This window comes from uncultured Brevundimonas sp., from assembly GCF_937863155.1.
In the GTDB taxonomy this organism is placed as follows: domain Bacteria; phylum Pseudomonadota; class Alphaproteobacteria; order Caulobacterales; family Caulobacteraceae; genus Brevundimonas.
The window spans coordinates 1-43,713 of sequence record NZ_CALMFB010000051.1 but is presented as its reverse complement, the minus strand read 5'-3'; the positions used below and the strand labels follow the sequence as shown (position 1 = coordinate 43,713).

At 70.0% G+C, this 43,713-nt stretch carries 42 protein-coding genes; 19 read left to right on the top strand and 23 right to left on the bottom strand.

The features are described from left to right. The 13 genes from ftsH to Q0581_RS07760 all read right to left on the bottom strand — a co-directional run. The coding region (gene ftsH, locus Q0581_RS07820; protein WP_298699160.1) for an ATP-dependent zinc metalloprotease FtsH at positions 1-1,332 on the bottom strand (1,332 nt) is incomplete at its 3' end. After that, positions 1,319-2,647 carry a tRNA lysidine(34) synthetase TilS gene (tilS, locus tag Q0581_RS07815; protein ID WP_298699159.1) on the bottom strand — a complete coding sequence of 443 codons (1,329 nt, stop codon included), beginning with the start codon at positions 2,645-2,647 and terminating at the stop codon, positions 1,319-1,321. The genes ftsH and tilS, both read right to left, overlap by 14 nt. Continuing rightward, positions 2,632-3,474, bottom strand: coding sequence for a tol-pal system protein (locus Q0581_RS07810; RefSeq protein WP_298699157.1), 843 nt, complete (start codon positions 3,472-3,474; stop codon positions 2,632-2,634). Before Q0581_RS07810 ends, tilS begins: the two co-directional genes overlap by 16 nt. A 48-nt stretch (positions 3,475-3,522) precedes the next feature. Further along, positions 3,523-4,638, bottom strand: a complete 1,116-nt coding sequence (locus Q0581_RS07805; protein ID WP_298699155.1) for a DUF3667 domain-containing protein — start codon at positions 4,636-4,638, stop codon at positions 3,523-3,525. Between the two features lie 188 nt (positions 4,639-4,826). Further along, positions 4,827-5,384 carry a peptidoglycan-associated lipoprotein Pal gene (gene pal, locus Q0581_RS07800; protein WP_298699153.1) on the bottom strand — a complete coding sequence of 186 codons (558 nt, stop codon included), beginning with the start codon at positions 5,382-5,384 and terminating at the stop codon, positions 4,827-4,829. A gap of 121 nt (positions 5,385-5,505) precedes the next feature. Then, entirely contained in the window at positions 5,506-6,879 is a 1,374-nt protein-coding gene (tolB, locus tag Q0581_RS07795) for a Tol-Pal system beta propeller repeat protein TolB (protein ID WP_298699151.1), read from the bottom strand. Between the two features lie 141 nt (positions 6,880-7,020). Continuing rightward, positions 7,021-7,857 (bottom strand): hypothetical protein, encoded by an 837-nt coding sequence (locus Q0581_RS07790; RefSeq protein WP_298699149.1) that lies wholly within the window; start codon positions 7,855-7,857, stop codon positions 7,021-7,023. Between the two features lie 4 nt (positions 7,858-7,861). Then, entirely contained in the window at positions 7,862-8,365 is a 504-nt protein-coding gene (locus Q0581_RS07785) for an ExbD/TolR family protein (RefSeq protein WP_298699147.1), read from the bottom strand. Positions 8,366-8,368: 3 nt separating this feature from the next. Continuing rightward, positions 8,369-9,106 (bottom strand): protein TolQ, encoded by a 738-nt coding sequence (gene tolQ, locus Q0581_RS07780; protein WP_298699145.1) that lies wholly within the window; start codon positions 9,104-9,106, stop codon positions 8,369-8,371. 123 nt (positions 9,107-9,229) lie between these two features. Further along, positions 9,230-9,679 (bottom strand): tol-pal system-associated acyl-CoA thioesterase, encoded by a 450-nt coding sequence (gene ybgC, locus Q0581_RS07775; RefSeq protein WP_298699143.1) that lies wholly within the window; start codon positions 9,677-9,679, stop codon positions 9,230-9,232. Between the two features lie 14 nt (positions 9,680-9,693). Further along, positions 9,694-10,194: a hypothetical protein gene (locus Q0581_RS07770; RefSeq protein ID WP_298699141.1), complete on the bottom strand. Its 501-nt coding sequence runs from the start codon at positions 10,192-10,194 to the stop codon at positions 9,694-9,696. Between the two features lie 24 nt (positions 10,195-10,218). Next, the gene (locus Q0581_RS07765; protein ID WP_298699139.1) at positions 10,219-10,611 is read right to left on the bottom strand and encodes a hypothetical protein; all 393 of its coding nucleotides are present in this window, start codon (positions 10,609-10,611) and stop codon (positions 10,219-10,221) included. 54 nt (positions 10,612-10,665) lie between these two features. Next, positions 10,666-10,875: a hypothetical protein gene (locus Q0581_RS07760; protein ID WP_298699137.1), complete on the bottom strand. Its 210-nt coding sequence runs from the start codon at positions 10,873-10,875 to the stop codon at positions 10,666-10,668. A gap of 162 nt (positions 10,876-11,037) precedes the next feature. Between Q0581_RS07760 and Q0581_RS07755 the strand changes: the two genes are divergently transcribed. Together Q0581_RS07755 and Q0581_RS07750 are read left to right on the top strand one after the other, a co-directional pair. Continuing rightward, positions 11,038-11,811, top strand: coding sequence for a YebC/PmpR family DNA-binding transcriptional regulator (locus Q0581_RS07755; RefSeq protein ID WP_298699135.1), 774 nt, complete (start codon positions 11,038-11,040; stop codon positions 11,809-11,811). 3 nt (positions 11,812-11,814) lie between these two features. Next, the gene (locus Q0581_RS07750) at positions 11,815-12,351 is read left to right on the top strand and encodes an energy transducer TonB (protein WP_298699133.1); all 537 of its coding nucleotides are present in this window, start codon (positions 11,815-11,817) and stop codon (positions 12,349-12,351) included. Here Q0581_RS07750 and Q0581_RS07745 read toward each other — a convergent pair whose 3' ends face one another. Further along, positions 12,352-14,022: a thiamine pyrophosphate-dependent enzyme gene (locus tag Q0581_RS07745; RefSeq protein WP_298699162.1), complete on the bottom strand. Its 1,671-nt coding sequence runs from the start codon at positions 14,020-14,022 to the stop codon at positions 12,352-12,354. It abuts the gene before it with no gap. A 101-nt stretch (positions 14,023-14,123) separates the two neighbouring features. Between Q0581_RS07745 and Q0581_RS07740 the strand changes: the two genes are divergently transcribed. The 3 genes from Q0581_RS07740 (at position 14,124) to Q0581_RS07730 (ending at position 16,439) form a co-directional block, all read left to right on the top strand. Then, a complete protein-coding gene (locus tag Q0581_RS07740; protein ID WP_298699131.1) occupies positions 14,124-14,261 on the top strand; it encodes an entericidin A/B family lipoprotein in 138 nt (45 codons plus the stop codon). 118 nt (positions 14,262-14,379) lie between these two features. After that, entirely contained in the window at positions 14,380-14,799 is a 420-nt protein-coding gene (locus Q0581_RS07735) for a TadE/TadG family type IV pilus assembly protein (protein WP_298699129.1), read from the top strand. Beyond that, positions 14,799-16,439, top strand: a complete 1,641-nt coding sequence (locus Q0581_RS07730) for a pilus assembly protein TadG-related protein (RefSeq protein WP_298699127.1) — start codon at positions 14,799-14,801, stop codon at positions 16,437-16,439. The genes Q0581_RS07735 and Q0581_RS07730 overlap by 1 nt, the downstream gene beginning before the upstream one ends. A 10-nt stretch (positions 16,440-16,449) precedes the next feature. On the opposite strand, the gene Q0581_RS07725 is transcribed toward Q0581_RS07730, so the two are convergent. Further along, complete coding sequence (locus tag Q0581_RS07725; RefSeq protein WP_298699126.1) at positions 16,450-17,811, bottom strand: M23 family metallopeptidase; 1,362 nt, start codon at positions 17,809-17,811, stop codon at positions 16,450-16,452. Positions 17,812-18,202: 391 nt separating this feature from the next. Between Q0581_RS07725 and Q0581_RS07720 the strand changes: the two genes are divergently transcribed. From Q0581_RS07720 to Q0581_RS07705, 4 genes are all read left to right on the top strand, one after another. Further along, positions 18,203-21,346, top strand: coding sequence for a YdbH domain-containing protein (locus tag Q0581_RS07720; protein WP_298699125.1), 3,144 nt, complete (start codon positions 18,203-18,205; stop codon positions 21,344-21,346). 65 nt (positions 21,347-21,411) lie between these two features. Next, positions 21,412-21,624 carry a YnbE family lipoprotein gene (locus Q0581_RS07715; RefSeq protein WP_298699123.1) on the top strand — a complete coding sequence of 71 codons (213 nt, stop codon included), beginning with the start codon at positions 21,412-21,414 and terminating at the stop codon, positions 21,622-21,624. Between the two features lie 13 nt (positions 21,625-21,637). Then, positions 21,638-22,003: a DUF1318 domain-containing protein gene (locus tag Q0581_RS07710; RefSeq protein ID WP_298699121.1), complete on the top strand. Its 366-nt coding sequence runs from the start codon at positions 21,638-21,640 to the stop codon at positions 22,001-22,003. A gap of 41 nt (positions 22,004-22,044) precedes the next feature. Further along, positions 22,045-23,319 carry a folylpolyglutamate synthase/dihydrofolate synthase family protein gene (locus Q0581_RS07705; protein ID WP_298699120.1) on the top strand — a complete coding sequence of 425 codons (1,275 nt, stop codon included), beginning with the start codon at positions 22,045-22,047 and terminating at the stop codon, positions 23,317-23,319. A 6-nt stretch (positions 23,320-23,325) separates the two neighbouring features. Here Q0581_RS07705 and Q0581_RS07700 read toward each other — a convergent pair whose 3' ends face one another. The 3 genes from Q0581_RS07700 to Q0581_RS07690 are packed head-to-tail and all read right to left on the bottom strand — an operon-like array spanning position 23,326 to position 26,362. Further along, positions 23,326-24,771: an AMP nucleosidase gene (locus tag Q0581_RS07700; protein WP_298699118.1), complete on the bottom strand. Its 1,446-nt coding sequence runs from the start codon at positions 24,769-24,771 to the stop codon at positions 23,326-23,328. Positions 24,772-24,816: 45 nt separating this feature from the next. After that, positions 24,817-25,656 (bottom strand): hypothetical protein, encoded by an 840-nt coding sequence (locus Q0581_RS07695; RefSeq protein WP_298699117.1) that lies wholly within the window; start codon positions 25,654-25,656, stop codon positions 24,817-24,819. A 19-nt stretch (positions 25,657-25,675) separates the two neighbouring features. Further along, positions 25,676-26,362, bottom strand: a complete 687-nt coding sequence (locus Q0581_RS07690; protein ID WP_298699115.1) for a hypothetical protein — start codon at positions 26,360-26,362, stop codon at positions 25,676-25,678. Positions 26,363-26,549: 187 nt separating this feature from the next. Between Q0581_RS07690 and Q0581_RS07685 the strand changes: the two genes are divergently transcribed. After that, positions 26,550-26,861 carry a hypothetical protein gene (locus Q0581_RS07685; protein WP_298699113.1) on the top strand — a complete coding sequence of 104 codons (312 nt, stop codon included), beginning with the start codon at positions 26,550-26,552 and terminating at the stop codon, positions 26,859-26,861. Positions 26,862-26,956: 95 nt separating this feature from the next. On the opposite strand, the gene Q0581_RS07680 is transcribed toward Q0581_RS07685, so the two are convergent. Continuing rightward, positions 26,957-29,080, bottom strand: a complete 2,124-nt coding sequence (locus Q0581_RS07680; protein WP_298699112.1) for a S9 family peptidase — start codon at positions 29,078-29,080, stop codon at positions 26,957-26,959. A gap of 114 nt (positions 29,081-29,194) precedes the next feature. On the opposite strand from Q0581_RS07680, the gene Q0581_RS07675 reads away from it, so the two are divergent. From Q0581_RS07675 to trxA, 7 genes are read left to right on the top strand one after another with little or no spacing between them, the layout of a single operon-like run. Beyond that, the gene (locus tag Q0581_RS07675) at positions 29,195-30,034 is read left to right on the top strand and encodes a 1-acyl-sn-glycerol-3-phosphate acyltransferase (protein WP_298699110.1); all 840 of its coding nucleotides are present in this window, start codon (positions 29,195-29,197) and stop codon (positions 30,032-30,034) included. After that, on the top strand, positions 30,031-30,489 hold the full coding sequence (gene tsaE / locus Q0581_RS07670) for a tRNA (adenosine(37)-N6)-threonylcarbamoyltransferase complex ATPase subunit type 1 TsaE (RefSeq protein WP_298699108.1): 459 nt from the start codon (positions 30,031-30,033) through the stop codon (positions 30,487-30,489). Before Q0581_RS07675 ends, tsaE begins: the two co-directional genes overlap by 4 nt. Next, positions 30,482-31,570 (top strand): N-acetylmuramate/N-acetylglucosamine kinase AmgK, encoded by a 1,089-nt coding sequence (gene amgK, locus Q0581_RS07665; RefSeq protein WP_298699106.1) that lies wholly within the window; start codon positions 30,482-30,484, stop codon positions 31,568-31,570. Before tsaE ends, amgK begins: the two co-directional genes overlap by 8 nt. Further along, on the top strand, positions 31,567-32,283 hold the full coding sequence (gene murU / locus Q0581_RS07660) for an N-acetylmuramate alpha-1-phosphate uridylyltransferase MurU (protein WP_298699104.1): 717 nt from the start codon (positions 31,567-31,569) through the stop codon (positions 32,281-32,283). The genes amgK and murU overlap by 4 nt, the downstream gene beginning before the upstream one ends. Continuing rightward, positions 32,280-35,354, top strand: a complete 3,075-nt coding sequence (gene addB, locus Q0581_RS07655; protein WP_298699102.1) for a double-strand break repair protein AddB — start codon at positions 32,280-32,282, stop codon at positions 35,352-35,354. Before murU ends, addB begins: the two co-directional genes overlap by 4 nt. After that, positions 35,351-38,836, top strand: a complete 3,486-nt coding sequence (addA, locus tag Q0581_RS07650) for a double-strand break repair helicase AddA (RefSeq protein WP_298699100.1) — start codon at positions 35,351-35,353, stop codon at positions 38,834-38,836. Before addB ends, addA begins: the two co-directional genes overlap by 4 nt. A 2-nt stretch (positions 38,837-38,838) precedes the next feature. Beyond that, complete coding sequence (trxA, locus tag Q0581_RS07645; protein ID WP_298699098.1) at positions 38,839-39,165, top strand: thioredoxin; 327 nt, start codon at positions 38,839-38,841, stop codon at positions 39,163-39,165. A 7-nt stretch (positions 39,166-39,172) separates the two neighbouring features. Here trxA and Q0581_RS07640 read toward each other — a convergent pair whose 3' ends face one another. Then, complete coding sequence (locus tag Q0581_RS07640) at positions 39,173-40,006, bottom strand: class I SAM-dependent methyltransferase (RefSeq protein ID WP_298699096.1); 834 nt, start codon at positions 40,004-40,006, stop codon at positions 39,173-39,175. On the opposite strand from Q0581_RS07640, the gene Q0581_RS07635 reads away from it, so the two are divergent. After that, positions 40,005-40,664: a DsbA family oxidoreductase gene (locus Q0581_RS07635; RefSeq protein WP_298699094.1), complete on the top strand. Its 660-nt coding sequence runs from the start codon at positions 40,005-40,007 to the stop codon at positions 40,662-40,664. The genes Q0581_RS07640 and Q0581_RS07635 overlap by 2 nt on opposite strands. A 28-nt stretch (positions 40,665-40,692) precedes the next feature. Here Q0581_RS07635 and Q0581_RS07630 read toward each other — a convergent pair whose 3' ends face one another. Both Q0581_RS07630 and Q0581_RS07625 read right to left on the bottom strand, forming a co-directional pair. Next, complete coding sequence (locus tag Q0581_RS07630; RefSeq protein ID WP_298699092.1) at positions 40,693-40,872, bottom strand: hypothetical protein; 180 nt, start codon at positions 40,870-40,872, stop codon at positions 40,693-40,695. After that, positions 40,869-41,375 carry an AAA family ATPase gene (locus tag Q0581_RS07625; RefSeq protein ID WP_298699091.1) on the bottom strand — a complete coding sequence of 169 codons (507 nt, stop codon included), beginning with the start codon at positions 41,373-41,375 and terminating at the stop codon, positions 40,869-40,871. Before Q0581_RS07625 ends, Q0581_RS07630 begins: the two co-directional genes overlap by 4 nt. A gap of 86 nt (positions 41,376-41,461) precedes the next feature. Between Q0581_RS07625 and Q0581_RS07620 the strand changes: the two genes are divergently transcribed. After that, a complete protein-coding gene (locus Q0581_RS07620; RefSeq protein WP_298699090.1) occupies positions 41,462-43,246 on the top strand; it encodes a DUF262 domain-containing protein in 1,785 nt (594 codons plus the stop codon). A gap of 3 nt (positions 43,247-43,249) precedes the next feature. On the opposite strand, the gene Q0581_RS07615 is transcribed toward Q0581_RS07620, so the two are convergent. Further along, a partial coding sequence (locus tag Q0581_RS07615; protein ID WP_298699089.1) for a phosphomethylpyrimidine synthase ThiC occupies positions 43,250-43,713 on the bottom strand: 464 nt, incomplete at its 5' end.

The following is a 43,713-nucleotide window of genomic DNA, read 5'->3' as shown; positions in this document are numbered from 1 at the left end:
GGCCTTGTGCACCGGGTCGGCCATCTTGACGTTCATGGCGACGATGGCGTGGCCGGCCTCGTGATAGGCGGTCAGGCGCTTTTCTTCTTCGTTCATGGCCATGGAGCGACGCTCCGAGCCCATCAGCACCTTGTCCTTGGCGTCCTCGAAATCGCGGTGCGTGACCATCTTGCGGTCGCGACGGGCGGCCATCAGGGCGGCTTCGTTGACCAGATTGGCCAGGTCGGCGCCCGAGAAGCCGGGCGTGCCGCGCGCGATGGTCTTGACGTTCACATCGGCGGCCAGGGGCACGTCCTTCATGTGCACCCGCAGGATGCGCTCGCGGCCCGAGACGTCGGGATTGGGCACCACCACCTGACGGTCGAACCGGCCGGGGCGCAGCAGGGCGGGGTCCAGAACGTCGGGCCGGTTGGTGGCCGCGATCAGGATGATGTTCTCGGACGCCTCGAAGCCGTCCATTTCCACCAGCAGCTGGTTCAGGGTCTGCTCGCGCTCGTCATTGCCGCCGCCCAGGCCGGCGCCGCGATGGCGCCCCACGGCGTCGATCTCGTCGATGAAGATGATGCAGGGCGCATTCTTCTTGGCCTGTTCGAACATGTCGCGCACACGGCTGGCGCCGACGCCCACGAACATCTCCACGAAGTCCGAGCCGGAGATGGAGAAGAAGGGCACGCCCGCCTCGCCCGCCACGGCGCGGGCCAGAAGCGTCTTGCCGGTGCCCGGAGGGCCGACCAGAAGGGCGCCCTTGGGAATCTTGCCGCCCAGCCGCTGGAATTTGCCCGGGTCCTTCAGGAAATCGACCACCTCCTGCAGCTCGTCCTTGGCTTCATCAACGCCGGCGACGTCCTCGAAGGTCTTGCGCCCCTTGTGCTCGGTCAGCAGCTTGGCCTTGGACTTGCCGAAGCCCATGGCCCCGCGCGCGCCGCCGTTCATCTGGCGCATGAAGAAGATCCAGATGGCCACGATGATCAGGATCGGCAGCATCAGGCCCAGCAGGCCCGCCCACCAGGGCTGCTTCTGGGACTTGGTCTCGACCTGAACCCCGGCCTCGTTCATCCGCAGCGCCAGGGTGGTGTCGCTGAGCGGGGCGACCGAGGTGAATTTCTTGTCGTCCTTCAGCGTGCCGCTGATCTGATCGCCCGAGAAGACGGCCGTCTTGACCTCCTTGGCCTCGGTGCGGCGCAGAAGCTCGGAATAGGTGATGGCCTCGGGGCGGGACGACGCCCCCTTGGCGCCGGGCATGGCCGGTCCGCCGTTCGGGTTCATCGCCGCATAGGCGGCCATAAGGATCAGAAGGACGGCGCCCCAGATCGCCAGATTACGCAGGTTCATTCGCAGCCTCGGCGCCCGGCCGCGGCATGCGGCTCGGGTCAGTGGATGTTTCGGCTCCACACATAGGGGGTTCCCCGGCGCGGCGCCATTCGGCGTGTGACAGATCGGCTTCGTGCGGCGTTTGGTCCAGAGCCTGGGCCAGACGAAGGGCCACCAGACAGCGGACCTCGGCCCGGCCCCTTGCAAGAACCGGGTCAGAGCCGTCGTCCCGGATCAGGACGGGCAGGGCGCCGCGCACGCCGGCCGGCAGGGTCTTCAGCCAGGCGCGATCCGCGCGGGGCAGGGCGGCCAGGCGCCCGGCGGCCGGAACCAGGCTCAGGTCCGGCGCATCGACCGCGATCTCGAACCGGCCGTCCCAGATCGCGACGCCGCCGGGCGTGAGGGGCAGGGCGTCGGACGGGCGGCGAACATACTCCCCGGCGTTGCGGAACAGTTCGATCCGCTGGCCATCGCCCCGGATCGCGGCGCCGCACAGGGTGGCGGCGAAGGCTTCGCCCGAACCGGCCTGTTCCACCAGCCGCGCCAGCCGATCCCCGCGCGGCGGCCGGTCGCCGCCGCCGACGCACACCACGGCCACCGCCAGGGCGCGGGCCGTGGGGGCGGTCAGGATCGCCATCCCTTCGTCGGTGACGGTGAAGGTCGGGGGCGTTTCGGTCCGGGGCGGCGAGAGGGGGGCGGGCGGCGTCGCATCGCGCAGGGCCGCGCGCGCCCGGCTGCGCGCGAAGCGGGGATCGGCGTTGGCGGGGTCTTCGATCCAGTCCAGCCGCCGGTCACGCAGATGGTCGCGCAGACCCTCGCGCCTTGTCGTCAACAGGGGCCGCAGCAGCATCAGCTCCCGCCCCTGGGGCCAGGCGGGCGACGGCGACCAGCCGCGCAAGACCCCCAGGGTCGAACCTTGCGCCCGCATCCAGTCGCCCTCCGCCGCGTCGTCGGCGGTGTGGCCGGTCAGGATCACCCGGGCGCCGGCGGCCCGCGCCGCTTCGGCCAGCAGACGATGGCGCGCCGCGCGCGCGGCGGCGGGCAGGCCGGTTGTTGGTTTCGGTCCGTCCCAGACCAGGCCGCGCCAGTCGGCCCCGGCGGCCAGGGCGGCGCCCTGGGCCTGCTGCATCCAGACGGGGCTGTCGGGGTTCAGGCCGTGATCGACGCTCAAGGCCAGGATGCGTCGGCCCCGCGCCCGGCCCCAGGCGCAGGCCAGGTCCAGCAGCGCCACGGAATCCCCGCCGCCCGACAGGGCCAGGGCCACGGGATGATCGACGTCAGGCGTCAGCCGGGCGTCCAGCGCCCGAAAGACGGCGTCCGTCAGCTGGTCGGGCAAGAGGCCCGGCCGCGCAGCTGGGTCGCGCGGGTCCGCTGGGCCGCCGTGCCGCCCGCCGAATAGCGGCGCTGGAACTCGCCCAGGGCGGCGCAGGCCTGGGTCTTGCGGTCGGTGGCGATCAGGGCGTCGGCCAGTTTCAGCGTGGTTTCCCCGGCCCAGTGGATGGTCGGCCAGCCTTGCAGGGCGGCGGCGTACACCCGCACCGCATCGGCCCGCTGGTCGCGCGAGACATAGAGGTCGCCCAGGCGCGAGTTCGCCTCGCGCGCCTGATTGGTGTCGGGCCAGGTAGCGATGACGGTCTGAAGCGCCCGCTCGCCCCGCGCCGGATCGGTGTCCAGCAGGCGGACGGCCGCCGCGATGTCGGTGCCGGCCGCGCCGGTGGGCGAGTTGGCGACGATGGGGCCGTTCAGCTCGGCCTCGGCCTTGGCGGCGTCCTCGATCGCCTTGACCCGGCGGTCGGCGTCGACCAGCCGGTTGCGCAGGGCGGCGTTGTCGCGCTGGGCTTCATCGATGCCGAAGGTCAGGCGCTCGACCTCGCCGTTCACGCGGCGCAGGGTGTCCTCCAGGTCGGACAGGCGACGGTCCATGGTCTCGACCCGGCCTTGCAGGACCACCACCTCGGGATCGGTCTCGACCAGCACCGGCTGACCGGCGGCGTTGCGCTGGGTCACCGCGCGTTCCAGCCGGCGGACGTTGCGGTCCAGCTGGTCCAGGCGGCGCTTGTCCCACTGGATCGGCTCCAGCGGCGTGGTCTGGGCCACGACGACCCCGCCGATCAGGGCCACGCCAACGGCGGTCAGAATGGTGTTTCGGGTCAGCTTCAGCATGGTCGGACGGTTCCACCGATTTGCGGCGCAGGCAAGGCGTATGCGGGTCTAGCCGGTCATCCCCATCATCACGATGGTGGTCACGAACAGGGCGATGACGATGGTGCAGAAGGTCAAAAGGGCGAAGGTCCGCCACAGGGCCGAAAACACCGACAGTCCATAGGCGCCCTTCAACTGGGCGAACATGTGCACCGGCGGCCCGATCAGAACGGCCAGGGCGGCCAGCCAGCCCAGAGGCGCCCACAGGGGGCCGATCACCAGCGCCGCCGCGAACAGCATCGACATGGCCGTCAGCGAATACAGCACGAAGACGCCGTGGTCGTAGAAGGTGAACCCCCGCTTCCACAGGAACAGCAGGCCGACGAACGGGATCGAGAAGGGGATCAGAAGGAAGCTGAATTTATAGGCCGTCTGCTGGATCTTGTAGATGGCCAGTTCCGGGTTCAGCGCCTTCTTGGTCAGGATCTTGTCCAGCTTCTTGTCGCCCGTTTCGATCTGGACCGAGCCGTTGCGGACGCCTTCGGACAGGCGGGCGGCCCAGCCGTCACCGGCCGTCACCGTGGTCTGGCCCGAGGCCTTGGCCTGCCGCAAGGCGTCCAGTTCGCGCTCCAGCGTGGTGATCGTCACCCGTTCGGCGGCGTCGGTGTAGGTCTTTCCGGGCGCGCGGGCGTCAAGCTCCAGCCCGGCCTGGGCGCGGGTCAGCGCCTCGCGCGCGCGGCCCAGTTCGGCCTCTTGCGAGGCGATGCGCTGGTCGATCGACATCGGCGTCGTCGCCTCGCCCCCCGAATGCCCGCCGAACAGGCTGTAGGCGAAGAACATCACGAAGACGGTGAACAGGAACATCGCCAGCGGCGAGACATAGCGGGTGCGCCGCCCCTGGACCCATTCGCGCGTCAACAGGCCGGGGTTCAGGATCAGCAGCGGCAGGGTGCGCCAGATGCGGCCGTCGAAATGCATGACCCCATGCAGCACCTCTTCGATCAGATGCAGCAGGCTGCGATGCACATGGGTCGGCTGGCCGCAGTTGGCGCAGAAATTCCCTTCGACCGGCGCGCCGCAGTCGGTGCAGTCGCCGTGCGCGTCGCCGGCATGGCCGGTGGGCCGTTCCAGGGCGCCACCGATCAGTCCGGCTGTGGCCGCGCCGCCTGCTGCGTCGATGTCCATGCCGATGCGATCCCCGATGCCTGCCCGTCTTTGGCGGGGTCATAGCCGCTCAGGACGTTCGCGCACAGGCGTTGTCGTCCGCCGCGCCCGCAAAAAAGCGAAAGGCGGGAAGTCGGCGCATGGGGGCCACGCCGTCTTCCCGCCCTCGTTGGTCCGCCCGCCCCGCCAGGACGGCCGGAATTCAGGTGTCAGCGCGGCGCGCCGGACACGATGGCCGTATGGGCGTTGCGGTTGCGCGCCCAGGAATCCTCGTTCGAGCCTTCGGCGATCGGCCGTTCCTTGCCGTAGCTGATGGTGTCGATGCGGCCGGCGGCGACGCCGCGTTCGACCAGGAAGTTGCGCACCGACTCGGCGCGGCGGGCGCCCAGGGCCAGGTTGTATTCGCGGGTGCCGCGTTCGTCGGCGTTGCCCTCGATGCGGATGCGCACCTGGGGATAGCGGTTCAGCCAGGCGGCCTGGGAATCCAGGCGCGGCCAGGCGTCCGAACGGACTTCATAGCTGTCCAGCTCGAAATAGACGCGGTCGCCGACGTTGACGACGAAATCCTGTTCCGAACCGGGCATGACGCCGCCGATATTGCCGCCGCCGACATTGCCGCCCGGCGCGGTCGGATAGCTGCTGTCGCCACCCGGCGCGGTCGTGCCGCCCGGATCGGCGCCCTGGGCGGCGGGGCGGGGGGTGCAGGCGGCCATTGCGGCCACGGCCAGACCCACGACGGACAGGCGGACCAGGGTGGTCGGTTTCATCGGGTGTCGTCTCCTATCGAAGGGCGGCGAAGCGTGACCTTATCCAAGCCTGCTACCCGTGGCCGGAATGCGGCGCCAGCCGGGATAACGCACAGTTGACCGGTCGGCTCCCGCGATGCGGTCAGGACGGGCAGCTGTCGGCGCCCTGGTTCAGGCCCAGATTGGCCGGCGGCGCGTCCAGCAGCGGCGACCAGGCGGGGTCGGACCCGCGCCCATCATACCCGGCCTGGCCCACCACGCGGCCAGACAGATCGACCGTCCACAGACGGGTGTCGCCGCCGCGGCTCTGGCGGGCGAACATGATGTAGCGGCCGTTGGGGGCCCAGGACGGGCCTTCCTCGAAATAGCTGGACGACAGGATGCGTTCGCCGCCGCCGGACGAGTTCATCACCCCGATGTGGAACTGGCCGCCAGACTGTTTGGTGAAGGCGATCAGGTCGCCGCGCGGGCTCCACGACGGGGCGGTGTACAGGCCGCCGCCGCGCGACACCGCCCGTTGGCCCGAGCCGTCAGCTCGCATGACATAGATGCGCGCGCTGCCCGACCGGTCGGAGGTGAAGGCGATCATCGAGCCGTCGGGGCTGAAGCTGGGCGAGGTGTCGATGCCCGGATCGCTGGTCAGGCGCGACAACTGCCGGGTGCGCAGGTTCATCACATAGATGTCGGTGTTGCCGCCGCGAATGATCGAAAAGGCCATCTTGGAGCCGTCGTTCGAGAAGCGCGGCGCCAGCACCTGGCCGTCGAACTCGCCCAGGCTTTCGCGGCGGCCGGTGGTCAGGTTGTACAGATAGATGCGGCTGTAATCGCGGCCCAGGGCCACATAGGTGATCTCTTCCGGGCTGGAGGCGGAAAAGCGCGGCGACATGATCACCTCGTCGCCTTGCGTCAGGAAGACGGGGCTGAAGCCGTCCTGGTCCATGATGGTCAGGCGTGACAGGCGGTTCAGCTGGGTGCCGCTTTCGGACACGAAGATCACCCGCGTGTCGAAAAAGCCGCTTTCGCCCGTCATGCGCTGATAGACGACGTCGGCGATCTTGTGGGCGATGCGGCGCCATTGCTCGGGCGTGGCGGTGAACTGATAGCTGACCAGCTGGCACTGGCGGTACGGGTCATACAGGCGGAAGCCCACGTCGTTGCGGCCGTCCGGGCGGGGGGTGACGCTGCCGTACAGCACCGCCTGGGCGCCGATGGCGGTCCATTTGGGAAAATCGGGGGCGTTGGCGACCGTCAGGCCCGTCTCGATGAAGGCCGACGGGTCCAGAGGCTGGAAGAAGCCCGACCGACGCAGGTCGCCAGAGACCACGCCGGCGATCTCCGGCCCGTACTGGCCGCTGAACGGGGCGATGGCGATGGGCAGGGGGCGCAGCACGCCTTCGTCCACGATCACGTCCTGCATGGGCGCGGCGGGCGCCTGTTGCGCGGCAACGGGCGATCCGGCCAGGGGCGCCGCCACGATCAGGGCGGCGGCGGAAGCCATCAGCAGTTTCAGACGCATCGAGGTCTCCATGAAGCGCAGGCGGCCAGCGGAACGGGGTCAGGCCCGACCATAACGCAAACAGCCGGGCGAATGGGGCGAGATTGGGGAAAATTCCCTAACGGCGCCTGTCTTGAAGGGCCTGTCTTGCGCGGCCGGTCGTCAGCGCCCGCCGCACTGGGTGGCGGTGCGGAACAGGAAGGGGACCTCCTGGGCCTCGAACCCCTGGGGCACGTCGAACGGGGCGGCGGCCCGAAGCGCCCGCAGCATGGCGTCGGACGCCGCGCGCCAGCTGGGGTCGCTGCGCGGTTGATCCAGCTGGGGCGAGCCGCTGATGCGGCCATCGGCGGTCAGGCTGACCCTTACCCGAATGGTCAGATCCTCCATCCCCGGCAGCTCGCAGTTGATGTTCCAGTGCGGCGTCACCTGACGGGCCAGGGCGGCCAGTTGCGGCCCGGTGGCCTGGGGCGCGGTGCCGCGGCCCTGCTGGCCGGCGGCGGGGCGGCCGCGGTTCTGGGTCGGGCGCGGCGGCCCGGCCAGGGCGTCCAGGTCCAGCGAAGGCTCCTCGCGCCGGGGCGGGGTTCGCGGCGGGGCGGGATTGGGGCGCGGCGGCGTCGGCTGGGCCTTGGTCGGGGGCGTGGGCGCCGGCGGGGTGCGCGTCGGCGGACGCGGCGCGGCCTTCTCGGCCGGGCGCGGGCTGGGCGCAGGCGGCGGCGGGGCGGGCGTGGGTTCGGGCGCGGGCGGGGTCGGCTCGACCACCTCGGGCGGCGGGGCGGTGGCGCCGTCGTCTTCGGACGGCGTCTCCTGCGGATTATCGGCGGCGGCGGCCTCGATCACCTGGTCCGAGATGATGGACACCGGCACGGCGCTGACCAGGGGCGTCACTTCGCGCGACGGCTGAAGCCCGCTGAGGAACAGCAGGCCCGCGATCGCGACGTGCAGAACCACGGCCGCTCCGACGGCGGGCCAGATCGAATCCCGGCGCGGTCCGGCGGCCATGGGGTCAGGCTCCGGTCGGCGCTTCGGCGGCCGCGACGGCGGCCATGCGCGCGGCGTCCGGCGCCGTGTCGGTGATCAGGTTCAGCTTGCTGAAGCCCCCGGCCGACAGGCGGGCCATCACCCGCGCCACCGCCTGATAGGGCGCCCGGCCATCGGCGCGGATGAACACCGGCCGTTCGTTCGCCGGCCCTTCGGCCGCATCGGCGCCGTCGACCAGCCGTTGCAGCAGTTGCTCGTACGGCGTCTCGTTGTCGGCGATGAAGATGCGCCCGTCGCGGTCGATGGAGACATTGAAGGGTTCGTTCTTGGTCTCGACCGCGCTGGCCTCGGTCTTGGGCAGTTCGACCGGAACCCCCACCGTCAGCAGCGGCGCCGAGATCATGAAGATGATCAGCAGCACCAGCATCACATCCACCAGGGGCGTGACGTTGATCTCGCTCAGCGGCCGCTTGCGCGCCCGCCTGCGGCCCCGCACATGGCCGCCGCCGCCTGCTCCGCCCAGGGCCATGGTTCAGAAGCCCCGGCGTTCGGGTTGCGGGGTGGGGGCGGGGGCCGACGGTGCGCCTAGACGACGCGCCACGGCCGCCTGCAGGTCGTCGGCGAAGCTTTCCAGCCGGCCGGTGAACTTGCCCGCGTCGATCGAGAATTTGTTGTAGGCGATATAGGCCGGGATGGCCGCCGCCAGACCGATGGCCGTGGCGAACAGGGCCTCGGCGATGGCCGGCGCCACCGTGGTCAGATTGGTGTTGCCCGCCGCCGCGATGCGCCCGAAGGCGTTCATGATGCCCCAGACCGTGCCGAACAGGCCGATGAAAGGGGAGGCGGTGGCCACCACCGACAGCACGCCCAGGCCGTTCTCGATCCGCTGGCCCTCGCGCGCGATCAGACTGTCCAGGCCCCGGTCGATCCGGGCCATCAACAGGTCCGACTGATGCTCGTTCAGGCCGCCGCGCGTGCGCGCCTCGCGCCATTCGCCCAGGGCGATCACCAGCATGCGCGGCAGGGCGTGGGTCGGCTCCGGCCCGGCTTGCGCGGCGATGTCCTCCAGCGACCGGCCCGATCCGACCGCCCGTTCGAAGGCGTCGGCCTGGCGGTTCAGGGTCGAAAAGCGCGCGGCCTTGTCGATGATGACGGCCCAGGACCAGATCGAGGCCCCCGCCAATCCGACCATCACGGCCTTGACCACCCAGTCGGCGGTCATGAACAGCTCGACGGGGTTCAGCATGGCGGCGTCGGCGGGCGTGGTCATCAATCAGTCCTGCTGCGAGATTCGGCCGAATACCGCCGGTGCGGCGTGGCGGTTGTATGGCGCCGGTCTAGCCGGGCGAAGGGCCGCCGTCACCCGCCCGCGCCTGACAGGCGCGTGAACGGTTCAGTCCGCGGCTTCCAGCCAGGGGCCGATCCGCTCAAGCAGGGCCGGGGTCGGTCGCCGGGGCCGTCCGTCCAGATGGATGCACACCGCCGTGACCGTGGCGGCGCACAGGGTCTCGTCGCCCCTCAGGATGGCCTGTTCGATCATCAGGCGCGGGCCTTTCACGCGCTGATACAGGGTGCGCACCACCAGGGCGTCGTCGATGCGGGCGGGCTTCAGGAATTTCACCGCCATCTCGGCCACCACGAAGGCCAGCGGCTGGTCGTCGGCCAGAAGTTCGGCATGGCCGACCCCGGCGACGCGCAGGAAGTCGGACCGCCCCCGCTCGAAATAGCGCAGATAGTTGGCGTGATAGACCAGGCCGGTGAAGTCGGTGTCTTCATAATAGACCCGCACGGGCAGGCGGTGCTCGCGGCCTTCGAAACGGCCGGCGGTGGGCAGGTCGGTCATGCGGTCTTCCGGCATCAGTCGTCGCGCGGCGTCTGGATCACCCGCGCGTCCAGCGTCTGTATCAGAAACCGCACCAGAAAGTCGTGCTCGCCCGCCGCCATGGCCCGCCCGACGGCGTAGATCAGGCCGACGCCGACCGCGCCCGCCCCGGCGATCAGCCAGGGGATAGCCGAGGCCGCGCCCAGTTCATGCCGCGCCATGATGGCGACCCCGACCAGCATGAGGGTCATCAGCCCCAGCAGCAGCCGCCCGAAGGCGCCGATGTCCGACACGCCATGCAGGATGACGCCGTCCCCCTGACGCTCGTCCTGCGGCTCCAGCACCAGGCTGAAGACGGTCTGGAAGGCGTTGTTGATAGGGCGGCGTTGGTAAAGCCAGGCGGTGTATGGCCCGACCCGGCCCAGCGCCGGACGGGCGCCCGTCAGGTTCAACGGGTGGTCGATGGCCGCGCTCAGACGCGTGCGCACCTGATCCAGAGCGTGAGGGGTCAGAAGCGTCACGGTGCGGCGGGTCATGGCGCAGAAACCTGCCTACGGCCGTCAGCCCGCGCCACTGACGGAAGCTGTCGTCGCGCCCGGCTGCCGGGCGAAGCCGGGGCAATAGCGGTCGCGCGTCTCGGCGAATTCGCGCGGCAAAGGATCGTCGCCGAACAGGATGCGCTGGGGCCGCGAGACAAAGGCCACGGCCGGCCCACCGCGTCCGCGCGCCGCATAGCCGCAGGCGACGGGGCCAAGGCCCGGTTCGATATAGCGCAGCTCTGCGGCGCGCCCCAGTTCGGTGCGGATCTGGCGCAGGGCGCGGTCATCCAGGCTTTCGGGCCGTTCGGCGCCGTCCTGGGCCAATCGCCAGACGACAACCGTCCCCAAGGCCAGGACCAGCAGGCTCAGGGCGGCGATCAGGCGATCAAAGCGGTTGCGGCGCGCGGCGGTCATGCGCCGATCATGCCGCGACGACCGGCCGCCGCAAACCCCATCGACGCCGCGACGTCAGTCGTCCAGACGGCCCATCAGCGCCAGGGCGCCCACCGCCGTCAGCACCCCCAGGGCGAAGGCCGTGATGATCGAGCCGGTAGCCACCGCCGTCGAGACGGTGACGGGCCGGGCTTCATACCATTCGACGATGTCGGCCTGGGCGTAGTCGCTGTGCAGGTCGTCGTCATACAGGTCGTCGTCGATCAGAGCTTCTTCGGCGCCCATGGCGTCATCTCCTGGTTCGACCGGCATAATACGTCGCCAACCCTTGCGGTTCCGTGACCGTGACAGATGGCCCGCCGTGCGTTAGACGGGCGCGCCCGTCAGGCGCGCTCATGTCGTGAGCGCGTGTGGCGCGAGCATCCACGGACCCAGACAGAGAGCTTCATGGCCGGCCATTCCAAATTCAAGAACATCATGCATCGCAAGGGGCGCGCCGATGCGGTCCGCTCCAAGCTGTTCTCCAAACTGTCGCGCGACATCACCGTGGCCGCCAAATCGGGCATGCCCGACCCGGCCATGAATCCGCGCCTGCGCCTGGCGGTGAACAACGCCAAGGCCGAGTCCATGCCCAAGGACAATATCGACCGGGCCATCAAGAAGGCCGTGGCCGGCGACGTCGATACGATGGAGGAGATCCGCTACGAAGGCCGCGGGCCGGGCGGGGTCGGGATCATCGTCGAAGTCCTGACCGACAACCGCAACCGGGCCGGCGCCAATGTGCGGGCCGCCTTCGCCAAGAACGGCGGCGCCCTGGGCGAAATGAACTCGGTCGCCTTCATGTGGGATCGGGTGGGCCAGATCATCTATCCGGCCGAAGCCGGGACCGAGGACGCCATCATGGAAGCCGCCATCGAGGCCGGCGCCCAGGACGTCGAGAGCGATCTGGTCAAGCCCGACATCTATGAGGACGCGCCGGGCCACACCATCTGGACCGCCTTCGAGGATCTGAACGATGTGGCCGAGGCCATGTCCAAGGTGCTGGGCGACCCCAAGTCGACCGCCATCGTCTGGAAGCCGCAATCCGAGGTTCCGGTGACCGGCGACGCGGTCGGCACTCTGATGAAGCTGCTGGACGCCCTGGACGCCGAGGACGACGTGTCGTCGGTCTATTCGAACGAGGACATCTCGGACGAAGACCTGGCCAAATACGCCGGGTGATGCATGGGCGCCCGGGGCCGCAGACAGGATGACCGTCGAACCGATCTGATCGCCTGGGGCGTGGTCATCGCCCTGGTCGGCGCGGTTTCGGTGGGTGTCGGCTTCGGCTTCGACGGGCTGCTGCGTCACCCTTGGCCGTCCAGGACGGGCGGCGGCGGCCCCCTGATCCAGGTGCGCGCCGAGGCGCCGCCACCGCCGGCCACGCAGGACGACCTGGGCCGGGCGGTGCGCAACCCCGCGTGGGCGGTGCGTCCTGCGCCGCAATATCCCGACTATGCCGCCTATCAGGGGATCGAGAGCGGCGAGGTGGAGCTGGTTTGCGAAGCTCTGGCCGAAGGCCGGCTGGGCGCCTGTCGCACGGTGCGCGAAGACCCCGCCGGTTATGGCTTCGCCGCCGCGGCCGATGCGGCGGCGCGCGATGCGCGCCTGCATCCGCGCCAGATCGATGGGGCGGCGGTGGATTCTTCGATCCGGTTCCGCATCCGGTTCCAGATGGAAGACGCCGCGCCGGCCAGCACGCCGGCCAGCACGCCGGACTGATCAGGCGCCGCGCAGGCCGCTGATGGTCCGGCCCGGGGCGATATCCTCGGCCGAGGTGATCAGATGCACCAGCGCCGGCTGACCCTGGCGGGCGGCCGCTCGCGCGCTGTCCAGGGCGGCCGGGAAATCCGCCGTGGTTTCGCAGCGCACGGCGAAGGCGCCGAAGGCTTCGGCGTATTTCACGAAATCGGGGTTCTTCAGATCGGTGGCGATCACACGCGGGGGCCCCGGATAGTGGGTCTCCTGGTGCATGCGGATGGTGCCGTATGTCCCGTTGTCAACCACCACCACGACCACGCCCAGGCCGTGCTGGGCGGCGGTGGCCATCTCCTGGGCCGTCATCATGAAGTCGCCGTCGCCGGCGATGCAGACGACCTCGCGCTCGGGATGGACGCTCTTGGCGGCGACGGCGGCCGGATAGCCATAGCCCATGGCGCCAGAGGTCGGCGCCAGCTGGGTGCGACAGGCGCGGTGGCGATAGAAGCGGTGCAGCCAGGCGGCGAAATTGCCCGCGCCATTGGTCACCACGGCGTCGGCCGGCAGGGCCTTCGTCAGGTGCGCCATGCATTCGCTCATGTTCACCGCCCCGGTCACGGCCACGGGGGTGGAGAAGGCCTGATAGTCGGCGTGGGCGGCTTTCGCCTCCTCATGCCAGTCGCGGCCCGGATCGATGGCCGACAGGGCGTGGGCGGCCAGGCTGTTGTCGGCCGTGGCGGCCATCAGGGGCGTCCAGACACGGCCCAGTTCTTCGGCCCCCGGATGGATGTGGATCAGGGTCTGGGCCGTGCGGGCGCGGTCCAGCAGGGTGTAGCCCTGGGTCGGATTCTCGCCCAGGCGGGCGCCGATGGCGATGATCAGGTCCGCCGCCTTGGCCCGCGCCGTCAGCTTGGGATTGCACCCCAGGCCCAGGTCGCCGGCGTAGTTGGGCCGGTCGTTCGACAATATGTCCTTGCGCCGGAACGACAGGGAGACCGGCAGGCCGATCCGCTCGGCCCAGTCGCCGATGGCGGCGGCGGCCTCGGTGGTCCAGCCCGATCCGCCCAGCACCAGCAGCGGGCGTTCGGCCCTGGCCAGTCGTTCGCGCACCTGATCGACGAAGGCCGGGTCCAGACCGGCGCGGGCCGGAACCACCGGCTTGATCGGCGCCGGCCCGCCCTGGGCGTGCAACAGGTCTTCGGGCAGGGCCACGACCACCGGGCCCATCCGGCCCTGAAGCGCGGTAGCGAAGGCCCGTTCGACGACCTCGACGGTGCGTTCGGGGCTTTCGATCTCGGTCGCCCATTTGGCCAGGCCGCCGAACACCTCGCGGTAATCGACCTCCTGAAAGGCGCCGCGGCCCCGGTCGGTCAGGGCGATCTGGCCGACGAACAGGATCATCGGCGTGGAATCCTGGTGCGCCGTATGCACGCCGATGCTGGCATGGGTCGCGCCGGGCCCGCGCGTGACCATGCAGACCCCAGGTTTTCCCGTCAGCTTGCCATAGGCCTCGGCCATATTGGCGGCGCCCGCCTCGTGCCGGCAGGTGACGACCTGGATGCGGTCCTTCACATCGGCCAGGGCGTCCAGCACGGCCAGATAGCTCTCGCCCGGCACGCAAAAGACGCGGTCCACCCCGTTCATCACCAGGGTTTCGACAAGGCGGCGGGCGGCGGTATCGGGCGCTTGGGTCATGGTCACGGGCGTTAGCAGACCGGCCCGAACTTGGCCATGCAACCCAATGGTCACGCTTGGCGTTACGGCCACGGTTGAAACCACTTCAAGCGGGGAATCCCATGCGCAAGATCGTCACCCTGACCCTGGTCGCGGCCGCCCTGGCCGTGTCGGCCTGCAACACCATCTCGGGCGTCGGCCGCGATGTCTCGGCCGCCGGTCAGGCGGTCACTTCGGGCGCGGAGCAGGCCAAGAACTGAACGCCGGTTCAGCGCGACCCTTTAGGCCCGTCGCTTGCGGCGGGCCTTTCGCGTGGTGGGAACAAAGGTTTAATCAATGCGCGCATAGGTTGCGATCCTTAGTCATGAGGATCGCGCCATGGTTGCTCGTTCCCCCTTGGATCGGATCAGGCGGGAAGGCTCCGCCGCCGTCGAATTCGCCCTGGTGGGGCCGCTGCTGGTCCTGCTGCTGGCGGGTCTGGTTGTCTATGGCGGCTGGTTCTGGATGGCCCAGTCGGTCCAGACTCTGGCGTCCGAAGGCGCCCGTGCGGCCGTCGGCGGGCTGGACGTGGCCGAACGCGAACAGCTGGCCCGCACCTTCATCGCCACCCAGGCCCAGGCCGGCGCCGGGCTGGACCCTACGCGGGCCGTAGTCACGGTCCAGTCCGACCTTCAGGCCATCCGCGTGCAGGTGGCCTATGACGTCAGCGCCCATCCGATCATGGCCCTGGCCGGCCTGTTGCCCGCCCCGCCGGGGGTGATCCAGCGGACGGCCGTGGTCCGCACAGGCGGCTACTGATGATCGCCCGGCGGCTGATCCATGACCGGTCCGGCGGCGTGGCCGTGATGGCGGCCGTGGCGGGCGCCCTTTTGTGCGCCATCGCGGCCCTGGTCATCGATGTGGGATCGGTCGCCCTTTACGCCCGCAAGCTGCAGGGGGCGGCGGACCTGTCGGCCCTGGCCGCCGCGCGAGACCTGGCGCGCCATGCCGACGCCGCCCGCGCCACCGCCGCCGCCAATGTCGGACAGGCCGTCACCGTACAGTCCACGACCGGCCTGTATGTCGCCGACGCCGCGCGGGCGCCGCATGACCGGTTCCAGTCGGGCCAAGGGCCCGCCAACGCCGCGCGCGTGACCCTGAGCGGACAGGCGCCGCTGCATTTCGGGCGCTGGATTCTGGGGCGCGACACCATCGCCGTGCACCGCACCGGCACGGCGGCGACCACATTGGGCGAGCCGTTGGCCATGTTCTCGATCGGATCGCGTCTGGCGCGGCTGGACGGGGGACTGGCCAACGCCCTGCTGTCGGGCCTGACGGGGTCGAACGTCTCGCTGACGGCGCTGGACTACAACGCCCTGGCGGCGGCGGACGTCAGCCTGCTTCAGTTCACCGACGCCCTGTCGACCGACCTGGGTCTGACGGTCGGCGACTATGACGCCCTGTTGCGATCCGAGATCGAGACCAGCCGCGCCCTGAACATCCTGGACCGGCTGGCGGGGGACAGCGACGGATCGGCCCTGAACAAACTGGCCCAGGCGGCGGACGGGCTGCGGCTGAAGATCGGCGAACTGATCGGGCTGGAGGCCGACGCCCCCATGGCCCTGCGCGGCGGGCTGGATGCGCGGGTGTCGGCCCTGGATATGGCCACCGCCATGCTCCAGACGGGTGGCGACCGGCAATTGGCGCTGAACCTGGGCGCCCAGGCGGGGCTGGCGGACCTGAAGGTCAGCCTGGCCATCGGTGAACGGCCCAATGGCTCGCCCTGGATGACGGTGACGGACACGGGCCAACCCATCATCCGCACGGCCCAGGCGCGCCTGTACATCCGCGCCCGCACGGCCCAGGCGCTGTCGGGTCTGGCCCAGGTGACCCTGCCGATCCTGGTGGAGCTGGCGCCGTCCGAGGCGCGGCTGGAATCCTTGCGTTGCACCCCGTCGCAGCGGGTGGATCTGGGGGTGCGGCCCGGCGTGGCGCGCGCCAGCATCGGGACCATCGACGAGAGCCGGCTGCATAATTTCAAACAGAGCCTGACGGTGTCGCCGGCGACCTTCCTGTCGGTCGGGGGCCTGGTCACGGTGACCGGGTCGTCCGAGATCGAGGCCGCCGATCAGGGCTATCGCACCGTCAGCTTCAACGCCGCCGAGATCGAGGAACAGGCGGTCAAGACCGTGGGATCGCGCGGCTTCGTCGGCGGGCTGGTGGCCAGCCTGCTGGGGCGACTGGACATCAAGGTGAAGGTGATCGGCCTGGGGCTGGGCCTGGGGGATCTGGCCGGGGCGTTGGGCGCGCTGCTGGCCCCGCTGTCACCGCTGCTGGACGGGGTGGTCAACGCCCTGCTGGACGCCCTGGGCCTGAAGTTCGGCGAGGCGGACGTGCGGATGCTGGGCCTGTCGTGCCCCGAGGGCGGCAAGCCCGCGACGCCCGTTCTGGTGGGCTAGTGGATCAGTCTTACTCGGCCGTCTGGGCCGGACGCAGACCTTCGACCGCGGGCTGCAGCTGGGCGGGCTTGCGTTCGCCGCCCGAGGCGATGATGCGGTCGATACGGGCCTTTTCGGCGCGGAAGGCGGCCAGGTCGGCGCCCTTCAGCTCGGTGCCCTCGGTGGTGCGGATGCCGGCCGGATTGATCCGCTGGCCGTTGCGCCAGATCTCATAGTGCAGGTGCGGCCCGGTCGAGGCGCCGGTCGAACCGACATAGGCCACGATCTGGCCCTGGCTGACGCGCTGGCCGGCGCGGATGCCCGAGCCGTAGCGCGACAGGTGGCCGTAACCGGATTCCAGCCCATTGGCGTGGCGGATGCGCAGCCAGTTGCCATAGCCGCCCCAACGACGGGCCTCGACCACTACGCCGTCGGCGGGGGCCACGACCGGCGTGCCGGTGCCAGCGGCGAAATCGATGCCCTGGTGCATCTTGCGATAGCCCGAGATCGGGTGACGACGCACGCCGAAGCCCGAGGACACGCGGCGGAAGCTCTGCAGCGGGGTGCGCATCATGGCCGAGCGCAGATTCTTGCCCGAGGCGTCGAAATACTGGGCCGTCTTCGAGCCGGCGGGGGTGAAGCGATAGAAGGTCTGGCCCCGCAGCTGGGCGTACAGCAGTTCGCCCACCGACACCGTGCGGCCCGCCTCGGTCACGTCACGGTCGAAGACCAGGGTGAACTCATCCGAAGAGCGCACGTCGCGCTGCATGTCGAATTTGGTGGCGAACAGGCGGCTGGCGGCGCGCACGATCGAGGCGGTGGCGCCCAGTTCACGGGCGCTGGCCGACAGCGACCGCTCGACGTCGCCCTTCAGCACCATGGTCTCGTGGGTGACTTTTTCTTCCAGCGCGCGCAAGCGCAGGGCGCCGTCGAAGCTGCGCGACACGGTCAACTGGCTGGCCGGGCCGGTGCGCATGGTCAGACCGACCAGCCGGGCCTCGCCCAGGCCGCCGCGCGGGCGCGAGATGGCGGTTTCAAAACGCAGGCCGGCGCGGATCTGATTCACGTCCAGCGCGTTAGCGACTGTGGCGGCGACGGCCGAGGCGTCCTGATCCGAGACGCCGGTGCGGCGCACGGCCTGCTCGAAGGTCTCGCCACGGCGAATCTGTACGGGGACGGCTTCGGGCGCGGTCAGTCCGGCGGGCGCGGCGGCGGCGGCGAAGGCCTGGGCTTCCAGTGTGTCGATCTGGGCCTGGGTCAGCGGCGGCGCTTCTTCAGCCCGCGCGGGCTGATAGACGCGGCCGGCCAACAGGGCCACCGAAACAGCCGCCAGAGCCGTGAACGCATGCGGCGCGAGACGCATCGGCTGGCGACGTGGGTCAAACTGAGCCATCGGTCCCCGACAATCGACGACGCCCACTCGGCGCCAGGACACTCACTTAAGCAAGGATCGGGCCCGAGCGCCCCCGGTCCGCGAAGGCACCGCCTATACCCTGCTGTGTCCCTTATGGGAAGCGCGAAGGATACAAACCGTTAACCGCGCAAGCGTCGCCGATGGCATTCGCGCGTTCGCGGTGGAGTCGTTTCGTCGCGACACACAGATTACGGTCAAGCATCCTGACGCTATGCTTGTGCATTACAGCGCATGTGACGCCGTGACAGCGCCACAATAAGCTGCAAGTGTCCTTGCGGCCACTGTGCAGTGTTTATTGTGCAACGCCGCGATGTTCGGGTTTCCTTCTGATGGTTCAAATCGACGCACCGTTGCGATTCCCGAGGCGCGCATGAGCCGGGGCCGGCGGATGCTGCGTGGGCTGGGCCTGGGGCTGGCGGCCCTGGCCGTTCTGGTGCTGCTGCTGGCCGCCCTGCTGTATCTGAACCGGCGGGCGGCGGCGCGTGAGGTGCTGGTCGGCTGGCTGGAGCGGCGCGGCATCGAAGCGCAGGTCGAGATTGAACGCCTGGAGTTGGACGGTCTGACGGCCAAGGTCCGCATCGGCGATCCCCGAGACCCCGATTTCGCCGCCGAACGGGTCGAGGTCGACTATGCCCTGGGCCTGCCGTGGTCGCGCGGCGGCCTGGGCGTGACGCCCAGCCGGGTGCGCCTGGTTCGCCCGATCCTGCGCGCGCGGTGGGACAAGGATGGTCTCAGCCTGGGGGCGCTGGACCCATTGATCGAGGAATTCACTGGCCAACCGCCGCGTCCCGACAGTCGGGGACCGCTGGTGGTGGTCGAGCGGGGGCGCGTCAATCTGGAGACGGCCCAGGGTCGGCTGGCCGCGACGGCCGACGCCCGGATCGATGACGGCCGATTGATCGCCCTGGACGCCCAACTGCCGTCCACCACCCTGGCGGGCGAGGCGGTCACGGCGCGGAACCTGACGGCTTCGGTCCAGGCGCGGACCGTGGGCGATCGCCTGCATCTGCGCGTGGACGCCGCCGCGGCCCAGGCGGCGGCGCCCGGCTGGTCGGTGGCCAATGGCCAGGCGGCCCTGTCGGGAGAGGTCGCCTATCCCGATATGAAACGCCGGCGCGGCGACGGTCGGGCCGTGCTGGACCTGAAACTGACGGCCGAGGGACTGACGACGGGCCAGACGCAGATGCGCGGTCTGGCGCTGGACGGTGGGTTCGACGGCGCCACGGCGGGCTGGATCGAGACCTTCCGCATCGACGGGCGGTCAAGGCTGACGGCCCGGGCGCAGGCCGTGTCCGGCCCGGACGTCCAGGGGGCGGGCCTGACGCTGGCCGCCCCGGATGCGGCCCTGGTCGTCGCACGCGACACGCGCGGCATGGGGTGGAGCCTGCGCGGCCCGGCGCGGCTGGGGGCCGGACGGCTGGCGACCGACGCCGCCTCGGCCCAGGGGCTGGCGGTCCAGTCCGACGACCTGACGATGGGCGGGCGCGGCGCGGCCATGGAGATGACCGGACCGGCGCGGATCACGGCGACGGCCCTGAGCGCCAGCGACCTACGGTTGGGCCAGGTGACGGGACGGGCCATGCTGGACGCGCGGATGGACGGCGCCCTGTTGATCCAGGCGGACGGCGCCCTGCACGCCGCGCGCGGGGCGTGGCCCCTGTTCGGCCCGGTCGGCGCCGACGATCCCGAAGACCTGAAGGCGATGAAACAGGCGCTGGGCGATTTCGGCCTGTCGGTTCCGGCCGTGCGCCTGACGACGGGCAGCCCCGGCACGACGGTGGCGCTGGATCGGCCGGTCGAACTTCGCCCGCGCAACGGCGGCGTGCTGCGGATCGCGGCGGCCGACGCCCGGCCGGTGTTCGCGGCCGAGCCGGGCCAGGCGGGCGGCGGCGCCCTGAGCCTGAGCGCCGAACGCGGGCGCGGCCTGCCGGAACTTCAGGTCGCGGTTCCCGACTGGCGGCTGACCCCCGGCGGGTTCCAGGCGCGTCTGGACGGGCGCGCGGCGCTGGATTTCGATCTGTTCCGGGGCGTCGAGGCGCAGACCCGCGGCGTCCTGACGTCCGATGGGGGGCGCCTGACCTATGCGCCGGACGACTGTGTCGCGGTTCAGGTCGAACGGCTGGAGCTGGACGAGAACGACGTCACAGACATTTCGGGCCGTTTCTGCCCCACAGAGGGCGCCCCTTTGGTCCTGGTTCAGGACGGCGGCTGGACCGCGCGCGGGCGGCTGGCGGGGGTGGACGCCGCCGCGCCCTTCCTGGCCATGCGGTTCACCGAGGCCGAGGGCGCCCTGACGGCCTCGGGCGGGGCCTCGGGCGTGTCGATGCGGGCCCAGGTGGATCGGGCGCGCGTTCTGGACGCCACCGATCCGCGCCGGTTCAACCCCCTGATCGCCTCGGGCCAGGCCCAGTTGGCGAACGAACGCTGGAGCGGCGGCTTTGATCTGAAGTCGGGCGAACACGCCGTGGGGCGTCTGACGCTGGATCACGACGGGACCACGGGCCAGGGCGGCGTGCTGATCGAGACGCCGATGCTGGTGTTCGTCGAAGACGCGCTTCAGCCCGGCGACCTCAGCCCCCTGGTCGAACCCTTCGTCCAGTCGCCGGCGGTCGGAACGGCGCAATTCACCGGCCGCCTGGGCTGGACCGCCGAGGGCGATGGCGAAAGCGGCGGCCGCCTGGTCGTGCCGGGCCTGGATTTCGTCAGTCCCGCCGGCGCGGTGAAGGGGCTGAGGGGCGAGGTGGCGTTCACCAGCCTGGTCCCCCTGGTCACAGCGCCGGGCCAGCGGCTGACCGCCGACAGCCTGGAGACCCTGACGCCCGTCACCGACGCCGAGGTCGAGTTCGCCCTGGACAAGGCCGGGATCACCGTGGCCGCCGCCGATGTGCATGTGGCCGGCGGCGTGGTGCGGGTCGAGCCGTTCACTGTGCCGCTGGACCCGACCCAGGGCTTCGACGGAGTGATCGTGCTGGATCGGGTGCAGTTGGGCGAAGTCCTGGCCGGGTCGGGTTTCGGCGACAAGGCGCAGCTGGACGCCGTGGTGTCGGGCCGCCTGCCGTTCCGGTCCGAGCCAGGCGGCGGCGGGGTGCGCATTTCGGGCGGCCAGCTTTACGCCGTCCAGCCGGGCCGCCTGTCGATCCAGCGCGAGGCCTTGAGCGGCGTCGAGGCCGGGGGCGGCGGCGCGGACGTTCCGCCCAATACGGTGCAGGACCTGGCCTATCAGGCGATGGAGAATCTGGCCTTCGACACCCTGACGGCCGAGGTGAACAGCCAGGACCAGGGCCGCCTGGGCGTGATGTTCCATATCAAGGGTCGCCACGATCCGCCCCAGCGGCAGGAGCTGCGCCTCAGTCTGGCGGAGCTGATCAGCCGTGAATTCCTGAAGCGCGACCTGCCGCTGCCGTCCGGCACGGGGGTCGATCTGACGCTGGACACCACCTTGAACGCGGATCAACTGTTCGCCGATCTGATCGAACTGAACCGCGCCCGCGCCGGAGAAGGACACACCCCCTGATGTTCGTTCAGAACCCATTCACACAGGACGGCGTTAGATCGTCGCGACCTTTCGGAGAGCCGACCATGACCGGACCGCGCAAGACCTTTCAGCCCCCGATCCGCCTGGCGGGCCTGGCCCTGATGGCCGTTGTGGCCGGTTCGGCCGCCGCCTGCGCGCCGACCGTGCGGGTCGAGGTCGCGCCGATCCAGATCTACGCCAAGCTGGACGCCGATGTGCGCATCAAGCTGGACCAGGAACTGCAGCAGATGCTGCGCGACAACCCCAATCTGTTCTGACGGGATGAAGACCATGACCTTCCGCAAGCTTTTCGTCGTCGCCGCCGCCGTGACGGCCCTGGGCGTCGCCGCGGGCGCGGCCTTCGCCCAGACCGCCCAGCAGAAGACCCTGATCGATTCGGCCAAGGCCGCCGGCGTGGTCGGGGAACAGGCCGACGGTTATCTGGGCGTGCGCCAGCCGGCGTCGGCCGATGCGGCGCTGCAAGCCGCCGTGCGCGCCACCAATGACGGCCGCCGCGCTGTTTATGCCCGCAGCGCCGCAGAGGCTGGCACCACCGCCGATGTGGCCGGCGCCCGGATGTTCGAATCCCAGCTTCTGCCCCGCATCAGCTCGGGCCAGTGGTATCGCAACACCCAGGGCCAGTGGGTCCAGCGCTAAGACACTTGCGCGCCTGACCGGCCTGGGCTGGAAGGGCGCGCATGGACCCGATCTCTGAACGCCTGCTGGCGCGCCACCCCCAGCGGATCGATCTGTCGCTGGACCGGATGCGCGCCCTGTGCGCGGCCCTTGGCGACCCCCAGCACCGCCTGCCGCCTGTCGTCCATGTGGCCGGGACCAACGGCAAGGGCTCGACCGTCGCCCTGCTGCGCGCCATGGCCGAGGCGGCGGGCCTGCGGGTCCATGCCTACACCTCGCCGCATCTGGTGCGGTTCAACGAGCGCATCCGCCTGGCCGGCCGGCTGATCGAGGATCAGGCCCTGAACGGCGTGCTGGACCGGGTCGAGGCGGTGGGCGGTGAAGCCACCGTATTCGAAAGCACGACCGCCGCCGCCTTTCTGGCCATGAGCGAGACGCCCGCCGATCTGGCCCTGATCGAGGTCGGCCTGGGCGGGGTGCTGGACGCGACCAATGTGATCGAACGGCCGCTGCTCAGCGTCATCACCCCCGTCGATCTGGACCATGCCGAGTTCCTGGGAACCGATCTGGCGGCCATCGCGGGCGAAAAGGCGGGCGTGCTGAAATCCGGCGCGCCCGGCGTGGTGGCGCGCCAGCGGCCCGAGGCCATGGCCGCCATCGAACGGGCCGCCGCCGCCGTGGCCGCGCCCCTGACGGTCATGGGAACCGATTTCGACGCCTGGCCCGAAAACGGCGCCCTGGCCTTCCAGTCGACCGAGCGGTTCCTGGACCTGCCGGCCCCGGCGCTGGCGGGCGGGCACCAGTTCGACAATGCCGGCCTGGCCGTAGCCGCCGCGCTGGAGCTGGGCCTGCCGGAGGCGGCGATCGCACAGGGACTGACCACCGCCGTCTGGCCTGCGCGTCTGCAACGGCTGACGGCCGGTTCCTATGGCCAGACGGCGCGGGCGGCGGACGCCGAACTGTGGCTGGACGGCGGGCACAACCCCCATGCGGCTCGGGCGCTGGCCGAGTTTCTGGCGGCGCGTCAGGCGCGGGCGCCGATGCCCCTGGCCCTGATCGTCGGCATGCTGGGCAACAAGGATGCAGGCGGCTTCTTCGAGGCGCTGAAGGACACCGGCGGCCACGTCTTCACCGTGCCGTTCGATGGAGCAGCGGCGGACCCTACGGCCCTGGCGGCGGTGGCCCGGGGGCATGGCCTGGGCGCCATGCCCGCCGCCTCGGTCACCCAGGCGCTGGACCGCGCCCTGGCGCTGGGCGCCGGGCGGGTCGTGATCTGCGGCTCGCTGTATCTGGCGGGCGAGGTGCTGGGCGCATCGCCCGACACCTGGCCAACCTGACGGGGTTTAGCGGAAGGGCGGCTCGTCGAAGGCCCGCAGCTTGCGCGAATGCAGCTTCATGCCCTCGGCCCGCAGCAGGTCGATGGCCTGGATGCCGATCTGCAGGTGTTCCGAGATCGAGCCTTCATAGAAGCGGTTGGCCATGCCCGGCAGCTTGATCTCGCCGTGCAGCGGCTTGTCCGACACGCACAGAAGGGTGCCGTAGGGCACGCGGAACCGATAGCCCTGGGCGGCGATGGTGGCGCTTTCCATGTCGATGGCCACCGCGCGGCTCAGGTTGAAGCGCAGCGCCGATTTCGAATAGCGCAGCTCCCAGTTGCGGTCGTCGGTGGTGACCACCGTGCCGGTGCGCAGGCGGCGCTTGACCTCTTCGCCGGGCGCCCCCGAAACGATCTTGGCCGCGTCGTAAAGGGCGCGCTGAACCTCGGCGATGCTGGGGATCGGAATGTCCGGAGGCAGCACGGCGTCCAGAACGTGGTCGTCGCGCAGATAGGCGTGGGCCAGCACATAGTCGCCGACCGTCTGGCTGGGCCGCAGGCCGCCGCAATGGCCGATCATCATCCAGGCATGCGGCCGGGTGACCGCCAGGTGGTCGCAGATGGTCTTGGCGTTCGACGGTCCCACGCCGATGTTGACCAGGGTCACCCCCTCCCAGCCCGGCGCCGTCAGGTGATAGGCCGGCATCTGATGCTTGCGCCACGCCTGGTCCAGGATGGCCAGTTCGGGGTCGGGATTTTCGCGCGTGATGATAACGCCGCCGGCGCAGCTCAGGGTCTCATAGGGGCTGTTCGGATCGGCCAGCTGGGCGCAGGCCCAACGCACGAACTCGTCGACATAGCGGTGATAGTTGGTGAACAGGATGTAGTTCTGGACGTCGTCGACGCGCGTACCCGTATAGTGTTTCAGCCGCGCCAGAGAGAAGTCGGTGCGCAGGCCGTCGAACTGGGCCAGGGGGAAGGTCTCGCCCACATCCCACAGACCATCCGACACCTCGTCGCCGATATGGGCCAGGTCGGTGGTTGGGAAATACCGCGCGATGGCCGCCGTCATGGTGCGGTCCAGCACCACGTCCGAGCCATCCAGCACATAGGGGAAGGGGATTTCCTGGTCCGACGGCTCGACTTCGAACCGAGCGCCATAGTCGGCCTCCAGCAACTCCAGCTGCTGGATCAGATAGGGGCCGTACAGGTCCGGGCGGGTGATGGTGGTTTCATAGACGCCGGGCCGCGACAGCCGGCCGAAGGCGCGGGTCTCAAGGTTGGCGGGCCGTTCGCCGAACCAGCTGACCCGCAGGCGCGGATAGGCGAACAGGCCCTTGGCGCGCGCTTCGGCGTCGGGGCGTTCACCGGTTTCAAGGAAGGTCTTCACCGCTTGGCGCAGGTCAGCGACGGAAGCGGTGTAGAGGGTTTCGAGGCGGGCCAGCGCCGCCTGTGCGTTCATCGTGTTTGTCATGGCCTCCTTTAGCGGAAGACCATGGCGTTTGCGAGACGGCGACGCTTAATCGTCGTTTCGGCCCTGGATGTTCACATCCGTCAGGGTCAGCCGGTCCTGAACGATGTCGAAGGTCAGGCCCGCCGAACCGCCTTCGCCGCAGCAGTTGGCGTCCGACGCGCGCCACAGCGGCGTGTGGGCGCTCAGTTCCGGGAAATGCCAGCGCGGCTGGTGCCGCACCTCGAACCCCTTCAGCAGATCGCCAGCCCGGCTCTGCCAGTCCACGTCAACCGCCCGCCAGGCGCCGTCGCGCCACAGCATCATCACCGTCATGTCGCCGCTGCCGGTGCCGCGCGAGATGCCGGGCACGATCAGCAGCCACTGACCCTCGCCATGGGGCGTCAGCATGGGGGCGTCATAGCGCGACCCCTCGAAGGTCCAGTAGATCGGCTTCAGCGCGCCGCCGGCCTCCTGCTCGAAGATCACCACCCCGCCGCCGACGCCGTCTTCGTCGGTGAAGCCGTCCTGGATCTGGAACCACAGCCGCTGGTCGCCGCCCTGGACGAAGCCGCCGGATGTGACCGAACAGCCCTTCAACACGATGTCCACGCACCCGGCCTGAAGGGCCTCGGTCGTGGTGCGGACGGCGCGGGCCTTGCGGTCCTGGACGATGCGGCGTTGCAGCCGCTCCAGCTCATAGGTTTCGTCGCCCCGCTCGTCGGCCGGCAGCGACAGCCAGTAGCGATGCTGGTTTTCGACTTCATAAGGCAGGGGCGTCAGGGCCAGGGCCTGACGATAGGCGCCGTCCAGTGTGGTCGCCACCGGCTCCTGGGCGGCGGCGGGGGCCTGGGTGCAGGCGGCGGCGGCCAGGGCCGAAGCCAGAATCGAAACGGTCAGCAGGCGCATGGGGTTCTCCAGTCGCCAATCATTGTGCGCCGGGTCCGGCGTCGGCGCTACTGACCGACCCTGACGGCGCCGCCAGCCGGTCATGCAGAAAAGCGGCCAGGGCCGAGGGCGTGGCGTCGGTGGTCTCCAGCAGGGGCGGCTGGTCTGCGGCCGAAAAGGCGGCGCGTGTGGCCGCGGCGTCGAACCCCCGGCGCGTCCGGCCGTGCGTGATGGCGGCGACCGCCCGGATCAGGCCCGTCCGGCCGACGGCGGCCATATAGCGGCGGTCCCGCGCCAGCATCCAGGCCGCATGGGCGCCGTCGCCCCAGCCCAGAACGGTCAGGCGCCCCGGATCGCCGCCGTAGCCTTCGCACGCTTCGGCGGCCGAACTTACCGCCCGGGCGGCGTCGGCGATGAAGTCGGCAAAGGCCGTGCCCGGCGCGGCGCGCACCCCCGCCGCCACGCCCAGAAAGCCCTGATCCGCCATGGCGCGGCCCAGGTGCCGCCCGGCCGCCCGATCACCGCCCGTCAGGATCACCACGACCGGCGCGGCCGCGATGGACCGGGATGGCGCGAACATCTCCAGCCTCTGTCGCGGGTCGGGGCCATAGGGCGCGGTCGCGACGCGTCCGCCCGCCTGGGCCGAGGCGGTGGCGGCGGTCGCCAGGCTGGGCCAGGCCAGGACGGAAGCGATCAGGCCGCGTCGGGTCATGGCCCAGCTAGGCATGGAATCGGTCGGCGGCTCAATCGCGGCCGCGCAGATCGCTCTGGACCGGCGTTTGAAATTGCACCGTAATCGGCGCGTATTTCACGAAATCCATATCAGATTGTCGCATATTCTTTACATCGACGCATTTTGGCGCATTATCGCTCCGAACCCTGATCGAATTCAGGTCCAGACCGGGAGGTTTCGCATGCGCCGTTTCATCATCTCCGCCGCCGCCAGCGCCCTGGCCTTGAGCGCCTTCACCCCCGCCATGGCCGCCCCGCCCGGCGGCGAGACGCGCGCGGCGGCAAGGCCGCAGGCGGTGATGTGGTGCGAAAGCGGCGCCATCGCCCGCCGCGACTATGAGCGCCAGTACGGCCAGGCGCCGGTGTTCATGACCGCCGATCAGGTGCTGAGCGCCAAGCGTCGGGGCGAGACCTGGTCGGCCCCGCGCTGCATGACCTCGCGCGAACACGCCCGCCTGTCGCGCACCCTGGAGACGCGCCGCACCGGCGCCTGATCCGCACCGAACGACAAAAAAAGGGGACGCGGGGCCTGGCCCTCGCGTCCCCTTCTTCATGAGCGATAAGGCTTCATGAGCGATAAGGCGTCGCCTCAGCGCGCAGCGCCGGTCCCGATGTGGCGGTCCAGCCAGCCGAACACCTCATTGTGCCATTGCAGGCTGTTCTGCGGACGCAACACCCAGTGGTTCTCGTCCGGGAAGACCAGGAAGCGGCTCTCGATGCCCTGACGCTGCAGGGCGGTGAAGGTCGACAGGGCCTGGGACGTGGGGATGCGGAAGTCGCGGTCGCCCTGGACCACCAGCATCGGCGTGCGCCAGTTGGCGACGTGATTGGCGGGGTTGAAGCGCTGATACCCCTCGGGGTTCTGCCAGGGCGTGCCGCCGTTCTCCCATTCGGTGAACCACAGCTCCTCGGTGGCGAAGCCCATGTTGAAGGTGTCGAAGACGCCGTCGTGATTGACCAGGCATTTCCACGGCTCGTTCCACTGGCCCGCGATCCAGTTGACCATATAGCCGCCGTAGGAGGCGCCCAGGGCGCAGGCGCGGTTCCCGTCCAGGAAGCCATAGGTCGACAGGGCGTGGGCCCAGCCCTTCTGCAGGTCTTCCAGCGGGCGGTCGCCCCAGTGCTGGCTGATTGAATCCGTGAACGCCTGGCCGTAGCCGGTCGAGCCGTGGAAATCGATCATCACCACCGCATAGCCCGCGCCCGCATAGGACGACGGGTTCCAGCGGAACGACCAGCTGTTGCCGAACGACCCCTGCGGCCCGCCGTGGATCAGGAAGGCGACCGGATATTGCTGTCCCTCGACATAGTTGGCGGGCTTGATGACATAGCCATGCACCGTCTCGCCGTTCCAGCCGGGGAAGCTGAACTGCTCGGCCTCGCCAAAGGCGCGCTGATCCAGAACAGGGTTCACCCGCGTCAGGCGGCGCGGCATTTCCCGGCCGCGATAGGTCTTGAACCACAGCTCCGACGGGGTCTGCAGCGTGTCCTGGGCGAAGACGATGCCCGACGGCGTCAGGCTGAAGGCCGAGACATGGCCCGGGCCGGTGATCGGAACGACGCTGTCACGCTGGACGTCCACGGCGAAGATGCGCGTCTGGCCCACGTCTCCGGCGGTGACATACAGGGTCCGTCCGTCGGCCGACCATTGCACGGCGTCGGCCGAACGGTCCCATTGCGGGGCCACGCGGCTGACCTGGCCGGTGACCATGTCGCGCAGCATGATGGCGAACTGATCGGCCTCGAACCCCGGCCGGGCCATGGCGCGATAGGCCATCATCTTGCCGTCGGGCGAAAAGACCGGGCCGGTGTCCCAGGCGTCGTTGTCGTCGGTCAGATTCTCGAACCGCCCGCCGCCCGACAGGTCGGTGCGGTACAGGTCGAAATTGGTGCTCCACGGCTCGGTCTTGCCGGCCTCGCGCGCCGAGAAGACCACGCCCCGGCCATCGGGGGTGAAGGTGAACTCGCCCTCGTCGCCGAACGGCTTGGACGGGGTGTCGCCGTCAAAGCCCTTGGTCACCCAGGCGGCGTCGCCCGTGGCGCGGCCGTCGGCGCCGATCGAGACGGCGAACAGATGGTTCTGGGTGTGGTCGTTCCAGGTGTCCCAGTGGCGCACGAACATGCGGTCATAGACCATGCCGGTCGACTTGCGCTCGGCCGCCGCCTTGCCGCGCTGGACCGAGGCGTTGAGGTCCGCCGCATCGGGATAGACCGCCAGCGACACCAGCAGCCGGTCGGCGCCGGGGCTCAGGCGATAGGCGTTGACGTCGGTGGGCAGGTCGGTGACCTGGACCGCGCCGGTCCCGTCCGCCTCGGCCCGCCAGACCTGGCTGGAGCCCGACCGGCCCGACAGGAAATAGATGCGCCCGTCCGAACCCCAGCGCGCGGTGTTGGCGCCGCCGTCCGACAGGGCCAGGCGGCGCGGCTCGGCCGATCCGTCCAGGCCGCGGATCCACACATGGTTGGTGCGGCGGTTGGCGTCCATGTCGGTGGTGGTGACCGAATAGACCACCCATTTGCCGTCCGGCGACACCTGGGGGTCGGACAGGCGGTTCAGGCCGATCATGTCCTGATAGGTGAAGGGCGCGGTCGCGGCCGTCGCCTGGATCGACGGGGCGGGGACGGGCGCGGGGCCTTCGGCCAGGGCGGGGGCGGCGGCGGCGATCAGGGCGACGGCGGACAGGCCGGTCAGCAGGCGGTTCAGGCGGGTCATGCAGGGCGATCCTTGCGCTTGACGAAAACAGCGGCGGCCCGAGGCGTAGCACCGCCCCGCCCCGGCCGCAAAGCCGCTTGCCCCCGGCCGCGCCAGCGGCGACAACCGGTGGGCATGACGCCCGCTTCGCCCCACATCGTCGACGTGCTGATCGCCGAGCGGGCGCCGCGCCTGACCGGCTCGATCCTGTGGCCCGTCGTGCGGCCGGGTCTGTACAGCCTGTTGGGCTATCGCCAGGCGCGGTCCATGGCCGAAGCCATCGCCGATCTGCCGGGCCGAGACGCGCTGGATCATGTGGCGGACCTGCTGGACCTGAAGGTGTCGGCGCTGAACCTGGACCGGGTTCCCGCCACCGGCCGCTGCATCGTCGTGGCCAACCATCCGACCGGCATCGCCGACGGGGTGGCGGTGTTCGACGCCATCCGCAGACGGCGCACCGACAGCATCTATTTCGCCAACGCCGATGCGCTGCGGGTCTCGCCGCGCCTGGGCGAAGCGGTCATTCCGGTCGAATGGGTGGTCGACAAGCGCACGCGCGAAAAGACCCGCGCCACCCTGGCCGCCGCCAAGGCCGCCTTTGAGGCCGAGCGCTGCGTGGTCATGTTCCCGGCCGGACGGCTGGCGCGGGTGGGGCGCGACGGCTCTCTGACCGATCCCGAATGGGCCACCACCGCCGCCTCCCTGGCGCGCAAATATGATGCGCCCATCGTGCCGATCCATGTCAGCGGTCCCTATTCGCGCCTGTTCCATCTGTTCGACCGATTCTCGCGCGAACTGCGGGACGTGACCCTGTTCCACGAGATGCTGAACAAGAAGAAACAGGCCTTTCGCCTGACCGTGGGCCTGCCGGTCCCGCCGTCGCGGCTGGACATTGATCCGGCCCGCGCGACCTATGCGCTGAAAGCCTTCACCGAGCGCGTCCTGCCGGCCCAGCCGGATGCGGAATTCGCATGATCGTGCATCTGGCCGACGCCGAGGCGACGACGCGGCTGGGCGCGGCCCTGGCGCCGCTGCTGGCGGCCGGGGACGCCGTGCTGCTGCATGGCCCCCTGGGCATGGGCAAGTCGACCCTGGCGCGCGGCCTGATCCGCGCCCTGACCACGCCCGATGAAGACGTGCCCAGCCCGACCTTCACCCTGGTGCAATTCTATGAGAGCGAACCGGCCATCGCCCATTTCGACCTGTACCGCCTGACCCGGCCGGAAGAGGCGGTCGAGATCGGCCTGGACGAGGCGCTGGATCGCGGGGCCGTTCTGATCGAATGGCCCGAGCGGCTGGGCGACGATCCGGTCGCCTGGCTGGGGGTCGAGCCGCTGAAGATCACCCTGGCCGAACACGACGGGGGGCGCCGTGCGACCGTTTCCGGCGCAGGCGACTGGGAACAGAGGCTGAAGGATCTGCATGTCTGACCGCGAACGCCAACGCCTGGACTTCCTGACCGTCGCCGGCCTGAGCGAGGCGGCGCGCGCAGCCTTGCCCGGCGACGCCTCGACCCGGCGGTATGAACGGCTGACCACGCCGGATGGTCGGTCCCTGATGCTGATGGACCAGCCCGCGGCCGCTGAAAGCCGCCCCTGCGACCCCGCCTGGTCGCCGGATCGGCGTCAGGCCGAGGGTTGGAACGCCGTGGCCCGCCTGTCGGCCGGGCGGATCGAGGCCTTTGCGGCGGTGGCGGCGCATCTGAAGGCTCTGGGCCTATCGGCGCCCGAGGTCGTGGCTCTGGATGCCGAGGCGGGCCTGGCCGTGCTGGAGGATTTCGGCGACGCCCTGTTCGCGCGGGTGATCGAAGACGGCGCGGACGAGACGCCCTTGTACATGGCCGCCATCGAGGCCCTGGCGGTCATCCATCAGTCGCCGACGCCGGAAGTTCTGCGCGGCCCCGGCGGCGACTGGCCGCTGCTGACCTATGACCAGACGGCGCTGCAGGGCGGGGCCGATCTGTTCGTGGAGTGGATGCCCCGGCTCAAGCCCGAACTGGCCTTCGACGACGTGGCCATGGCCGACTGGCGCGCGGCCTGGGCGCCGGTGGTCGAGCGCGGCGCGACCGGGGCGACCGTCATGGCCCACCGCGACTATCACGCCGAGAACCTGATCTGGCTGCCGGATCGCGACGGCGCGGCGCGGGTGGGCATGATCGACTTCCAGGACGCGGTGCGGGCGCATCCGTCGTGGGATCTGCATTCCCTGTTGCAGGACGCGCGGCGCGATGTGCCTCCGGCGCTGGAGGCGGCGGCGCTGGATCATTATTTCGTCCTGCGTCCCGACGTGGACCGGGCGGCCTTCATGCAGGATTACGCCGGTCTGGCGGCCCTGAACGAGGCGCGCATCCTGGGGATCTTCGCCCGGCTGATCGTGCGCGACGCCAAGCCCCGATACGCCGCCTTCATGCCGCGCATGTGGACGCATCTGGAGCGCAATCTGCGCCAGCCGGGACTGGAGACGGTCGCCGACTGGTTCGCCCGCCATGTGCCGCCGGAGGCCCGGCGATGAGCGCGCCGAGGACGGCGATGGTGCTGGCCGCCGGCCTGGGCACCCGCATGCGCCCCCTGACCGATGACCGGCCCAAGGCTCTGGTCGATGTCGGCGGCCGGGCCCTGATCGACCATGTGCTGGATCGGCTGGCCGAGGCCGGGGTTCAGCGGGCGGTGGTCAATGTCCACTGGTTCGCCGACCGGCTGGAGGCGCATCTGAAGGCGCGCGGGCGGGGGCCCGAGATCGTCATTTCCGACGAACGGGCGGAACTGCTGGAGACCGGCGGCGGGCTGAAGAAGGCGCGGCCGCTGCTGGGCGACGATCCGGTGTTCGTGGCCAATATCGACAGCGTCTGGATCGACCGCGGAAGCGCGCTGGCCGAACTGATCCGCCTGTGGGACGCCGACCGCATGGACGCGGCCCTGCTGCTGGCACGACGCGAAGGGTCGATCGGCTTCGAGGGGGACGGGGATTTCTTTCTGGCCGATGACGGGCGGCTGGGGTTCCGGGGCGACGCCGCCAGCGCGCCCTACGCCTATATGGGGGTGCACATCACCCGGCCGGACTATGCCGACACCGGGCCGGAGGGTCCGTTTTCGCTCAGCCCCCTGTGGCGCGCCTCGGCGGCGGCGGGACGGCTGTATGGCTGTGTTCTGGACGGCGACTGGATGCATGTCGGCGATCCGCAGGCCCGCGATGAGGCCGAGGCGCGACTGAAGGGCGCCGCGTGAGCCTGATCTTCGATCCGTTCGCGGGTGCGGGGCCGCGCTGGTGGGCCATCGCGGCGCATCGGCCGTTCCTGGAAGACCTGGCGCGCGGTGTGCTGGACTGGATGGGACCGGCGGCGCCCGAAGCGCTGGGGGATGCGGTGATCCTGCTGCCCAACCGGCGGGCGACGCGCGACTTCACCCGCGCCCTGGCCCGGATGGCGGGCGACCGGCCGGTGCTGCTGCCGCAGGTGCGGCCCCTGGGCGACCTGGAGGAGGACGAGGCGCCGTTCGCGCCGGGCGAACTGGGTCTGGACCTGCCGCCGGCCATCGCCCCCCTGACGCGCCGGTTCGAGATGGCGCGCATGATCGTGCAGGATTTCGATCCCGGCCTGACGCCCCGTCGCGCCCTGGACATGGCCGAGGCCCTGGGCGGCTTCATGGATTCCTGCGCCCTGGAAGAGGTCGCCGACATCGAGCGGGTCGCCGATCTGGCCGAGCGCGACCTGGCCCAGCACTGGAAGGAATCGGCCCGGTTCCTGGGGCTGGCGGTCACGGCCTGGCCGCAACGGCTGGCCGAGCTGGGGCTGATGGATGCGGTCCAGCGGCGCGCGCGCCTGCTGCGGCGCCTGGCCCAGCTGTGGGACGAACGGCCGCCAGCCCATCCGATCATCGCCGCCGGGGCCGCCGCCGCCGGGCCGGGCGCCGCCGCCGTTCTGGCGGCCGTGGCGCGCGCGCCGCGCGGCTGCGTGGTCGCGCCGGGGCTGGATCTGATGCTGGACCCGGCGGTGTGGGACCAGATCGACGACCAGCATCCGCAGGGCGGGCTGAAACGCATCCTGGCTGTGGCCGGGATCGAGCGGGCGCAGGTGCGGCCCTGGCCCGGCGGCGACGACGCCACCAACCCGCGCGGCCCGGCCCGCACCCAGGTCTTGAACGAGGCCCTGCGTCCGCCCGAGGCGACCAGCGACTGGCTTGCCGCCATCCGCGACCTGCGCGCCCAGGCGGCCGAGGCGGGACAGGCGGCCGATCCGGTGGCCGAGGGTCTGGCGGGCTTGAGCCTGCTGGAGGCGCGGGCCGAGGAAGAGGCCGCCGCCGCCATCGCCATGATGATGCGCCAGACGCTGGAGACGCCCCACGCCGACGGCTCGCCCCGCACCTGCGCCCTGGTGACGCCGGACCAGGGGCTGGCCCGGCGGGTGCGGGCGCGGCTGGAGCGCTGGGGCGTGGTCCCGGACGTGTCGGTGGGCGATCCCTTGAGCCTGCATCCGGCCGGGACGCTGGTCGATCTGGCGGCGCGCTGGCTGGCGGCGCCGACCGATCCGCACCTGATCCTGGGGCTGGCCAAGCATGCCCTGGTGCGGCCGCGCCTGATCGAGGCGCACGGCCCCGCCGCCCTACGGGCGCTGGAGCGTCACGCCCTGCGCGGATCGGCGCCGCGCACCTGGCCCCGCATGGTCGAGCGGCTGCTGAAGGCCGCCGGACCGGATCGCAACGGCCGCGAACCACCGCCGGGGCGCAAGGCCGATCTGGACGCCGCGCGCGGCCTGGCCCAGGCGCTGGAGACCCTGCATGCCGGCGCCGTCTTTCAGACCCTGCCGCTGGACCAGGCGGCGAACACCCTGACCGGTCTGGTCGAGGCCCTGGCGGGACAGGGCGCCTGGGCCGGGGCGGACGGCGAGGCGGCGGCGGGTCTGCTCAGCGCCCTGATCGACGGCGGCGCGGCCTTGGGGGACATCGACGCCGAGGGCCTGGCCGAACTGATCGAGATGCTGGCGCGCGAGACGCCGGTGCGCGGCGCCGAGGCGACCCATCCGTCCTTGCGCATCCTGGGGACCATCGAGGGATCGCTGGCGCGGGCGGACCGGATGATCCTGGCCGGGCTGGAAGAGGGCGTCTGGCCCGCCGTCGCCGCGACCGACCCCCTGCTGTCGCGGGCCATGCGCACAGCCCTGGGCCTGCCGCCGGTCGAACGACGGGTGGGTCAGGCGGCGCATGAGTTCGTCCAGGCCGCCGCCGCGCCCGAGGCGGTGCTGGTCTGCACCCAGCGGCGCGGGGGCCAGCCGGCGGTGCGGTCGCGCTGGCTGTGGCGATTGGAAATGCTGGTGCGCGCCGCCAACGATCCCGCGCACGCGCCGGTGGCCCTGAGCGCGCCTGAGCATGTTCAGGACTGGGCCGCGCGGCTGGATGCGCCGTCGCCAGGCCGCCCCCGCTTGGCCCGACGCCCCGACCCGCGCCCGCCGGTCGAACGGCGCCCGCGCAGCCTGTATGTCACCGGCGTCGAACGCTGGATCCGCGACCCCTATTCTCTCTACGCCCAGCGCATCCTGAACCTGGAGCAGATCGACCGCCCCGGCCGCGACATCGAGGCCATGGCGCGCGGCCAGGCCATCCACTCTGCCATCGAACGCTTCACCGAAGACTGGCCCGTGGACCTGCCGCCCGACGCCGAGGACCGGCTGCACGCCCATCTGATGCGGGCGCTGCGCGAAGAAGGGTTCGAGGACGCCGACCTGGCGCGCGAGGGACCGCTGGCGCGCAACGCCGCCCGCTGGCTGGTGGCGTTCGAACAGGAGCGGCGCGCGCGGGGCATCGAGATCGCGGTGGAGCAGGTGGGCGTCCTGCCCATCGTCACGCCGGGCGAAGCCTTCATGCTGAAGGCGCGGGCCGATCGCATCGAACTGTCGGCGACCGGGGCCACGGTGATGGACTTCAAGACGGGCGCCCCGCCCAGCGCGAAACAGGTCAAAGCCGGTCTGGCGCCGCAACTGACCCTGACCGGCGCCATCCTGGCCGGCGGTGGGTTCCAGGCGACTCGCGGCCCGGTCGATCCCGAGGCCCTGACCTATGTGCGGGTCAGCGGGCGCAAGGTGGCGGGCGAGGTCGTGACCCGCGCCGAAGGGGCCGAGGCGGCCGCCCTGTCCGAGGTCGCACTGGAGGGTCTGAAGGCGCGCATCGCCCGGTTCGACGACCCGGCGACCCCCTATCTGTCGTGGGCCGCGCCGCAGTTCATGGGCCAATACGGCGGCGGCTATGACCACCTGGCGCGTGTTTGGGAATGGGCCGTGGCCGGTTCGGTGGAGGTCGAGGAATGAGCGCCGCCCTCGATCCCGTGCGCCAGGCCCCGATTCAGGCTCTGGCCAATCAGATCGCCGCCGCCGATCCGGCCGCGACCGTCTTCGTCACCGCCAACGCCGGATCGGGCAAGACTTCGACCCTGGTCAACCGGGTGGCGCGGCTGCTGCTGGGCGGGGTCGATCCGGGCGCGGTGCTTTGCGTCACCTACACCAAGGCCGCCGCCGCCGAGATGCAGACCCGCCTGTTCGAACAGCTGGGCGACTGGGCGGTGAAGTCCGACGCCGAGCTGGCGGCCGCCCTGGCGAAACTGGACGGCCGCGATCCCAAGGCGCTGGACGGCGAGGCCCTGTCGCGGGCGCGGCGCCTGTTCGCCCGCGCGCTGGAGACGCCCGGCGGGCTGAAGATCCAGACCATCCACGCCTTCTGCGAAAAACTGCTGCGGCGCTTTCCCATCGAGGCGGGGGTGTCGCCGCGCTTCACCGTGCTGGAGGACGAGGCGGCGCGCGCCCTGTCGCGCCAGGCCCGCCGTGACCTGGCCCAGGCGGCGGTCCGCGACCCCGAAGGTCCGGTCGGCGCCGCATATGCCCATTTCGCCGTCGCCCTGGATCATGAGCGGTTCAACGGCCTGCTGGCCCTGATCGAGGCCCAGCGCATCGGCCTGCTGCAGCATGTGCAGGCGATGGAGGCCGGGTCGGCGCCCGACCCCTGGACCGCCGTGGGCGTGGCGCCGGGCGAAACGCCCCAGACCCTGGGCGCGGCCTTCATGGCCCGGCTGGATGCGCGCGGCTGGCGTGAGGCGGCCGAGGGCATGGCGACCGGCTCCAAGACCGATCAGGACGCCGCCATCCGCATGCGCGCGGCCCAGCCGCCGGAGGCGACCTTCGACGATCTGGAGCCGGTGTTCATGACCGGCGGCGGAACCCCGCGCGCGCGTCTGGGCACCAAGTCGGCGCCCCCGGCGGCCGTGACCTTCCTGGCGGAAACGCAAGGCGCCTATCTGGCGGCGCTGGATGGGGTGCGGGCCGCGCGGGTGGCGGACGAGACGGCCAAGGTGCTGACGCTCGCTCAAGCCTATGGCGCGCTATACGACCTGGCCAAGGTGCGGCGCGGGGCGTTGGACTTCCCCGATCTGGTGGCGCGCACGGCCGAGCTTCTGACCCGCCGCGACGGCGCCGCCTGGGTTCTGTACAAGCTGGACGCGCGCATCGAACATGTCCTGATCGACGAGGCCCAGGACACGGCGCCCGAGCAATGGGACATCGTGCGCGCCCTGACCGAGGAGTTCTTCGCCGGCCCGGTGGCCGGGCGCACCCTGTTCGCGGTGGGGGACGAGAAACAGTCCATCTATTCCTTCCAGGGTGCGCGGCCGGAACGGCTGCTGGAGGAAAGCCGCCAGTATCAAGACCGCGTCCTGGGCGCCGGGCGGCCGTTCGCCGAGGTGCCGCTGGACACCTCGTTCCGCTCGACCCAGACGGTGCTGGATTTCGTCGACGCCGTGTTCGGCACGCCCGAGCGCGCGCGCGCCCTGTCGCCGGATCGCGGCGACATGCCCCGGCACCTGGCCGCCCGCGCCGGTCACCCCGGCTGTGTCGAGATCGTCGACCTGTTCGTGGACGAGAAGGCGCCCGAGGCCGAGGCCTGGGACGCGCCGGTGGACCAGGAGCCGCCGACCGGATCGCGCAAGCGCCTGGCCGAACGCCTGGCCGCCGACATCCGCCGACAGGTCGAACAGGGCGTGGCGGTGCATGACCGGGACGGCGCCCTGCGCCCCTGCGGCTATGGCGACTTCCTGATCCTGGTGCGGCGGCGCGATGCGACCTTCGAAGAGATCCTGCGCGCCCTGAAGGCTCAGGGCATTCCGGTGGCCGGGGCCGACCGGCTGAAGCTGAAGGACCATATCGCCTTCGACGACCTGATGGCGGCGGCGCGCTTCGCCCTGTTCCCCGACGACGATCTGTCGCTGGCCGAAATCCTGCGCGGACCCCTGTGCGATGTGGATGAGGACGGACTGTTCGATCTGGCGGGGCGGCCGGGGCGCGGCGGTCTGTGGCGGGAACTGCGCGAACGGGCGGATGAGCGGCCGGAGTGGGCGGCGGCGCGCGACCTGGCCCAGGCAGCCATCGCCAGTCGGGATCGTGATCCCTTCGCCTTCTTCAGCGGCCTGCTGAACCGGATCGACAACAGCGGCCGGTCGGGCCGCGCGCGGTTCCTGGCGCGGCTGGGCGCCGAGGCGGCCGAGGCGCTGGACGAGACCCTGGCCCAGGTTCTGGCGGCCGAACAGCGCGGGGCCGCCGACCTGGAGACCTGCCTCGCCCGGCTGGAGGCGGCCGAGGTGGAGGTGAAGCGCGAGCTGGACCAGGCGCGCGGTCAGGTGCGGGTCATGACGGTGCATGGCGCCAAGGGGCTGGAGGCGCCGATCGTCATCCTGCCGGACACCACCGCCCGGCCCAAGGCCCAGGGTCCGGCCCTGATGCAGGGCGCAGGGGGCTGGCTGATGTGTCCCGGCGCCGCGCGCGACGACTGCGCCGCCAGCGCCGCCCTGCGCGCCCAGCGGGACGAGCGGATTGCGGCGGAGGGGATGCGGCTGCTGTATGTCGCCCTGACGCGGGCGCGCGACCGCATCGTCATCATGGGCCGGACGGGGGTGAAGGCGCCCGACGACGGCAGCTGGTGGACGGTGCTGACCGAGACCTTCGAGCGGCTGGGCGACGCCGTGCGCCCGGCGGGGCCGGGCCTGCGCCGTTATGGCCTCGATCCCGTCGCGGTCCCGCAGACGGACCCCGCTGCGCCCGGCCCGGCCGCCGCCCTGCCCGACTGGACCACACGCGCGGCGCCCATCGATCGAGCCGGACGGCTGGCGTCGCCGTCGCAACTGGGCGAGATGCGGCGCATCCCGGCGCCGTCGCCGCTGCTGCGCGCCGGGCGGCTGGGCCGGTTCCGGCGCGGCGATCTGATCCACCGGTTGCTGGAGCGCCTGCCCGAGGCGCCGGCCGCGGCCTGGCCCGACCTGGCCGCCCGCCTTCTGGCGCGCGAGCCGGATCTGACGCCGGACCAGAAGGCCGAGATGGCCCAGGCCGCCCTGGGCGTGCTGAACGACGCGCGCTTCAGCGCCGTGTTCGGCCCCGGCTCGCGCGCCGAGGTCGCCATCACCGGCGGGGCGCCGGAACTGGGCGCCGGGGTCACCCTGGCCGGGCGGATCGACCGTCTGGTGGTGGCGCCGGACCGGGTGCTGATCGTCGATTACAAGACCAACCGCCCCGCGCCCGACCGTATCGAGGACGCCGACCCGGCCTATGTGCTGCAACTGGCGGCCTATGCGGCGGTGCTGCGGCGGCTGTATCCCGACCGGCCGGTCGAGGCGGCCCTGGTCTGGACCGACGGGCCGCGCCTGACCCCCGTGCCGCGCGCGCTGATGGATGCAGCTCTGGCGGTCGCCGCATCCGCCCCCCACATCCCCGCCGACGAATCGCCTATGCTGGGCGACCGATCAGGAGAATGAGCATGGCCACCGTCAAGGTCACCGACGACAGCTTCGAAACCGACGTGCTGAAGGCGTCCACCCCCGTGCTGGTGGATTTCTGGGCCGAATGGTGCGGACCGTGCAAGCAGATCGGCCCGGCGCTGGAGCAGATCTCGGACGAACTGGCCGGCAAGGTGGTGATCGCCAAGGTCAATATCGACGACAGCCCCCTGGTCCCGTCGAAACTGGGGGTGAAGGGCATTCCCACCCTGATGCTGTTCCGCGACGGCCAGATGGCGGCGATGAAGGCCGGCGCCATGCCCAAGGGCAAGATTCTGGAATGGCTGGCCGACAGCGGCGTGGCCTGACCGGCCCTCAGTCCGCCTTCAGCAGATAAAGGCCAAAGCCGATATAGGGCCGGCCGAAGTCGAACATTGTCCTGACCCGGTCGGCGGCGGCGCGCACGGTCGCCGCCTCTGGCGCATCGCCATGGACCGCCAGCCAGTCGCGCGCCGCCCCGTCCATGGCGGCGGTGTAGCGATCCCAGCTTTCGGCCGATGACGCCTGGGCCTGGTCGACGCCATAGCCCGCCGCGCGGGCCGCCGCCTGCCAGCCCTCATGGCTCAGATAGTCGTTGGTCGCCTCGACCAGCATGCGCAGAGGCGCGGGCGGTTCGGCGGCCCAGAACAGATCGCCCCACAACAGCCAGCCGCCGGGCCGCAGGTGTTGTTTCAGCCGCGCCAGAACCGCCTGAGGCTCGCGCAAACCCGCCGCCGCCGCCTCGGTCGCGCCCAGGGCCAGGATCAGATCCCACGGCTGCGAAGCCGCCAGCACCTCGCCCGAATCCGCCTGGACCACCTCGGCGCCGCTGCCGGCCGTGCGTTCGCGCGCCAGATCGGCCATGTCGGCGTCGCGCTCGACCGCCGTGACGGCAAACCCCATCCGCGCCAGCCGCGCCGCCACCGCCCCGTTGCCGCAGCCGATGTCCAGCACCCGCGCGCCGGGGGGCAGGCCGGTGCGCGCCACCGCCGCCTCGATCGCCGCCATCTCCACGGCGTTGCAGACGTCCAGCGCGCGATAGGCGATGTGGTGAAAGCGGATGGCCATGCCCGACCTTGCCCCGCGCCCCGCCGCCAAGTCCAGCGACCCCGCCTGTTCATCCGCGACGCAGCGCCCATATGCGGTGACGCCCACGACGGAGACCGCCATGACCCCGACCAGAACCCTGAACATCGACTTCGTCTCTGACGTGGTCTGCCCCTGGTGCGTGGTGGGGCTGGGCGGTCTTCAGACGGCGCTGGATCGGCTGAAGCCCGAGGGGATCGAGGCCCGGATCACCTTCCGCCCGTTCGAGCTGAACCCCGACATGGCGCCCGAGGGCGAAAACATCGTCGACCACATCGGCCGCAAATACGGCGCGACCCCTGAACAGTCGGCCCAGAACCGCGAGATGATCCGCGCCCGCGCCGCCGAGGTTGGCTTCGACATGCGCATGACCGACGCCAGCCGCATCTGGAACACCTTCGACGCCCACCGCCTGCTGCACTGGGCGGGCGAGGTCGCCCCAGACAAACAGGCCGCCCTGAAGACCGCCCTGTTCCACGCCCATTTCACCGACAACCGCAACCTGACCGACACGGGCGTCCTGACCACGGCCGCCGAAACCGCCGGCCTGAACCGCGCCGAGGCCGCCGAAGTCCTGGCCTCCGGCCGCTACGCCCAGGCGGTGCGGACCGAACAGGCGACCTGGCGCGCGCGCGGCATCAACAGCGTCCCGGCCGTGGTGGTGGACGGCAAATACCTGATCAGCGGCGGCCAGCCGGCGGCGGTGTTCGAAGAGGCGTTGAGGAAGATCGCTGGCGAATGAGCCTTCTCCCCTAGCGGGAGAAGGGCGCTTAGGCCGCCTTGCCGGGCTTCTTCGGCGCGGCGTCGGCGGCGGTGACCAGATGACCCTTCCAGCCGGGCGGCGGCAGGAATTTGCCGGACTTCTCTTCCCGTGTGCCATGTTTGGCCATCTCGGCGGCGCGGCGGCCAGCCTTCAGGACGGTCTCGTGATCGAACAGGGGCTTTTTCATCGCGGTCCCCAATCTAGCAGTTGGAGGGTTTCGCCGCCACTCGCATAGACCTTCCAGTCGTCGGCCAGCGGTTTGTAGGTTGTCTCCAGATAGTGGAGGCTGAGCGGATAACGCCGTCGCAGGGTCTGTTCCGGAATGCCGTGCCCGCCCTCGGAGACCCGGCGCGCGACGCGGGCGACGGAGGCGTCGGCGGACGGCAGGCTGAGATAGACCAGTTCGAACCGGTATCCCGCCGCCTTCCAGTCACGGACGCGCACGGCGTGGGCGCGGCTGGCCAGGGTGGTTTCCAGCACCACGTCGGCGCGGGCGGCGAACAGGGCGTCCAGCCGTTCCAGCACCAGCCGCCCGGCGGCCAGATCACGGCCGGGACCGGGCGGCAGGTCGCGCGCGACCTCGTCCGGATTGACGAATTGGAAGGCCTCCGCGCGTTCGCGCAGATAGCCGTTGATGAAGGTGGTCTTCCCGGCGCCGTTAGGCCCGGCGAGGAGGACGAGGGCGGGCATTCTCACCGTTGCATTAATGACCGTCCTGATGTCACCTGCAATTCACTTTTCGCGCGTGTCACGGCGCTGCAAGTAGAGGAATGTAGATGACCGTAGCGCCTCAAGGCATGAGCATACAAACCGTTTATCGGGCATATAGAGATGGTGTTCTTCTGGTCAATAGGCAGTACCAAAGGAAGTTGGTTTGGACGGTCGCCGAGAAACAGCGTCTTATTGATAGCATACTTAGAGATTATCCGCTGCCTTTGTTTCTTTTTGCGGAGAAATCGCCTTCGTCGCCTGATCAGCCCATACGATGGGAGATCATAGATGGCATGCAGCGGTTGAACGCTGTTTTCTCCTTCATCGAGCACAACTTTAAGTGGGACGATAAAGTTTTCGATCTCAAGGAGCTTCCCCGAGCGCGACAGGCTGCTGAGGCAGGCTTGTTCACGCCATATCCGGATGAGGTCGAACGGCTGGATGCAGCGCAGTGCGCAAACCTGCTAGACTACCAGTTAGCGGTGACGGTATTTCCTGGGGAGTCAGAAGCTCGCATCACCGATGTGTTCCGGCGCATCAATTCTGGCGGCAAGCAGTTGAGCGATCAGGAGCGGCGCCAAGCAGGCGTTCTCTCACCCTTCGCTGAGTTAGTACGTGGCTTAGCTGCTGAAATCCGGGGCGACGTATCCCGCGAGACGCTTCTTCTAAGCGAAATGCCGGAAATCAGCATCGAAACGAGCCGCAACCCGCATGGGTACGCATTGAAGGCTGAAGATATTTTTTGGTGCTATCAAGGCGTACTCCGTACCGGAGATCTCCGTGACAGCGATGACGAACAGCTAATCGCGGACTTGATTGCTTCTCTGGTGGGAGACGTACCTGCTGAAGCGACGGGAGAATACCTCGACGCGATATATCGCCAGGGCACAGAAGCTGCTCTGACAGTCGACGACAATCTACGATCATATGGTCGCGATCGATTGGCGCACGAAATCAAAATCACATTCTCTGCGGTCAGATCAGTAATCGAAGCAGTCGATACCAGCCGATTTGCATTCAGAAAGCTGGTCTATCCGAAGGCAACTAGTAACGCTCAGAAGGCTCCCTTCTTCGCAGTGTTTATGGCGTTTCATGAGCTGATGCATAGAGAGAATCTTCAGCCGGGCGATCCGGCAAAGATTTTTGAATCTCTGAACAACCTTACCGACCGAATTAGTGTTGGCATGAAACACACGAAGACGGCGGACCGTCAGGATAATATAAGAACGGCAAAAGGGCTAATCCGCGATCATTTCATCGCAGGCGATGTCGCGGCGTTTTCGCATGGACCGGGGCTAGTATTCGATTTCGAAAATTCCATACGCAGAGCGAGGATGGAAAATTCTCGGTATGAGTTTAAACAAGGCATCCTGCGCTTGGAGGATGGAAAGAAACGCGACGATACCGCCTTACAAACTATCGTTGAGACCATCTGCGGCATAGCTAACATTGGTCCCGACGCGGACGGCTTCATCTACATCGGTATCGTGGACAAGCCGGCTGATGCGAAGCGCGTGTTGGAGCTTTATGACGTCGAGGCGGTCAACTTTGATACCGCTCAAATTGTCGGAGTTGACCGCGAGGCTGCCCAGCTCGGCCTGCCACTCGATCAGTACATGAGGATTGTTTCGGACTACGTACGGAATTCTGCATTGGACGATCCGCTTAAGACTAACGTCTTGGCGGGCATGGACCTCATTGCTTACAAAGGGCGGTCCGTGATCAGGGTTCGTGTTCCTAGGCAACACGCTCCGTCTTTCTTGAACGGAGAGTGCTACCTCAGAATCGGGGCGACGACGATCAAGGCCAACGGACCTCAGATCGCCGCCATCGCTAAGCAGTTCGGCTAGCCCTCACACCTTCACTTCCACCACCCCGCCGCCGGCGCGGAACTTCGCCGACATCTCGGCCATGCCGGCCTCGGCCTCCGCCAGAGAACCCCCTGCATCATTCTGCCCCCGCGCGGCATCCCGGATGTCCTGGCTGATCTTCATGCTGCAGAATTGCGGGCCGCACATGGAGCAGAAGTGGGCGGTCTTGTGGGCTTCTTTGGGCAGGGTCTCGTCGTGGAACTGGCGGGCGGTTTCGGGGTCCAGGCCCAGGTTGAACTGGTCTTCCCAGCGGAACTCGAACCGGGCGCGGCTCAGGGCGTCGTCGTGGAGGCGGGCGGCAGGGTGGCCCTTGGCCAGGTCGGCGGCGTGGGCGGCGATCTTGTAGGTGATGACGCCGTCCTTCACGTCCTGACGGTCGGGCAGGCCCAGATGCTCCTTGGGCGTGACGTAGCAGAGCATGGCCGTGCCGAACCAGCCGATCATGG

Coding starts and splice junctions, on each gene's coding strand:
- Q0581_RS07720 (WP_298699125.1), top strand. CDS start 18,203: ATGAGCCGGGGCCGGCGGATGCTGCGTGGGCTGGGCCTGGGGCTGGCG.
- Q0581_RS07705 (WP_298699120.1), top strand. CDS start 22,045: ATGGACCCGATCTCTGAACGCCTGCTGGCGCGCCACCCCCAGCGGATC.
- Q0581_RS07785 (WP_298699147.1), bottom strand. CDS start 8,365: ATGGCCCTGGGCGGAGCAGGCGGCGGCGGCCATGTGCGGGGCCGCAGG.
- Q0581_RS07765 (WP_298699139.1), bottom strand. CDS start 10,611: ATGACCGCCGCGCGCCGCAACCGCTTTGATCGCCTGATCGCCGCCCTG.
- Q0581_RS07805 (WP_298699155.1), bottom strand. CDS start 4,638: ATGGACATCGACGCAGCAGGCGGCGCGGCCACAGCCGGACTGATCGGT.
- Q0581_RS07740 (WP_298699131.1), top strand. CDS start 14,124: ATGCGCAAGATCGTCACCCTGACCCTGGTCGCGGCCGCCCTGGCCGTG.
- Q0581_RS07635 (WP_298699094.1), top strand. CDS start 40,005: ATGACCCCGACCAGAACCCTGAACATCGACTTCGTCTCTGACGTGGTC.
- Q0581_RS07760 (WP_298699137.1), bottom strand. CDS start 10,875: ATGGGCGCCGAAGAAGCTCTGATCGACGACGACCTGTATGACGACGAC.
- Q0581_RS07695 (WP_298699117.1), bottom strand. CDS start 25,656: ATGCGCCTGCTGACCGTTTCGATTCTGGCTTCGGCCCTGGCCGCCGCC.
- addA (WP_298699100.1), top strand. CDS start 35,351: ATGAGCGCCGCCCTCGATCCCGTGCGCCAGGCCCCGATTCAGGCTCTG.
- Q0581_RS07710 (WP_298699121.1), top strand. CDS start 21,638: ATGACCTTCCGCAAGCTTTTCGTCGTCGCCGCCGCCGTGACGGCCCTG.
- trxA (WP_298699098.1), top strand. CDS start 38,839: ATGGCCACCGTCAAGGTCACCGACGACAGCTTCGAAACCGACGTGCTG.
- Q0581_RS07745 (WP_298699162.1), bottom strand. CDS start 14,022: ATGACCCAAGCGCCCGATACCGCCGCCCGCCGCCTTGTCGAAACCCTG.
- Q0581_RS07685 (WP_298699113.1), top strand. CDS start 26,550: ATGCGCCGTTTCATCATCTCCGCCGCCGCCAGCGCCCTGGCCTTGAGC.
- Q0581_RS07735 (WP_298699129.1), top strand. CDS start 14,380: ATGGTTGCTCGTTCCCCCTTGGATCGGATCAGGCGGGAAGGCTCCGCC.
- Q0581_RS07625 (WP_298699091.1), bottom strand. CDS start 41,375: ATGCCCGCCCTCGTCCTCCTCGCCGGGCCTAACGGCGCCGGGAAGACC.
- Q0581_RS07770 (WP_298699141.1), bottom strand. CDS start 10,194: ATGACCCGCCGCACCGTGACGCTTCTGACCCCTCACGCTCTGGATCAG.
- Q0581_RS07620 (WP_298699090.1), top strand. CDS start 41,462: ATGACCGTAGCGCCTCAAGGCATGAGCATACAAACCGTTTATCGGGCA.
- Q0581_RS07725 (WP_298699126.1), bottom strand. CDS start 17,811: ATGGCTCAGTTTGACCCACGTCGCCAGCCGATGCGTCTCGCGCCGCAT.
- Q0581_RS07755 (WP_298699135.1), top strand. CDS start 11,038: ATGGCCGGCCATTCCAAATTCAAGAACATCATGCATCGCAAGGGGCGC.
- Q0581_RS07810 (WP_298699157.1), bottom strand. CDS start 3,474: ATGCTGAAGCTGACCCGAAACACCATTCTGACCGCCGTTGGCGTGGCC.
- Q0581_RS07630 (WP_298699092.1), bottom strand. CDS start 40,872: ATGAAAAAGCCCCTGTTCGATCACGAGACCGTCCTGAAGGCTGGCCGC.
- tolB (WP_298699151.1), bottom strand. CDS start 6,879: ATGCGTCTGAAACTGCTGATGGCTTCCGCCGCCGCCCTGATCGTGGCG.
- amgK (WP_298699106.1), top strand. CDS start 30,482: ATGTCTGACCGCGAACGCCAACGCCTGGACTTCCTGACCGTCGCCGGC.
- Q0581_RS07715 (WP_298699123.1), top strand. CDS start 21,412: ATGACCGGACCGCGCAAGACCTTTCAGCCCCCGATCCGCCTGGCGGGC.
- Q0581_RS07700 (WP_298699118.1), bottom strand. CDS start 24,771: ATGACAAACACGATGAACGCACAGGCGGCGCTGGCCCGCCTCGAAACC.
- tolQ (WP_298699145.1), bottom strand. CDS start 9,106: ATGACCACGCCCGCCGACGCCGCCATGCTGAACCCCGTCGAGCTGTTC.
- Q0581_RS07675 (WP_298699110.1), top strand. CDS start 29,195: ATGACGCCCGCTTCGCCCCACATCGTCGACGTGCTGATCGCCGAGCGG.
- Q0581_RS07690 (WP_298699115.1), bottom strand. CDS start 26,362: ATGCCTAGCTGGGCCATGACCCGACGCGGCCTGATCGCTTCCGTCCTG.
- murU (WP_298699104.1), top strand. CDS start 31,567: ATGAGCGCGCCGAGGACGGCGATGGTGCTGGCCGCCGGCCTGGGCACC.
- Q0581_RS07640 (WP_298699096.1), bottom strand. CDS start 40,006: ATGGCGGTCTCCGTCGTGGGCGTCACCGCATATGGGCGCTGCGTCGCG.
- Q0581_RS07730 (WP_298699127.1), top strand. CDS start 14,799: ATGATCGCCCGGCGGCTGATCCATGACCGGTCCGGCGGCGTGGCCGTG.
- pal (WP_298699153.1), bottom strand. CDS start 5,384: ATGAAACCGACCACCCTGGTCCGCCTGTCCGTCGTGGGTCTGGCCGTG.
- Q0581_RS07680 (WP_298699112.1), bottom strand. CDS start 29,080: ATGACCCGCCTGAACCGCCTGCTGACCGGCCTGTCCGCCGTCGCCCTG.
- Q0581_RS07750 (WP_298699133.1), top strand. CDS start 11,815: ATGGGCGCCCGGGGCCGCAGACAGGATGACCGTCGAACCGATCTGATC.
- ybgC (WP_298699143.1), bottom strand. CDS start 9,679: ATGACCGACCTGCCCACCGCCGGCCGTTTCGAAGGCCGCGAGCACCGC.
- Q0581_RS07790 (WP_298699149.1), bottom strand. CDS start 7,857: ATGGCCGCCGGACCGCGCCGGGATTCGATCTGGCCCGCCGTCGGAGCG.
- tsaE (WP_298699108.1), top strand. CDS start 30,031: ATGATCGTGCATCTGGCCGACGCCGAGGCGACGACGCGGCTGGGCGCG.